Annotated in this window: 50 protein-coding genes, 1 tRNA gene and 1 pseudogene (1 of these 52 running past the window's edge); 17 read left to right on the top strand and 35 right to left on the bottom strand. The window is 71.9% G+C overall.

The window, feature by feature from the left end; translation table 11 throughout:
• Positions 1–2239 (top strand): annotated as a pseudogene (locus AB0M46_RS28830) (hypothetical protein); the annotation flags it as partial.
• A gap of 237 nt (positions 2240–2476) precedes the next feature.
• On the opposite strand, the gene AB0M46_RS28835 reads toward AB0M46_RS28830, so the two are convergent.
• The 5 genes from AB0M46_RS28835 to AB0M46_RS28855 all read right to left on the bottom strand — a co-directional run bounded on the left by AB0M46_RS28835 (position 2477) and on the right by AB0M46_RS28855 (position 8745).
• Positions 2477–3079, bottom strand: a complete 603-nt coding sequence (locus AB0M46_RS28835) for an ATP/GTP-binding protein (protein WP_223101135.1) — start codon at positions 3077–3079, stop codon at positions 2477–2479.
• Positions 3060–3437 (bottom strand): DUF742 domain-containing protein, encoded by a 378-nt coding sequence (locus AB0M46_RS28840; RefSeq protein ID WP_259861451.1) that lies wholly within the window; start codon positions 3435–3437, stop codon positions 3060–3062. The genes AB0M46_RS28835 and AB0M46_RS28840 overlap by 20 nt, the downstream gene beginning before the upstream one ends.
• Before the next feature lie 92 nt (positions 3438–3529).
• A complete protein-coding gene (locus AB0M46_RS28845) occupies positions 3530–3934 on the bottom strand; it encodes a roadblock/LC7 domain-containing protein (protein ID WP_033358336.1) in 405 nt (134 codons plus the stop codon).
• Complete coding sequence (locus AB0M46_RS28850; RefSeq protein ID WP_363340914.1) at positions 3931–7332, bottom strand: nitrate- and nitrite sensing domain-containing protein; 3402 nt, start codon at positions 7330–7332, stop codon at positions 3931–3933. The genes AB0M46_RS28845 and AB0M46_RS28850 overlap by 4 nt, the downstream gene beginning before the upstream one ends.
• Positions 7333–7677: 345 nt before the next feature.
• Entirely contained in the window at positions 7678–8745 is a 1068-nt protein-coding gene (locus AB0M46_RS28855) for an adenosine deaminase (RefSeq protein WP_363340916.1), read from the bottom strand.
• Positions 8746–8762: 17 nt separating this feature from the next.
• On the opposite strand from AB0M46_RS28855, the gene AB0M46_RS28860 reads away from it, so the two are divergent.
• Positions 8763–9581 (top strand): putative RNA methyltransferase, encoded by an 819-nt coding sequence (locus tag AB0M46_RS28860; protein ID WP_363340918.1) that lies wholly within the window; start codon positions 8763–8765, stop codon positions 9579–9581.
• A gap of 94 nt (positions 9582–9675) precedes the next feature.
• Here the strand turns inward: AB0M46_RS28860 and AB0M46_RS28865 are convergent, their stop codons facing one another.
• The 8 genes from AB0M46_RS28865 to AB0M46_RS28900 all read right to left on the bottom strand — a co-directional run bounded on the left by AB0M46_RS28865 (position 9676) and on the right by AB0M46_RS28900 (position 18053).
• A complete protein-coding gene (locus AB0M46_RS28865; protein ID WP_363340920.1) occupies positions 9676–10359 on the bottom strand; it encodes a DUF4272 domain-containing protein in 684 nt (227 codons plus the stop codon).
• A 37-nt stretch (positions 10360–10396) separates the two neighbouring features.
• Positions 10397–11674, bottom strand: a complete 1278-nt coding sequence (locus AB0M46_RS28870; RefSeq protein WP_363340922.1) for a thymidine phosphorylase — start codon at positions 11672–11674, stop codon at positions 10397–10399.
• Positions 11671–12384, bottom strand: coding sequence for a cytidine deaminase (locus tag AB0M46_RS28875; RefSeq protein WP_363340923.1), 714 nt, complete (start codon positions 12382–12384; stop codon positions 11671–11673). Before AB0M46_RS28875 ends, AB0M46_RS28870 begins: the two co-directional genes overlap by 4 nt.
• A gap of 34 nt (positions 12385–12418) precedes the next feature.
• Positions 12419–13681, bottom strand: coding sequence for an ABC transporter permease (locus AB0M46_RS28880; protein ID WP_363340925.1), 1263 nt, complete (start codon positions 13679–13681; stop codon positions 12419–12421).
• Positions 13678–14871, bottom strand: a complete 1194-nt coding sequence (locus tag AB0M46_RS28885) for an ABC transporter permease (protein ID WP_363340927.1) — start codon at positions 14869–14871, stop codon at positions 13678–13680. The genes AB0M46_RS28880 and AB0M46_RS28885 overlap by 4 nt, the downstream gene beginning before the upstream one ends.
• Positions 14868–16391, bottom strand: a complete 1524-nt coding sequence (locus AB0M46_RS28890; protein ID WP_363340929.1) for an ABC transporter ATP-binding protein — start codon at positions 16389–16391, stop codon at positions 14868–14870. Before AB0M46_RS28890 ends, AB0M46_RS28885 begins: the two co-directional genes overlap by 4 nt.
• Positions 16392–16459: 68 nt before the next feature.
• The gene (locus AB0M46_RS28895; RefSeq protein ID WP_363340931.1) at positions 16460–17515 is read right to left on the bottom strand and encodes a BMP family ABC transporter substrate-binding protein; all 1056 of its coding nucleotides are present in this window, start codon (positions 17513–17515) and stop codon (positions 16460–16462) included.
• A gap of 190 nt (positions 17516–17705) precedes the next feature.
• Positions 17706–18053, bottom strand: a complete 348-nt coding sequence (locus AB0M46_RS28900; RefSeq protein ID WP_363340933.1) for a hypothetical protein — start codon at positions 18051–18053, stop codon at positions 17706–17708.
• 58 nt (positions 18054–18111) lie between these two features.
• On the opposite strand from AB0M46_RS28900, the gene AB0M46_RS28905 reads away from it, so the two are divergent.
• Positions 18112–19026 (top strand): MerR family transcriptional regulator, encoded by a 915-nt coding sequence (locus AB0M46_RS28905; protein ID WP_363340935.1) that lies wholly within the window; start codon positions 18112–18114, stop codon positions 19024–19026.
• A gap of 321 nt (positions 19027–19347) precedes the next feature.
• On the opposite strand, the gene AB0M46_RS28910 is transcribed toward AB0M46_RS28905, so the two are convergent.
• Genes AB0M46_RS28910 through trpS form a run of 4 tightly spaced genes read right to left on the bottom strand, consistent with a single transcriptional unit; the run spans position 19348 to position 22351 of the window.
• The gene (locus AB0M46_RS28910) at positions 19348–19761 is read right to left on the bottom strand and encodes a hypothetical protein (protein ID WP_363340937.1); all 414 of its coding nucleotides are present in this window, start codon (positions 19759–19761) and stop codon (positions 19348–19350) included.
• Positions 19762–19769: 8 nt separating this feature from the next.
• Entirely contained in the window at positions 19770–20792 is a 1023-nt protein-coding gene (locus AB0M46_RS28915) for a YihY/virulence factor BrkB family protein (RefSeq protein WP_363340939.1), read from the bottom strand.
• A 3-nt stretch (positions 20793–20795) separates the two neighbouring features.
• Positions 20796–21323 (bottom strand): 2'-5' RNA ligase family protein, encoded by a 528-nt coding sequence (locus AB0M46_RS28920; protein WP_363340941.1) that lies wholly within the window; start codon positions 21321–21323, stop codon positions 20796–20798.
• 2 nt (positions 21324–21325) lie between these two features.
• Positions 21326–22351: a tryptophan--tRNA ligase gene (trpS, locus tag AB0M46_RS28925; RefSeq protein WP_363340943.1), complete on the bottom strand. Its 1026-nt coding sequence runs from the start codon at positions 22349–22351 to the stop codon at positions 21326–21328.
• Between the two features lie 83 nt (positions 22352–22434).
• Here trpS and AB0M46_RS28930 point away from each other — a divergent pair, with 83 nt between their 5' ends.
• The 4 genes from AB0M46_RS28930 (at position 22435) to AB0M46_RS28945 (ending at position 26167) form a co-directional block, all read left to right on the top strand.
• The gene (locus tag AB0M46_RS28930) at positions 22435–23016 is read left to right on the top strand and encodes a sigma-70 family RNA polymerase sigma factor (protein ID WP_363340945.1); all 582 of its coding nucleotides are present in this window, start codon (positions 22435–22437) and stop codon (positions 23014–23016) included.
• A complete protein-coding gene (locus tag AB0M46_RS28935; protein WP_363340947.1) occupies positions 23006–24280 on the top strand; it encodes a sialidase family protein in 1275 nt (424 codons plus the stop codon). Before AB0M46_RS28930 ends, AB0M46_RS28935 begins: the two co-directional genes overlap by 11 nt.
• Positions 24281–24328: 48 nt before the next feature.
• A complete protein-coding gene (locus AB0M46_RS28940) occupies positions 24329–24814 on the top strand; it encodes a sigma-70 family RNA polymerase sigma factor (RefSeq protein ID WP_363340949.1) in 486 nt (161 codons plus the stop codon).
• Positions 24815–24958: 144 nt separating this feature from the next.
• The gene (locus AB0M46_RS28945; RefSeq protein ID WP_363340951.1) at positions 24959–26167 is read left to right on the top strand and encodes a sialidase family protein; all 1209 of its coding nucleotides are present in this window, start codon (positions 24959–24961) and stop codon (positions 26165–26167) included.
• A 95-nt stretch (positions 26168–26262) separates the two neighbouring features.
• Here AB0M46_RS28945 and galE read toward each other — a convergent pair whose 3' ends face one another.
• Entirely contained in the window at positions 26263–27237 is a 975-nt protein-coding gene (galE, locus tag AB0M46_RS28950) for a UDP-glucose 4-epimerase GalE (RefSeq protein WP_363340953.1), read from the bottom strand.
• A gap of 86 nt (positions 27238–27323) precedes the next feature.
• On the opposite strand from galE, the gene AB0M46_RS28955 reads away from it, so the two are divergent.
• Positions 27324–28136, top strand: coding sequence for a hemolysin family protein (locus tag AB0M46_RS28955; RefSeq protein WP_363340955.1), 813 nt, complete (start codon positions 27324–27326; stop codon positions 28134–28136).
• A 162-nt stretch (positions 28137–28298) separates the two neighbouring features.
• Here the strand turns inward: AB0M46_RS28955 and cysN are convergent, their stop codons facing one another.
• The 9 genes from cysN to AB0M46_RS29000 all read right to left on the bottom strand — a co-directional run bounded on the left by cysN (position 28299) and on the right by AB0M46_RS29000 (position 37917).
• Complete coding sequence (cysN, locus tag AB0M46_RS28960; protein ID WP_363340957.1) at positions 28299–29576, bottom strand: sulfate adenylyltransferase subunit CysN; 1278 nt, start codon at positions 29574–29576, stop codon at positions 28299–28301.
• Positions 29577–30485 carry a sulfate adenylyltransferase subunit CysD gene (cysD, locus tag AB0M46_RS28965; protein WP_363340959.1) on the bottom strand — a complete coding sequence of 303 codons (909 nt, stop codon included), beginning with the start codon at positions 30483–30485 and terminating at the stop codon, positions 29577–29579.
• Between the two features lie 94 nt (positions 30486–30579).
• Entirely contained in the window at positions 30580–31338 is a 759-nt protein-coding gene (locus tag AB0M46_RS28970; RefSeq protein WP_363340961.1) for a 3'(2'),5'-bisphosphate nucleotidase CysQ, read from the bottom strand.
• Positions 31338–33482 (bottom strand): exopolysaccharide biosynthesis polyprenyl glycosylphosphotransferase, encoded by a 2145-nt coding sequence (locus AB0M46_RS28975; protein WP_363340963.1) that lies wholly within the window; start codon positions 33480–33482, stop codon positions 31338–31340. The genes AB0M46_RS28970 and AB0M46_RS28975 overlap by 1 nt, the downstream gene beginning before the upstream one ends.
• Before the next feature lie 115 nt (positions 33483–33597).
• Positions 33598–34185 carry an aminoacyl-tRNA hydrolase gene (gene pth, locus AB0M46_RS28980; protein ID WP_363340965.1) on the bottom strand — a complete coding sequence of 196 codons (588 nt, stop codon included), beginning with the start codon at positions 34183–34185 and terminating at the stop codon, positions 33598–33600.
• Between the two features lie 73 nt (positions 34186–34258).
• Positions 34259–34867, bottom strand: coding sequence for a 50S ribosomal protein L25/general stress protein Ctc (locus AB0M46_RS28985; RefSeq protein WP_363340967.1), 609 nt, complete (start codon positions 34865–34867; stop codon positions 34259–34261).
• Positions 34868–35312: 445 nt separating this feature from the next.
• Entirely contained in the window at positions 35313–36293 is a 981-nt protein-coding gene (locus AB0M46_RS28990; RefSeq protein WP_363340969.1) for a ribose-phosphate diphosphokinase, read from the bottom strand.
• A gap of 33 nt (positions 36294–36326) precedes the next feature.
• Positions 36327–37832 (bottom strand): bifunctional UDP-N-acetylglucosamine diphosphorylase/glucosamine-1-phosphate N-acetyltransferase GlmU, encoded by a 1506-nt coding sequence (gene glmU / locus AB0M46_RS28995; RefSeq protein ID WP_363340971.1) that lies wholly within the window; start codon positions 37830–37832, stop codon positions 36327–36329.
• Between the two features lie 10 nt (positions 37833–37842).
• Positions 37843–37917: transfer RNA gene (locus AB0M46_RS29000), tRNA-Gln, on the bottom strand.
• A 243-nt stretch (positions 37918–38160) separates the two neighbouring features.
• Between AB0M46_RS29000 and AB0M46_RS29005 the strand changes: the two genes are divergently transcribed.
• Complete coding sequence (locus AB0M46_RS29005) at positions 38161–39138, top strand: acyl-CoA desaturase (protein WP_363340973.1); 978 nt, start codon at positions 38161–38163, stop codon at positions 39136–39138.
• Positions 39139–39215: 77 nt separating this feature from the next.
• Positions 39216–39818 carry a TetR/AcrR family transcriptional regulator gene (locus AB0M46_RS29010; protein ID WP_363341017.1) on the top strand — a complete coding sequence of 201 codons (603 nt, stop codon included), beginning with the start codon at positions 39216–39218 and terminating at the stop codon, positions 39816–39818.
• A gap of 82 nt (positions 39819–39900) precedes the next feature.
• Here AB0M46_RS29010 and AB0M46_RS29015 read toward each other — a convergent pair whose 3' ends face one another.
• The 5 genes from AB0M46_RS29015 to AB0M46_RS29035 are packed head-to-tail and all read right to left on the bottom strand — an operon-like array spanning position 39901 to position 44871.
• A complete protein-coding gene (locus AB0M46_RS29015) occupies positions 39901–40356 on the bottom strand; it encodes a DUF4383 domain-containing protein (RefSeq protein WP_363340975.1) in 456 nt (151 codons plus the stop codon).
• 20 nt (positions 40357–40376) lie between these two features.
• Positions 40377–42212 (bottom strand): ABC-F family ATP-binding cassette domain-containing protein, encoded by a 1836-nt coding sequence (locus tag AB0M46_RS29020; protein WP_363340977.1) that lies wholly within the window; start codon positions 42210–42212, stop codon positions 40377–40379.
• Positions 42212–43159 (bottom strand): 4-(cytidine 5'-diphospho)-2-C-methyl-D-erythritol kinase, encoded by a 948-nt coding sequence (locus tag AB0M46_RS29025; RefSeq protein WP_363340979.1) that lies wholly within the window; start codon positions 43157–43159, stop codon positions 42212–42214. The genes AB0M46_RS29020 and AB0M46_RS29025 overlap by 1 nt, the downstream gene beginning before the upstream one ends.
• A gap of 9 nt (positions 43160–43168) precedes the next feature.
• Complete coding sequence (gene rsmA, locus AB0M46_RS29030) at positions 43169–44023, bottom strand: 16S rRNA (adenine(1518)-N(6)/adenine(1519)-N(6))-dimethyltransferase RsmA (protein WP_363341019.1); 855 nt, start codon at positions 44021–44023, stop codon at positions 43169–43171.
• Entirely contained in the window at positions 44014–44871 is an 858-nt protein-coding gene (locus tag AB0M46_RS29035) for a TatD family hydrolase (RefSeq protein WP_363340981.1), read from the bottom strand. Before AB0M46_RS29035 ends, rsmA begins: the two co-directional genes overlap by 10 nt.
• An 81-nt stretch (positions 44872–44952) precedes the next feature.
• Between AB0M46_RS29035 and AB0M46_RS29040 the strand changes: the two genes are divergently transcribed.
• Entirely contained in the window at positions 44953–46134 is a 1182-nt protein-coding gene (locus tag AB0M46_RS29040) for a hypothetical protein (RefSeq protein ID WP_363340983.1), read from the top strand.
• Here AB0M46_RS29040 and metG read toward each other — a convergent pair.
• Positions 46131–47894, bottom strand: a complete 1764-nt coding sequence (gene metG, locus AB0M46_RS29045; RefSeq protein ID WP_363340985.1) for a methionine--tRNA ligase — start codon at positions 47892–47894, stop codon at positions 46131–46133. The two genes, AB0M46_RS29040 and metG, sit on opposite strands and share 4 nt — an antisense overlap.
• A gap of 107 nt (positions 47895–48001) precedes the next feature.
• Between metG and AB0M46_RS29050 the strand changes: the two genes are divergently transcribed.
• Positions 48002–48928: a hypothetical protein gene (locus AB0M46_RS29050; protein ID WP_363340987.1), complete on the top strand. Its 927-nt coding sequence runs from the start codon at positions 48002–48004 to the stop codon at positions 48926–48928.
• A gap of 170 nt (positions 48929–49098) precedes the next feature.
• Here AB0M46_RS29050 and AB0M46_RS29055 read toward each other — a convergent pair whose 3' ends face one another.
• Positions 49099–49716 (bottom strand): TetR/AcrR family transcriptional regulator, encoded by a 618-nt coding sequence (locus AB0M46_RS29055; RefSeq protein WP_363340989.1) that lies wholly within the window; start codon positions 49714–49716, stop codon positions 49099–49101.
• A gap of 75 nt (positions 49717–49791) precedes the next feature.
• Between AB0M46_RS29055 and AB0M46_RS29060 the strand changes: the two genes are divergently transcribed.
• Positions 49792–51225 carry an FAD-dependent monooxygenase gene (locus AB0M46_RS29060; RefSeq protein WP_363340991.1) on the top strand — a complete coding sequence of 478 codons (1434 nt, stop codon included), beginning with the start codon at positions 49792–49794 and terminating at the stop codon, positions 51223–51225.
• Here the strand turns inward: AB0M46_RS29060 and rsmI are convergent.
• Positions 51198–52034 carry a 16S rRNA (cytidine(1402)-2'-O)-methyltransferase gene (gene rsmI, locus AB0M46_RS29065; RefSeq protein WP_363341021.1) on the bottom strand — a complete coding sequence of 279 codons (837 nt, stop codon included), beginning with the start codon at positions 52032–52034 and terminating at the stop codon, positions 51198–51200. The two genes, AB0M46_RS29060 and rsmI, sit on opposite strands and share 28 nt — an antisense overlap.
• Before the next feature lie 29 nt (positions 52035–52063).
• On the opposite strand from rsmI, the gene AB0M46_RS29070 reads away from it, so the two are divergent.
• From AB0M46_RS29070 to AB0M46_RS29085, 4 genes are all read left to right on the top strand, one after another.
• Positions 52064–53626 carry a phospholipid carrier-dependent glycosyltransferase gene (locus AB0M46_RS29070; RefSeq protein WP_363340993.1) on the top strand — a complete coding sequence of 521 codons (1563 nt, stop codon included), beginning with the start codon at positions 52064–52066 and terminating at the stop codon, positions 53624–53626.
• Positions 53627–53771: 145 nt separating this feature from the next.
• Positions 53772–54902 (top strand): PP2C family protein-serine/threonine phosphatase, encoded by a 1131-nt coding sequence (locus tag AB0M46_RS29075; protein WP_363340995.1) that lies wholly within the window; start codon positions 53772–53774, stop codon positions 54900–54902.
• A gap of 24 nt (positions 54903–54926) precedes the next feature.
• On the top strand, positions 54927–55418 hold the full coding sequence (locus AB0M46_RS29080; protein WP_363340997.1) for a MarR family transcriptional regulator: 492 nt from the start codon (positions 54927–54929) through the stop codon (positions 55416–55418).
• Positions 55419–56122: 704 nt separating this feature from the next.
• Positions 56123–57671, top strand: the 5' portion of a protein-coding gene (locus AB0M46_RS29085) for a LuxR C-terminal-related transcriptional regulator (protein ID WP_363340999.1). The gene runs 1124 nt beyond the window's last position; 1549 of the gene's 2673 nt are visible here — the first part of the coding sequence; its start codon is at positions 56123–56125; its stop codon lies beyond the right edge, outside the window.

Genomic DNA, 57671 nt, shown 5'->3' on the forward strand with positions numbered 1-57671 from the left:
GCTCGGCGGAGGGGAACTTGGCCTTGAAGATCGCCGGGATCATCTTGAACGTCGACCCGTTGCCCACCCCGCTGAAGAGGAACAGCAGCAGGCCCAGCCGCCGGTCGTCTCCGCGCCGCCGGCCCAGAGCGCGATGCCCTCGCTGCTCGGCTCCGCCCCCGCGGTCGTCTCCGGCCCGCCGTCCGTGACGTCGGCGCCGCCAGTGGTCTCCACGCCGCCCGGGTACACGCCGCCGAGCTACGGCCAGGTCGCCTCGGCCCCGCCGGCCTACGGCGTCACCTCGGCCCCGCCGGCCTACGCGGTCACCTCGGCCCCGCCGGTGACCTCGACCCCGCCCGGGTACACGCCGCCGCTGCACGGCTCCGCCGGCAACGAACCCGCTCAGCCGGCCGCCTACCAGCCGCCGACGCCGATGTACGCGCCCGCGCCGCCGATCCCCCCGACGTACCAGCCGCCGGTGCCCGCGTCGATGCAGTCGATCCCCGTGCCGCTGCAGCCGGCGCCCCCGCAGCCCGTGCCCGTGGCGCCGCTGCCCGTCGCGCCGGCCCCGGTCGCGCCGCCGCCGGTGGCACCGCAGCCGGTCATCCCGCCGCAGCCGACGGCGATCGAGCCGCAGTTCGCCTCGCTGATGCCCCCGCCGCCGCCCGGTATCGCCCCGTTCGTGGGCGGCTCGGAGCCGGCGGAGCCCAAGCGGTACGACGCCTTCGGCGGCTACGACCCCTTCGCCGGCCCGTCCTCGGCCCCGCCCGCCTCGGTCACCCCGACCTCCGGCGGCGGCTCCCACGACAGCAGCGCGATGCGGCTCAGCGACCTCAGCACGCTCGGCGAGCCCCCGACCCTAGACCCACCCACCGTCGAAACGAGTTCGCGCTCCAGCTGGCCGCTGAGCGGGGCGGACACGCCGACCACGGAGACGCCGGGCTATGTGTTCGGCGCCGACCCGCTGGCCTCGGCCTCGGAGCTCAGCAGCCTGCCCAAGCTCAGCGACATCCCGCAGCCGCCGGACTTCTCGACGCTGGACACCACCGGCTCCCACTCCGGCGAGTTCGCGGGGCTCGCCTCCGCCTCGGGCTCAGGCTCGGGCTCGGGCGAGTTCGCCGGGCTCGGCGTGCGGGGGGAGACCACCGCGTCGTCCGGCATGTCCCGGTCCGAGCGCAACCGCGCCGAGCGGGAGCGGGCCGAGCGGGCGGAACGGGTCGAGCAGCCGAGCCGGTCGGAGTCGCGGCGGGCCGAGCGCGGCCGGACCGAGGCCGACGAGCGGCTCGAGCCGGCGCGCAGCGAGCGGGCCCGCACCGAGGCCCCCCGCGCCGAGGCCCCCCAAACCGAGATCCCCCACACCGAGATCCCGCGCTCCGAGCGCGCCCGGACGGAGATCCCCCGCTCCGAGCGGTCCCGGACCGAAATCCCCCGCAGCGAACGCGCCCGCTCGGCCTCGGCCTCGGCCTCGGCCGAGCGCCACGTCGAGCTGCCCCGCCAGCGCGAGGGCCGGGTGCCCCCGCCATGGCAGACCGGCGAGCTGCCGCTCGAGCCCGCGGGCCTGCGCCTGGTCGAGCCGGCCCCGGTGCCGGACCCGGCGCTGAAGGGCTACGGCGAGGAGTTCAGCGGGGAGTACAGCGGCGAGTTCCGCTTCGAGCCCCCGGCCCTGCGCCTGGTCGACTCCGACCGCCCGGCCGAGCGCGCCACCGCCCGCAGCAGCGGCACCGGTGCCGGCCGCAGCCGCCGCGCCGCCGCCGAGCGCGAGGCCGCCGCGACGGCCAAGCCGGCCGACGAGGGCGACGGCGACCTGCTGATCTTCGCGGCCGCCCGGTCCGCGTGGTTCACCGACTGGGACACCGATTCGACCGCCGACTCGGCCGGTGCGGCGACCGCCCCGAAGCCCGAGGTCAGCTGGGACAACCTCAACGACTCGGCCTGGCAGGCGGCCCAGCGCGCCGCCGCGCCGGAGATCGGCGACGAGACCCGGTCCGGCCTGCCGCGGCGCGTGCCGCAGCAGAACCTGGTGCCCGGCGCCCCGGTCGACAACCCTGAGCGGCCGCTGCGGATCGTGCGCGACGCCGCCCAGATCGCCGCGCACACGACCGGCTACTTCCGGGGCTGGCGGCGGGGCCAGGAGGTCGGCGGCTTCTCGGTCGGCGGCCGGCCGGGCCGCGAGTCGGCCGGTGGCTGGGACTTCAGCCGGGACGCGGCGAGCCGGGAGTACCAGGAGCGCGAGTACGAGTACCGCTCCGCCCGCCGCTAGCTCCTCCTGAACGGCTCGAGGGCCGCTCTCCCGCGAGGGAGGGCGGCCCTTTGCCTATCCGCGCATTCCGTGGCATCCGCCGTCCGCGCATTCCGTGGCATCCGCCGGTAGCGCCGACCTGCGTTCGATTCGCCACGCTCTGTAATCATCCGCAACGCAAACGCGCACCGGGCGTGCCCTGGAGGGCTTCCCGGTGCGCATGAGCGGCTGAGTGGGTGTTGCGGCCGTGCTCGGGTCTTACGCGGGCGCGGTGGCACGCGTCCGGCGCATCGACAGAACGTACTCGACCAGCGAGATCAGCACGTTCTTGGTCGACTCCCGGGAGCGCGCGTCGCACGACACGACGGGCACGTCGCTGGAGACGGCGAGCGCCTCACGCACGTCGTCGGCGTTGTGGTACTGCACGCCGTCGAAGCAGTTGATGGCCACCAGGTACGGCAGCCGCCGGTGCTCGAAGAAGTCGATGGCGGCGAAGCAGTCCGCGAGCCGGCGCGTGTCGACCATCACGACCGCCCCGATGGCGCCCCGCACGAGCTCGTCCCACATGAACCAGAAGCGCGTCTGGCCCGGGGTGCCGAACAGGTACAGGATCAGGTCACGGTCGATCGAGATGCGACCGAAGTCCATCGCGACCGTGGTCGTGGTCTTGCCGGGCACATTGCGGGTGTCATCCACACCGACACCGGCGGAGGTCATGATGGCCTCGGTGGTCAGCGGCGTGATCTCCGAGACCGAGCCGACCAGTGTGGTCTTGCCCACGCCGAAACCTCCGGCGATGACGATCTTCGCTGACGTGACCCGCCCTGGGCGGTGCGCCACGTCAGAGCCTCCGAAGTCCACTCAGCACCCTCTCAAGCAGTTCTGTGCCCACCGACTCGTTTTCGTCGAGCGAGGTCGGCTCGTACACCGCGACCAGTCCGTCGGCAGCCATGTCCGCCACGATGACGCGGGCGACACCCAGCGGGAGCTGCATGCGCGCCGCGATCTCGGCGAGGGACTGCAGGCGCCCGTCGCAAAGCGTGGAAATGTATTGCTGCTCCTGGCCGTGAGCACCGCCCGGCCGGGAGTTGGCTGCCCGGCCACGCACGGTGGTCTCGACCAGCGCCTCGATCGCAATCTCCAGCTTGGGCCGGGTGCGACCTCGGGTGACGGCGTACGGCCTTACCAACGCGCCCGTTGGCTCATCGCGTTCGGCCATGTTCGCCGTTCACCTCCTCACTCGTCGGGCCTCGTCAGCAGCCAATAAGTCTGTTACAGCTAATGGATCTTGCTCTGTCACCAAGTTCAGCTTCAGCCGAGCATCGATGCGGTGGGCCGTGGCGGCGGCGTAAGAGCGTCACCGACCCGGTCGACCAGCAGCGCCATTTCGTAGCCGACCTGGCCGACGTCGCAGGCGCGGGCCGCGAGGACCGCGAACGACGAGCCGTCGGAGATCGACATGAGAAACAGAAAGCCGTTGTCCATCTCGACAACAGTCTGTAGCACGGCTCCGCCCTCGAAGCAGCGGGACGCGCCCTGGGTCAGGCTCACCAGACCGGAGGCGATCGCGGCCAGCTGGTCACCGCGGTCGCGGGGCAGGTCGCGAGAAGCAGCCAGCAGCAGACCGTCCGCCGAGACGGCGACAGCGTGGGCGACCCCTGGCACTCGGTCCGCGAAGTTGGCGAGCAGCCAACCGAGATCCTGCGTAGATGTCATGCCTCTTGCTCCTTGCCAACCTGCGAGTTTTGAGGCCCGGCCGAAGTCGGCTCCGGGGTTTTCGAGTCGTCGGACCGCGTGCGGCCGCGCTGAACGCCTCGGTGATACGCCGACAACAGACCGCGCACGGACTCCGGCGTCCGCTTGTGCGCTGCGGTGGGGTTCTTCTCAACCCCGCCCGGAACCAGCTGCGACATCGGGACGCGCTTGGGCAAACCAATGTCGGTAGTCGCGAATTCCTGCGCCTCGGCGATCGCCGCTGCCGCTTGCCATCCTTCGTCTGCCGCAGTGTGCCAGTTTACTGGCGAACCGCTCGACGCCCGGTCGGCCGAACCTCGCGAAGCTTCACCCGGACTACGGGTTTCAAATCGCTGGGGAGGCACGTATGGGGACGGCGCTTCGCTGTATGTCACCTCGACCGGGCGCGCGCTCGGGGAGGGGCTTGGGGCGGGCTGAGCAGGAGCGGGGGCTGCCTGCACCGGCTCGTCCACGGGCGGCGTCCACTTGGTCGTGAACCAGGCCGACTCGAGCTCCCGGAAGATCGGAAGCTCCATGGTCTCGTCCACGAACCGCTGGCGAGAGTCATGAGAATCACTCTCGTTGGGCGCCGGGTCCCAGTCGAGCCGGACCCTCGGCAGCTCCGCCGTCATGTCCGCCGGCGGGTAGCTGGGCTCCGGGGCGTACGACGGCTCCGGCTTCGGCTCCGAGCGCTGCGGCTCGGGCTCGGCCGGCGGCCAGGCGGTCGGCGACGGCGCGCCGGCCAGGCCGGTCGGGCCGGCGGGCGCCTCGTCGAAGGCGCCGCCGAAGCCGGGGCGCTGACGCGGGATCGAGCCGCCGGCCTCTTCGCCGTCGGTGACGTTGTCGTCGGCGGGCCAGCTCTCGTTGGCGCGGCGCTGGGGCAGCGGACCGAGGTCGCGCGACCCCGGGCGCTCGGCCGGGAACGGCTCGTCGCCGACCCCGGTGAGGTCCGACCACGCCGGGAGGCTGCGCCCGCCGGCGGCGCCGTTGCGCTCCGGTCCCCGGCCCGCGCCGAAGCCGTTACGCTCGCCGCTCGGGTCACGGTCGAAGCCGCCCCGATCGAAGCCGTCCCGATCCAGGCCGCCGCGGTCCGGGCCACCCCGGTCGAAGCCACCCTGGTTGAAGCCACCCTGGTCGAAGCCATCGGTCGGCGGGATGGTCGGCCGGGCCGGGGGCGCGGGCGGGGTCGGCCGCGGCGGGGCGCCGTTGGCGAAGCCGTTGACCGTCGGGCGCTCGCCGGTGCTGGCCGGTCCGCCGCCGAAGAGGCCGCTGCTGGTGAGGGTGCCGAAGCGCGGGCCGGCGCCCGGGCCCTGGCCGGCGCCGCTCAGGCCACCGCCGAGGCCGCCGGTCGGGCCGCTCTCCAGCGCCAGCGGCGGGGTGAGCGGGGAGCGCGGCGCGGGGGCCGACGGGATCGGCCGGGCCTGCACCACGTCGTTGGGCCCGACGGCGGGCATGCCGGCGGACGGCATCCCGGCGGTCGCCCGCCCGGACAGCGCCCGCGGGACCAGCACCCCGCCCGGGAGCGTCACATCGGCGACGGTGCCGCGCTCGCGCGCCGCCCGCAGCTCGACCTTGACGCCGTGCCGGGCCGCCAGCCGGGCGACCACGACCAGGCCCATCATCCGGGAGACGGCCACGTCGACCATCGGCGGGTTGGCGAGCCGCTCGTTGAGCTCGGCCAGCTGCTCGGGCGAGACGCCGATGCCGTGGTCCTCGACCAGCAGCACCGAGCGGTCGCCGACGCGGCGGGCCTCCACGATGACGGCCGAGTCCGGCGGCGAGAACGCCGTCGCGTTGTCCAGCAGCTCGGCGACCAGGTGGACCATGTCGTTGACCGCGTGGGCCGCGATCTCGATGTCCCGGTCGATCATGCCGAACTCGATGCGCGTGTAGTGCTCGACCTCAGACTGCGCGGCGCGCAGCACGTCCATGAGCGGGGCCGGCTCGCGCTGGATGCGGGTGGAGTCGGCGCCCGCGAGGACCAGGAGGTTCTCGTCGTTGCGGCGCATCCGGGTGGCCAGGTGGTCGAGCTGGAAGAGCTCCGCCAGCCGGTCCGGGTCCTCCTCGCCGCGCTCCAGCCGGTCCAGGTGACCGATGAGCCGGTCGACCAGGATCTGGGAGCGGCGGGCGAGGTTGACGAACATCGTCGCGACGCTGGCCCGAAGGGCGGCCTGCTCGGCCGCGGTTCGCACGGCTTCCAGGTGTACCGCGTTGAAGGCCTCGGCCACCTGCCCGAACTCGTCGCGGCTGCGGATGGGCAGCGGCTCGGCGATCTGCAGGGCGAGCTGGTGCGGCGACATCTGGGTGGCAAGCGCCGGATCACGCAGTCGCTGCACCGCCTGGGGCAGGCCGTACTGCGCGACCGTGAGCGCGCCGTGGCGCAGCTCGCGCAGCGACCGGGCCATCGACCGGGCCACCATCCAGGCGAACAGGATGGCCAGCAGCAGCATGCCGAGCAGGCCGCCGGCGGTGATGAGCACCTGGCGCTGCAGGTCGTTGCGGTGCGTGGTGGCGGCCTCGATGTTGTGCTCGTCGAACTCGATCTCGATGCCGCGCAGCAGGTTCGCCCGGTTGACCATGGCGTTGTCCCACTCCGACGCCTTGAAGATGTCGGCCGGGAGATCCTCGGTGGTCAGCGGGCTCAGCTGGCCCTCGAACTTCTGCGCCTCGCGCAGGTCGGAGCCGGAGATCTTCTTGTCGTACAGGTCGCGGTGCCAGGGCTGCGAGTTGACCCGGAACCGCTCCTCGGCCTTTTCGCGGCCGGTGATCGCGGACTCGAACTCCTTGCGCAGCTGCGGCGTGAAGGCCCCGGAGGTGAGCACCCGGAGCACGACGACCCGCTCCAGCGAGACCTGCTCCTTCATCTCCGAGATCGCGGCCGATGCGCGCATGTCGGCGCCGAGTGACGGGTTGTTCGACAGCCCGGCCGCGGCGTCGCGGATGCCGAGCAGGTCGTCGATCAGCGAGCGGTAGCGGGCCACCGCGGTGCTGGCCAGGATGTCCTTGCCGCCGTCGCTGATCTGCTTGCGCATGACCAGCAGGTCGCCGAGCTCCGTGTCGATCTGCGTGAGCTGCTTGCGGAAGTCCTCCGGCGGGTCGGCCAGGCCGGAGCGGGTGAGGCGATAGTCCTTGGCCGCGTCGTCGGTCTTCTGGACCTGCCGCTCGAAGACGGTCTTGGCCTCGACGTTGGCCGGGGTGCCGATCACGCCGAGCAGCAGCGCCGCGTTGGCGCGCTCGCTCTGCAGTTCGTGCACCAGCGCGGAGGCCTGGCTCGAGAGGCTGGACAGGGTCCGCGCCCGGTCGGCGTCGTTGGCCTCGCCAATGTTCCCGACGAGACCGTTCGTGCCGACCACGATCGTCGCGATGATGGGCACGATCATGATCAGGCCGAGTTTCGACCAGATCGGCAGGTCTCGGAGCCGGCCGATCGGGAAACGCAGACGCGTGGAGGCAGGCTCCCGCGTCGATGGCCGTTTGCTCACTTCACCGCCCTTCGAACCGGCGCCTTGTGGAACAGCAGGCACCCGCGACCGGCCGACCCTACTGGGCCGGACCTCCGAGATTCCACCATGTCCCGTGCCAAGAAGAAAGCCCAGGTGTGCCGACGTGCGTTATGTACATGAACGATAGATTTGTCCGAATGTCTGCGATATAGGCTGATCATCCGCTTACGCTGGGCGATTTACCCGATACACCCAGATGATCGTGCACGACAAATCAGGACATCAGGACAACTTGGCATAGGCCGGCTTGATGACATCGTTGATCAACTCGAGCCGTTCGTCGAACGGGATGAACGCGCTCTTCATGGCATTGACGGTGAACCACTGCAACTCCGCCCAGCCGTACCCGAACGCCTCCACCAGCAGCGCCATCTCGCGGGTCATGCTGGTGCCGCTCATCAGGCGGTTGTCGGTGTTGACCGTAACCCGGAAGCGCAGGTCACGCAGCAACCCGATCGGGTGCTCCCGGATCGAGGCGGCGGCGCCGGTCTGTACATTGGAGGACGGACAGAGTTCGAGCGGGATCCGCTTGTCCCGCACGTAGGCCGCAAGCCGGCCGAGCGCATTGCCGGGCCCGATGTCGTCGACGAGGCGCACGCCGTGCCCGAGCCGGTCGGCGCCGCACCACTGCAGAGCCTGCCAGATCGAGGGCAGGCCGAACGCCTCACCGGCGTGAATGGTGAAATGTGAGTTCTCGCGCTTGAGGTACTCGAAGGCATCCAAATGGCGGGTGGGCGGATATCCGGCCTCCGCGCCGGCAATATCGAAACCGACGACGCCCGCGTCCCGATAGCGGATCGACAGCTCCGCGATCTCCATCGAGCGGGCCGCGTGGCGCATCGCGGTGAGCAGCGTGCCGACCCGGATCTGGTGACCCTGCCCGGCGGCCTCGGCCGACCCGGCCCGGAAGCCGTCCAGCACCGCCTCCACCACCTGGGGCAGCTCCAGCCCGCGCTCCAGGTGCTGCTCGGGGGCGAAGCGGACCTCGGCGTACACCACGCCGTCCGCCGCCAGGTCGAGCGCGCACTCCCGGGCGACCCGGTGCAGCGCGTCCGCCGTCTGCATGACGGCCACGGTGTGGGCGAAGGTGGTGAGGTACCGCTCCAGGGAACCCGAGTCCGCGGCGGCCACGAACCACTCCCCCAGCCCGTCGGGCGTGGCGGCCGGCAGCTCGTGGCCGATGCCGGCGGCGAGGTCGAGGATGGTCGCCGGCCGCAGCCCCCCGTCCAGGTGATCGTGGAGCAGGACCTTGGGCGCTCGACGGATCTCGTCATAGCTCGGTGCACTCATGCACCGACACTAGTGCTGTGCACCCCGACGTCATCACACATCTGCGCTGTCCGGTCTGCCACGCGTCGCTTTCGTCCGCCGAACGGGCGCTGCGGTGCGCGCGGGGGCACTCGTTCGATATCGCGCGCCAGGGGTACGTCGACCTCACCGCCGGCCGCCCGGCCCACACGGGCGACACCCCGGAGATGGTGGCCGCCCGGGAGGCGCTGCTCGCCGCCGGCCACTTCGCGCCCCTGTCGGCGGCGATCGCCGCCCTGCCGGTCGCCCCGGGCCCGGTGGTGGAGGTCGGCGCGGGCACGGCGCACTATCTGTCCCGGCTCATCGAGGCGAGCGGCAGTTTCGGGATCGCGGTCGACACCTCGAAGGCGGCCCTGCGCCGCGCGGCCCGGGCCCACGAGCGGATCGGGGCGGTCCGGGCCGACATCTGGCAGGGCCTGCCCGTCGCCGACGGCGCCGCCGCGGCGATCCTGGACGTGTTCGCGCCCCGGGCGGGTGCGGAGTTCGCCCGGGTCCTGCGCCCCGACGGCGTCCTGATCGTGGCCACCCCGGCCGAGGGCCACCTCGCCGAGCTGGTCGACGCCCTCGGGCTCATCCGGGTCGACCCGGCCAAGCGGGAGCGGCTGCGCAAGAGCCTCGACCCGTGGTTCGCCCGGGCGGACGAGCGCCGGGTGCGATCGGCGCTGACGCTGTCGCGCGCGGACGCGCTCGCCCTGGTCGGCATGGGCCCGAGCGCATGGCACACCGACCGGGCGTCCATCGCGGCCCGCCTGGACGCGATGGCGGAGCCGATCGCCGCGACGCTGGACGTCGACCTGACGACCTGGCGGCTCCTCTGACCCGACGAGAAACCGGCATACCGGCAATGAGACCCGGCGGGTCATAAATCCGACAAGTCGCGGCACGAAGTGCCCGACTTGTCGGACAGGCCCGTCAGGTCGATAGGTCGACCTGTTCCCAGCCGGGCGGGGCGCCGTGGTACGGCCCGGCGAAGACGACCGCCCACTCCAGGGCCCACCGCCGCTGGCCGACCGAGTTGGAGTCCGCCTGCCCCGGCAGCGGCAGCCGGCTGCGCTCCGCCTCCTGGATCGACCAGTCCAGGCAGTAGTACAGGTCCAGCTGCTGCGCCGCCGCGACCGCCGACTGGGGAGCCGCCAGCGTCCGGCTGCGCCAGGCGTCGAAGCTCTCCCCCTGCGCCAGGTTGGGCAGCCGCTCCAGCAGGGCCTCCGCCGCGCAGCGCAGCAGCGGGTCGAGGTCCAGGGCGATGCCGAGCAGCCACGCCAGCGCGAACAGGGCCTCCACGTGCAGCGCGAAGGAGTGCTCGTCGCCCGCCCCCTCGGCCACGAACTGCCACTCCGGCGAGGTCAGGCGGTCGACCAGCCGGGCCTCGGCCAGCCACTGCACGCCCAGCTCCGGCGGCATGCCCATCGCGCGGGCCAGCACCACGTTGAGGCAGGCGGCCCGCGCCTCGATCTCGCCGCCGGGGCGCAGCTCGATCAGGTCGCCCGGCTCCCAGACCAGCGGGAAGTCGGGTGGGGGCAGGGGTAGCCGCAGGCGGTGCAGCTCCTCGAGGCTCGCCTCCCGCACGCGCTGCGGATTCGGCGCCGTGACGCTCACCCGCGCACAATAACCGGCCCTCAGCGGGATCCGTACATCAGGAGATCCGGTCGAGGATCAGGGGCCGCTTGGCCGGTGGCGTCCCGGCGACGGTCACGGCACCGCGGGCCACCTCGAGCGCGGCCGGCAGCTTCGCCGCGTCCTCGGCCCGCAGCTCCATGAGCACGTCGCCGGCCTTGACCGCCTCGCCCGGCTTGCGGTGCAGGATGATGCCGGCCGAGGCGCTGACCGGGTCCTCCTTGCGGGCGCGGCCCGCGCCGAGGCGCCAGGCGGCCACCCCGACGGCGTAGGCGTCCATGGTGGCCACGAAGCCGTCGGCGGCGGCGGTGATGGTCTCGACCTCGTTGGCCACCGGCAGCGGCGCGTCCGGGTCGCCGCCCTGGGCCCGCACGAGCGCCCGCCAGGAGTCCATGGCCCGGCCGGAGGCGATCGCGTCCTGCGGGTCGGTGTCGCCCAGGCCGACGGCGTCGAGCATCTCCCGGGCCAGGGCCAGCGTCAGCGCCACGACGTCCTGCGGGCCGCCGCCGGCCAGCACCTCCAGGGACTCCTCGACCTCGATCGAGTGCCCGACGGCCCGGCCGAGCGGGATCTCCATGTCGGTGAGCAGGGCGACCGTGGTCACGCCGTGCGCCTTGCCCAGCTCGACCATGGTGCGGGCCAGCTCGCGGGCGTCGGCGACCTCGCGCATGAAGGCGCCGGAGCCGAACTTGACGTCGAGCACGAGCGCGGAGGTGCCCTCGGCGATCTTCTTGCTCATGATCGAGCTGGCGATGAGCGGGATCGCCTCGACCGTGCCGGTGACGTCGCGCAGGGCGTAGAGCTTGCGGTCGGCCGGGGCCAGGCCCTCGCCGGCCGCGCAGATGGCCGCGCCGACGGTGCGCAGCTGCTCGATGAACTCCTCGTTGGACAGCTTCGAGCCGAAGCCGCGGACGGCCTCCAGCTTGTCCAGCGTGCCGCCGGTGTGGCCCAGGCCGCGGCCGGACAGCTGCGGCACCGCGGCGCCGCAGGCGGCCACCAGGGGCGTCAGCGGCAGCGTGATCTTGTCGCCGACGCCGCCCGTGGAGTGCTTGTCGACGGTGGGGCGGCCGACCTTGGACAGGTCCAGCCGCTCGCCGGAGGCGATCATCGCGGCGGTCCAGCGGGCGATCTCCCCCGGCGTCATGCCGTTGAGCAGGATCGCCATCGCCAGGGCCGACATCTGCTCGTCGGCCACCTCCCCGCAGGTGTACGCGGCGACGACCCAGTCGATCTGCTCGTCGCTGAGCACCTGCCGGTCCCGCTTGGCCCGGATGACGTCCACCGCCGCGAAGCTCATCGGCTGCTCCAGTCTCGCTCGATGCCGGCCGGCCGAGGGGTGTCCCCGGCCCAGCTGGTGTTGCCCTGTCCGTCCACGACCACGACCCGCGGGGTGCGGATGCGGCCCCACTCGACCGCCTCGGCGTCCGTGGCGAAGGTGGGGCCCTCCTCCAGGATGCCCGCCGGCTCGTCGTCCGCGGCGCCGGAGGAGCGTTCCCAGTACGACGTCCAGACCTGCCGCCCCTCGGCGATGTCCGGGTGCACGAAGACGGTGCCGCTGCCCACCTTGAGCGCGAGCGCGGCCGGCACGGCGGGCCGCCGGTCCCGCTCGGCGGCGATCCGGTCGAGATCACCGTCGTCGAAGGCGTGCGGCAGCAGCGCCGTCATCGGCAGCGGCCCGTCCCGGTGGTCGATGAGCAGGCCCCCGCCGCCGTGCTCCCACAGCAGCTGCCGGCAGCGGCCGCACGGCATGAGCGGCCGGCCGCCGGCGTCCACGCAGGCCAGCGCGACGAGCCGGCCACCGCCGGTCACCTGCAGGCTGGACACCAGGCCACACTCGGCGCACAGCCCGATGCCGTAGGAGGCGTTCTCCACGTTGCAGCCGACCACGATCCGGCCGTCGTCGACCAGCGCGGCCGCGCCGACCGGGAATTTCGAGTAGGGGGCGTAGGCCCGCTGCATGGCGGTGGTGGCCGCGCTGCGCAGCGCGGCCCAGTCGATGTTCACCATCCCAGTCTGCCTTTCCCTGCCCACCCGCCGCTGATCACCCGCCGCGGCGATAGGGCTTGCCGTCGGCGGCGGGCGGCCTCAGCCGCTGGGCCGCCAGGGCGAGCACCACCAGCACCGTGATGTACGGCGCGGCCTGCACCAGCGCCGTGGGGATCTTGTCGACGGCGAAGAAGATGACGTACGACAGGACGCCCAGCACCACCGCGGCGATCGCCACCACCTTGTTGCGGCGCCGGAACTCCCACACCGCCAGCGCCAGCAGCAGCGCGCCGACCAGGATCAGCAGCGCGTGCACGGACTCCGATCCACGGCGCAGCTGCAGGGCGTCGGTGTAGCCGAACAGCGAGGCGCCCAGCGCCAGGCCGCCCGGCCGCCAGTTGCCGAAGATCATGGCGGCCAGGCCGATGTAGCCGCGGCCGCCGGTCTGGCCTTCCCGGTAGATCACCGAGCTCACCGTGGACAGGTACAGGCCGCCGAGGCCGGCCATCGCGCCGGAGATGACGACGCCGTAGTACTTGTACCGGTACACGTTGATCCCGAGGCTCTCGGCGGCCCGCGGGTCCTCGCCGACCGAGCGCACGCGCAGGCCGAACGAGGTGCGCCACAGCACGAACCACGTCACCGGGATCAGCAGCACCGCGAGGATCGTCACCACCGACACGTCGGTCAGCAGGCCTCGCAGGACACCCGCGACGTCCGAGATCAGGAACCAGTGGTGCTTCTCCAGGCTCTCGAGGCTGCCGATGCCCGGCACCGAGAACCGCTCCAGCGGCTTGACCGTCGGCGACTGGGTCGGGCCGGCGCCCGGCGTGCCGTTCCAGGCCAGGAAGGAGAGGTACCGCGCGATGCCGGGGGCCAGGATCGTCATCGCCACGCCGGAGATGATGTGGTCGACGCCGAAGGTGACCGTGGCCACGGCGTGGATGAGCCCGCCGATCCCGCCGCCGAGGATGCCCAGCGCGAGGCCGGCCCACGGGCCGTACTCCAGGCTCCCCCACGCCCCGAACCAGGTGCCCAGGACCATCTGCCCCTCGAGGCCGATGTTGACCACGCCGGCCCGCTCCGCCCACAACCCGCCGAGGCCGGCCAGGCCGAGCGGGATGGCGGCCTGCAGCGCGGCCTGGATGGCGCCCTGGGAGGTGACGTCGTCGGCGCCGGTGAGCAGGTGGACCAGCGACAGGCCGATCAGCGTGCCGGCGATGATCAGCAGGATCCGCGCGGTGCCCAGCCGGCGCCGCTTGGGCGGCGCCTCCGGGGTGCCCGACGCGGCAGTCGAGAGCATGGCGTCGGTGCTCACTTGGACTCCTCACTGGCCGAGCCGGCCGCCGACTCGGTGGCGGCGGCCAGCGGGGCCGGGCCCGCCGGGGCCGCGGTGACCGCGCCGACGCGTTGCTGCTGGGCCCGGCGGCCGATGCGGGCGGCCAGCTCGTAGGCGATGACCACGGACAGCACGGCGACGCCCTGCATGATCAGGACGATCTCCTTGGGGATGCCGTCGAGGTCCAGGATCAGCTGCGAGCGGGCCAGGAAGCCCCACAGCACCGCGCCGAGGGCCATGCCGACCGGGTGGTTGCGCCCGAGCAGGGCGACCGCGATGCCGGTGAAGCCGATGCCGCCGAAGCCCTCGGTGTAGGTGTGGCTCTCGCCGAGCATCCGGGGCAGGTTGACCAGGCCGGCGATGCCGCCGGAGATCAGCATCGCGGTGATGATCATGCGCTTGGCGTTGACCCCGCTGGCCGCGGCCGCGAAGGGGTTGTAGCCGGTGGCCCGCAGGTCGAAGCCGAAGCGGGTGCGGTTGATCGTGAACCAGTACGCGATGCCCAGGACCACCGAGATGACCAGGAAGCCGAGCACCTTCTGGTCGGTGCCGGCGATGATCGGCAGGCCGGGCATCCAGGAGTCCTCCGGCAGGATGCCGGTGGTCTTGATCTGCGCGCCCGGCTCCTGCACGCCCCATTGGTCGTTGAGCAGCCAGGTCACGACCAGCGCGCCGATCAGGTTGAGCATCAGGGTCGAGATGACCTCGCTGACCCCGCGCTGGGTCTTGAGCAGCGCCGCGATCGAGGCCCAGGCCGCGCCGACCAGCATGGCCACCACGATGATCAGCACGATCCGCAGCGAGCCGGGCATCCAGTGCATGAACGAGGCGCTGGCCAGGGCGCCGGCCATGAAGGCGGCGATCTTCGACTGGCCCTCGACACCGATGTTGAACAGGCCCATCTTGAAGCCGATGGCGACCGCGACGGCGGCGATGTAGTACTCGCTCGCCTTGTTGAGGATCTCCACCTGCGAGTCCGGCGTGATGCCGTAGTCGTACATGTTCTTGAACGCAAGGATCGGGTCCTTGTCGCTGATCAGCAGCGCGATGGCGGAGATCGCGGCGGCGATGACCAGGGCGGCCACCGGCGCGACCAGCTGCGGGATCAGCTTGGCCGGGTCGATGCGCCGCCAGGGCGACCGCGGTGCGGCGGCCGTCGGGGCACTCATTGCGAGGCCTCCTGCTCGGTCGAGGCGCCGGTCATGGCGACGCCCAGCTGTTCGGGGGTGACGGTGGCGGGGTCGGCGTCGGCCACCAGCCGCCCGCCGTAGATCACCTTGAGCGAGTCGGACAGGCCGATCAGCTCGTCGAGGTCGGCCGAGATCAGCAGGACGCCCATGCCGGCGATGCGCGCGCTGCGGATGTGGTCCCAGATGGCGGCCTGGGCTCCGACGTCCACGCCCCGGGTGGGGTGGGCGGCGATGAGGACCTTGGGGTCGTGACTCATCTCCCGGCCGACGATGAGCTTCTGCTGGTTGCCGCCGGACAGCGCCACGGCGGCCACGTCGATGCCGGGGGTGCGCACGTCGTACTGCTCGACGATGCGCTGGGTGTCACGCCGGGCGCCGCCGACGTCGATGAGGAAGCCGCGGGCGTTAGGGCTCTCGGTCTGGTGGCCGAGGATCCGGTTCTCCCACAGCGGGGCGTCCAGCAGCAGGCCGTGGCGGTGCCGGTCCTCCGGCACGTAGCCGACGCCGGCCTCGCGGCGGCGCCGGGTCGACCACGCGGAGACGTCCTCGCCGTCGAGGCGGATGGTGCCGGTGGACGGGCGCATGCCGAGGATCGCCTCGGCGAGCTCGGCCTGTCCGTTGCCCTCCACGCCGGCGATGCCGACGACCTCGCCCTTGTGGATCGTGAAGGTCGCGTTGTCGACGACCGGGCGGCCCTCCGCGCCGAGCACGGTGAGCCCCTCGACGACCAGGGCCGCCACGTCGGTGACGGTCGACTCGCGGGCCTCGGGGCTGGGCAGCTCGCTGCCGACCATGAGGGTGGCCAGCTGGCGGGCGGTCACGTCGCCCGGCTTGACCGAGGCGACCGTGGTGCCCCGGCGGATGACCGTGATGTCGTCGGCCACCGCGCGCACCTCGTCGAGCTTGTGCGAGATGAACAGCACGGTGAGGCCCTCGCGGATGAGCTCGCGCAGGTTGCCGAAGAGCTCGTCGACCTCCTGCGGCACGAGCACCGCGGTCGGCTCGTCGAGGATGAGGATCTTGGCGCCGCGGTAGAGCACCTTCAGGATCTCGACCCGCTGGCGGTCGCCGACGCCGAGGTTCTCGACCAGCTCGTCCGGGCGGACCCCCAGGCCGTACCGCTGGGAAATCTCCCTGATCCTGGCCTTGGCCCCGGAGCCGATCCCGTGCAGCTTCTCCGCGCCCAGCACCACGTTCTCGGTGACGGTGAAGTTGTCGGCGAGCATGAAGTGCTGGTGCACCATGCCGATGCCGGCCTCGATCGCGCCCTGCGGCGAGGAGAACCGCACCGGCCGCCCGTCGACGACGATCTCGCCCTCGTCCGGCGGCTGCATGCCGTACAGGATCTTCATCAGGGTTGACTTGCCGGCTCCGTTCTCACCGACGATCGCGTGGATCGTGCCCTTGCGGATGGTGAGGTTGACGTCGGAGTTGGCCACGACGCCCGGGAACCGCTTGGTGATCCCCTTGAGCTCGACGGCGGCTGGTTCCGCGGTCATCCAGGCTCCTAATAGATGATGGCGGGGGACCGGATCGCGATCCCCCGCCGAAGCACCCGGTGCTCCTACTACTTGGTAGGTACGGTGACCTTACCCGACACGATGTCGGCCTTGGCCGCGTCGAGCTTTGCCTTGATGTCGTCGACCTGGCCACCCGACGTGGCGTAGCCCACGCCGTCGGCCTTGAGGTCGAAGATGGTCGCGCCGCCCTTGAAGTTGCCGTCCGCGAAGTCCTTGACGAAGTTGAACACCGCGTTGTCGACCCGCTTGAGCATGGAGGTCATGATGACCGGCTTGAGCGCGGCGTCGGTGACGGTGTTGTACTGGTCCGAGTCGACGCCGATGGCCAGGCCGCCCTTGTCCTTGGCGGCCTCGAAGACGCCGGTGCCGGAACCGCCGGCGGCCGCGTAGACGATGTCCGCACCCTGGTCGAACATGCCGCTGGCGGCCGTCTTGCCACCCGCCGGGTCGTTGAAGCCCTTGCAGGACTCGGCCGGGGTCGACAGGTAGTTGGTCAGCACCTTGATGTCGGCCTTGGTGGCCTTGGCGCCGGCCGTGAAGCCCGCCTCGAACTTCTTGATCAGGTCCACCTGGCAGCCGCCGATGAAGCCGACGGTGCCCTTCTTCGTCTTGAGGGCGGCGGCGACGCCGACCAGGTAGGAGCCCTGCTCCTCGGCGAAGGTCAGGTCGGCGATGTTGTCGGCCTTGGTGCCGCCGTCGACGACCGCGAACTTGGTCTTCGGGCAGTCCTTCGCGGCGCGCGCGAGCGGGCCGTTCTTGGCGTCGGCGCCGTCGTAGACGAAGCCGACCGCGATGACCGGGTTGAAGCCGCCGTCGCAGAGCAGCTTCAGGCGCGAGTACTTGTCGTTCTCGCTCTCGCCGGCGACCGCGGCCAGGTCCTTGACCTCCAGGTTGAGGTCGCTCTTGACCCGGTCCAGGCCTGCGGCGGCGGAGTCGTTGAAGGACTTGTCGCCCCGCCCGCCGATGTCGAAGGCAAGGCCGACCTTGACCGTCTTCTTCGCGGGCGGCGCGCTGCTGTCGCTGCCCGTGCTGCTCTTGTTGTCACCGCACGCCGCGGTGCCCAACGCGGCAAACGCCACCGCGGCGGCCGCGAGAACCTTCATCCCACGCACTCGGCGCAAGACGGTCTCCCTTCCAAATGCACCGCCCCAACGCGGTGAACCCACCGCGGGAGCGTACGCCCTCGGTGGTGCACTTCCCGCCTTCGCTGCCGGGTTGGGAGGAGTGCGTTATAGGGCCGTGACGTGTCGCGCGCCCCTCCCGCCTCCTGGGATCGATCTTGTAACGCCCTGGTTACCTCCAAAACACGGCAACCCCGGCGTTAACGATCGTTAACCCACCCAAGGCCAGGAAATGCCCGCGGTTGACCTCGTCCCGCTTGCGGGAGAAGAAGGCCATCACGAAGATCATCAAGCCGATCAGAAGCTTCACCGCCAGCTTGGCCGTCGGCGGCTCGTGATCGCCGCCGCCGCGCAGGGGTGCGGCCAGGCCGAGGCCGGTCACCACCTGGACGATCGCGCCCCACAGCATGGCCGGGTTGATCCGCAGCCGGCCGGTGAGGTACTGCGCGATCGAGCCGCCGAGCAGCATCGCGAAGCCGATCAGGTGCAGGAACAGCAGGATGAGTCGCAAAGGTTCCACCCGCGCAACCTAGCGACCGCTTGACTCTCCTCTTACTGGAGGGTCCAGGATCGGCGGCATGAACATCGGCGAGCTGTCGCGCCTCACCGGCCTGCCGGTCAAGACGATCCGGTACTACTCCGACGTCGGCCTGGTCCCGGAGGCCGAGCGCTCGGCGGTCGGCTACCGCCGCTACGACCACGCCGCCGTCGTCCGGCTGGAGTTCGTGCGGACCCTGCGCGAGCTGGGCCTCGACCTCGCGACCATCCGCCGGGTGCTCGACCGCGGGGCCGACCTGCGCGGGGTGGCGGCCGGCCACGCCGAGGCGCTCGGCGCCCAGATCCGCGTGCTGCGCCTGCGCCGGGCGACACTGCGCGCGGTGGCCGGCCGCGACGCCGGCCCCGAGGACCTGGAGCGGCTGTCGAAGATCACCCAGGCCGGCGCGGACGAGCGGCGGCGGATCGTGGACGAGTTCTTCGACAGCATCTTCAGCGACGTCGCCGCCGGCCCGGAGGCCGAGCGCTTCACCGCCGGGATGCGCAGTGTCTCGGCGGACCTGCCCGACGAGCCGACCGACGAGCAGGTCGACGCCTGGATCGAACTGGCCGAGATGCTGCGCCGGCCGGACTTCCGCGACAGGCTGCGCGAGATGGGCCGGCGCAGCTTCGCCCCGGGCGCCAAGCGGGTCGTGCCCACCGACATGACCGAGATCAAGTGGTTCGTGGACCTGATCGCCGCCGCCCAGGACGAGGGCCGCCCCGACCCGGCCGCCGTGGTCGACGAGGTGATGGCCCGCTGGGCCGAGGCCGCCGGCCGCCCCGACTCCCCGGAACTGCGGGGCGAGGTGATCGAGGCGCTGGAGCTCTCGGTCGAGCCGCGGGCCGAGCGCTACTGGCAGCTCATGGCCACAATCAACGGCTGGCCGCCCATCCCGGCCACCATGCACAGATGGGCCTGGTTCCTTTCGGCCCTGAAGTCGGCCGAAGATCGGTAGCGCGAGCGGGGCGCCCGACACCACGGCCTGAATGGAACAGCTGGGCGTTTTACACGAAATGTCGGGCGCTGGCGCGCCACGACATTTCGGATTTATAACCTGACGGGGTATAAATCCGATAAGTCGCGGCGCGGAGCGCCCGACTTATCGTTTTCAGGGCTTACGCCCGACTTGCAGAGCGCCCGGCTTGCCGCTTTTAGGGCTAACACCCCACTTGCGGAGCGCCCGGCCTATCGCTTTTCGGGGCTTACGCCCACTCGCAGAAGGGGCGGCCACGCGGCGGAGTCGCCGCAAGGGCGCGGCGACTCCCCGACGTCTCTGTCAGTTGGTCAGCTTCGCGGCGATCCGGGCGAAGCCGGCGCGAATCTCGTCGACCGACGGCGGCTCGTGCGTGTGATCGTCGTCATGATCGTGGTCATGGTCCTCGAAGCCGGCCAGCTCCGCGTCCAGGGCCGCGGTCTCCAGGTCCTCGTTCTCGGCCGCCATCCGCGAGGCGGCGATGTCGCCCTGGATCTGGTCGACCGTCACGTGCGGCTGCAGCGGCTCGACGACCGCCATCAGCTCCTCGTCGGCCACCACGGCCTCGGCGAGGGCGAGGGCGTGCGCGCGCTCGTAGGGGCCGCACACGACCGGCTCCCACTCCTCCTCGTCGTTCAACGGGCCGACGGTGATGATCCACGGCAGGGTCAGCGCCGGCGCGTCGGCCGGCAGGTCCAAAGTCACGAGTGTGCCCACGGCGCCCATCATGACGGGTCCGGGCGCTCGGCACCCGCCGAACCGCCGGACGGCAGCACTCGCGCGGCGACCTCGGCCGCGTGCTCGGTCTGCGCGGCGGCCTGTTCGATCAGCTCGGCGGCGCGGCGGGCGGCCTGCACGTCGGCCCGCGGCGCGCCCCCGGCCAGGTCGATCGCCCGGCCGTGCGGGCTGGTGGCGGACAGCGCGGCGGCGAACAGCAGCAGCTGGTGCAGCAGGTACATGTAGAGCAGCAGGCCGATGGTGCCCGCCACCAACTGGTACGCCGGGTTGTGCTCGGTCCGGGTGATGTACCACCTCCCGACCGTCTTGAGCAGGCCGAGCCCGATCGCGAAGAGCAGCGCCGAGGGCCACAGGCGGCGCAGGGACATCCGCAGCCGGGGCACCCCGACCAGCAGCGCGGCGCCGAGGAACACGTCGACCACGCCCGAGAGGAGGGTCGACGAGGCGCGCAGCGCGACGCGCACCGGGTCCTGCCCGGCGTCGCCGGCCAGCCAGTAGAGCAGCTCCTGGACGCCGGCGAAGATGCCGATCGAGATCAACAGCAGCAGGCCGAGGCCGACCAGCACGGCGAGGTCGACCAGCCAGCGCACCACCGCGTTGCCGGGGTGCTGCTGCAGCTGCCACAGCGCCCGCTGCGACGAGCGCAGGTTCTCCACCCAGCCGACGCCGGCCACGATCAGGCCGACCATGGCCAGGAGGCCGATCTGCTGGCTGCCCGCGAAGATCTCGTCGGAGTGCAGCTGCGGCAGGTTGGCCTGCAGGTAGACCTGGACCCGCTCGACCACGAGCTTGTTGCCGCCGAGCACCCGGCCGAGGACGAAGAACAGCACGACCGCCATGGCGAACACGGCGAAGAAGCCGTAGTAGGCCGTCGCGGCGGCCAGGCGGCCGGCGTCGACGTCGAAGTACCGCTGCCCGGCCCGCCAGACGTGGTCGAACACCCGCGACCGGGCCCGGCCCGCGGCAACCACGCGATCGAACCCGGCCTCCAGCCGGTCGAGGGTGCTCACCGCTCAATCGTCCGCTGCGAGCAGGTACTCCGCATAGGGTCGCCACCGTCCGTCGCGATCATGTTCGAAAAGGGTGAACCCGCCGACGGGGAAGGTGGCCTCGTAGCCGGCGAGTTCGGCGAAGGTGGCGTCGAGCTGCGCCGCCGGCACGTCGTGGGCGACCGTGACGTGCGGGTGGTACGGGAACCGGGCCAGCGCCCGGATCGCGCCGGCCGCCAGCACCGCCTCGTGCAGCTGCTCGCACTCGCTGATGCCGGCCGCGACGGCCACGAACACCACCTGGGTGACCGGGCGGAACGTGCCCGTCCCGCGCAGGTGCACGGTGAAGGGCCGCTGCGCCCGGGCCACCTCGCGCAGGTGCCGGTGGATCTCCGGCAGGTCCGCGGCGGCGACCTCGGTCGGCGCGAGCAGGGTGACGTGGGCCGGCACGGTCTCCGCGACCGTGTCCCCGGCCGCCAGCCGGGCGGCGGTCAGCTCGCCGCCCCACGGCTCCGGGATGTCGATACGGACGCCTATGGTGGTCCTGTCCACCGTTACTGCGCGGCAGCGCCGGGGGCGAGGAAGCCGATGCGGTCGTACACGGACGCGAGCGTGGGCGCCGCCACCGCGCGGGCCTTCTCGGCGCCGATCGCCAGCAGCTTGTCGAGCTGGCTCGGGTCGTCGAGGTAGGTGCGGGTGCGCTCCTGGATCGGCTTGACGAACTCGACCACGACCTCGGCGAGCTCCTTCTTCAGGTCGCCGTAGCCCTTCCCGGCGTACGACTCGACCAGCTCCTCGATCGTCCGGCCGGTCAGCGCCGCGTAGATCGTGAGCAGGTTGGACACGCCGGGCTTGTCCACCGGGTCGAAGAGGATCTCGCGGCCGGTGTCGGTGACCGCCGACTTGATCTTCTTGGCGATCCGCGACGGCTCCTCCAGCAGCTCGACCAGCCCGTTGGCGGTCGAGGCCGACTTGGACATCTTGGCCGTCGGCTCCTGGAGATCTGTGATCTTCGCCGTGTCCTTGATGATGTACGGCGAGGGCACGGTGAACGTCGGCCCGAACGTCGTGTTGAAGCGCTGGGCCAGGTCGCGGGTCAGCTCGAGGTGCTGGCGCTGGTCCTCGCCGACCGGCACGGCGTCGGCCTGGTACAGCAGGATGTCCGCCGCCTGCAGGATCGGGTACGTGAACAGCCCGACGCTGGTGCGGTCGGCGCCCTGCTTGGCCGACTTGTCCTTGAACTGCGTCATCCGGCTGGCCTCGCCGAAGCCGGTCAGGCAGTTCATCACCCAGCCCAGCTGCGGGTGCTCCGGCACGTGGCTCTGCACGAAGAGCGTGCAGCGCTCCGGGTCGAGCCCCACGGCCAGCAGCTGGGCGGCGCTCACCCGGGTGCGCTTGCGCAGCAGCGCCGGGTCGTGACCCATCGTGATCGCGTGCAGGTCGACCACGCAGTAGAAGGTGTCGTGCGTCTCCTGCATGGCCACCCAGTTGCGCAGGGCACCGAGGTAGTTGCCCAGGTGGAACGAGTCGGCGGTGGGCTGGATGCCGGAGAGCACCCGAGGCCTGGCGGGAGACGACATGCCGCCATTCTGTCAGGCGCAACCGCGGACGCCACACAGGCGTCTGTCTGGGTAGCGTGACGGGTGAGCCGAGGGGGTGGCACGTGGGCGACGAGCTGGAGGCACGCGAGGCCGTACGCGACGCGTACCAGGCCCATTACCGCCGCCTGGTGGCCGCCCTCTACGCGCTCACCGGCGACCACGCCGAGGCCCAGGACCTCGTCCAGGAGGCGTACGCGCGGGCCCTCGCCCGGCCGCGGCAGTTCCTCGACGTCGCCGACCCCGAGGCGTGGCTGCGCACCGTGGCGATGAACCTGGCCCGGACGCGCTGGCGCCGGCGCCGCCTGTTCGACACACTGGTGCGCAGCGGCCGGGTCGCCCGACCGGTGGAGAGCGTGCCGGGCGTCGACCCCAACCGGGTCGCCCTGGTCGCCGCCCTGCAACAGTTGTCGCAGGCCACGCGGGAGACGATCGTGCTGCACCACCTCGCCGACATGTCCGTGCACGAGGTCGCCGAGGCGCTCGGCGTCCCGGTCGGCACGGTCAAGGCCCGGCTGTCCCGCGGCCGCGCCATGCTCGCCACCCTGCTCAGCGACGCCGACGCGAGCGACGACGCCCAGCGCCGCCGCCCCTACCTGCCCCCTGCGCCGGCGGAACGCCCGCAGGAGGTGCGGGATGCGCCCTGACCTGGACTTCCGCACGCTGCGGTCGCAGATCGAGGCGGCCACCTGGGTGCCCGACTTCACCACGCTCTACCGGCGCGCCGGGCGGGTCCGGCTGCGCGACCGGATGGCCGTGCTCGGCGCGCTGATGGGCACGCTCGGCGTCCTCGCGCCGGTCGCCCTGGCCGGGGCGTTCGGCCGGCCCGCGCCCGCGGTGCTGGGCCCCAACCCCGACCTGCCCGAGGCCTCGACGCCGGCGGTCACGCCGAGCGCCTTCAACAAGTTCCCGTCCACGGTCACCGTGGTGGCCGCCGCGGGCGACCTGCCCAACCTGGTCGCCGCGGTCGACGTCTGCGTCGAGGTGCCGCAGGCCCGGCGGTGCAGCCTGCAGGTCACCACGCTGGGCGACGACACCACCCGCCGCACGCCCTTCCTCGTCGACGCGCTGCGCGGCAGCCCGCTGGACAAGCTCTCCGGCGTCCAGATCACCCGGATCACGGCCGACACCTACATGCTCAGCGGCGAGGTCGGCGGGGCGTCGCGCTCCTGCGTGCGGTTCCGCATCTCCGAGGACGCCCGCGCGCAGGCCACCACCCAGCCCGGCCAGGTCGTGGTCGGGCCGAGCGAGCACCTGCCGCTCGGGGCGCAGGACCGGGTGGTGCAGTTGGTGCAGTACGGCGACCTGTTCGGCGTGCGTGAGAAGGACGGCGCGCTGAGCCTGATCGGCCAGCCGCCAATGGCCCGGCGCACGGTGGTCATCGGACAGCCGGCCGTGGCCGGGTGGTGGGTGGCCGGCGCCGACCTGCACACCGGGGCGCCGGCGGTGAGCGTGAGCAGGGACCAGGGCCAGCGCTGGACCACCCAGAGCCTGGACACCCCGGCCGGCATCGACGTGCCGACGGTGGTGACCAAGGACGGGCAGCAGGCGTGGGCCTTCGTGCGGTACAGGACCTCGATCCGCCTCTTCCGCACCTCCGACGGCGGCGCGAACTGGCGCGAGGTCCGCGACGCCGTCGCGCTCCCAGCGGCGCTGAAGTCGCTGGACAACCGGCCGTTCGGGGCGCTGATCCGCCCCGACCGCTCGCTGCTGCTGTGGGTTCAGGCGGACGCCACGACGTACTTCCTGGAGAGCAACGACGGCGAGCACTTCGCCGCCGGCAGCGGGCCGGGCGGTGCCATCGCCCCGGTCGACAACGGCTACGCGTCCCTGGGCACCTCGGCCAGGGTATCGACGGACGCCCACGCATGGCAGGAGGCCGCCCTGTCCGCCACCGTGCTGCCGAATTAGACCGTGAATCCGGGGAACCGGACGGCGGGCTCGGGGATCGTGGTGGGCGTGGGCGACGTCGCGGAGGTGTACCACGCCTGCTACCGCAGGCTGGTCGTGCAGCTCTTCGCGTTCACCACTGACCTCACCGAGGCCCAGGACGTCGTGCAAGAGGCGTTCGCGCGGGCCCTGGCGCGCCCGCGCGGGTTCGCCGGCATCGACAACCCCGAGGCCTGGCTGCGCACGGTCGCCGTCAACGTCGTGCGCCGGCGATGGCGCCGCCGCCGGGTCCTCGACCTGATCCTCCTGCGCGAGCACCCACTGGGCGAGCCGCCCGCCCCCGACACCGACCTGCGAACCGACCTGACCAGGGCGCTCGACGTCCTGCCACGCACCTTCCGGGAGGTCATCGTGCTGCACTACTACGCCGACCTCAGCGTCGACGAGATCGCCGCCACGCTGGGCGTCCCCGCCGGCACCGTGAAGTCGCGCCTGTCCCGGGGGCGGGCGGCGCTGGCCGCGCAGCTCGACGGCTACGAGGTGGCCCGTGCCTGACCAGAAGTCTCGCCCGTCCCGGGAGCCGGCGGCGCTGGCCGCGCAGCTCGACGGCTACGAGGTGGCCCGTGCCTGACCAGAAGTCGCGCCCGTCCCGGGAGCGGGCGGCGCTGGCCGCGCGGCTCGACGGCTACGAGGTGGCCCGTGCCTGACCGGATGGAGACCCGCCTGCGGGCCGAGCGCGACCGCCTCGACGGCATCGAGCAGCCGCCGCTGGCGGTCATCGCCGCCCGGGCCGCCGCCCTGCGCCGCCGCCGGCGCGCCGCGGCGGCCGGGGTGGCCGCGCTGGCCGCCCTCGCGATCGCCGGGACGGCGCTCACCGCAAAGCGCGCCGGCGACTCCCCGCCGCCGGTGGTGGCCGCGTCGGCGGCCGGCCCGGGCCAGACCTGGAGCGCCGAGGGGATCACCATCGACGGCCTGCCCGAGGCGCCGCGCGACCTACCCGGGTCGATCCGCGCCGCCGAGTTCCTCGACGCCGACCGGGGCTTCCTGCTCACCGCCGACTGCTGCCGGGCCTGGGTCAGCGCCACCACCGACGGCGGACGGACCTTTCGCACCCTGCCCTCGCCGATCGCCGGGGTGCCCACGCTCGTGGCCGGCCCGGGCGGCGTGACGATCGTCGGCCCCGCCCCGGCCTACCAGCGCGCGAGCACCGTCGACGGGGAGCACTGGGGTGCGCCGGTGGCGACCCCTCCCGGTCCGCCGGCCGCGCCCTCCGGCACCGCCCGGCTCCTGCCGCTCGGCGACGGGTGCGGCGCCACCACGGCCGCGGTCGACGGCGACACCCTCGCCCCCGTCCCGGCCCAGCCGCCGATCACGGCCTGCTGGTGGTCGCCGGTGCGCGCCGGCGACGGCGCGTGGTGGGTCGGCGGCCGCGACGCGGACGGGCGCCCGGCGCTCGCCGTGAGCCGGGACGCCGGGGCCACCTGGGCCGTGCACGCCTTCCCGGGCTTGCCCGCCAACGCCTACGCGCGGGCGGCGACGCTGGGCCGGACCGTCTTCGTCACCGTGGTGAGCCCGCCGGACGCCACCGCCGGGACGGACCACCTGCTGGCGGTGGCCCAGTCGGTGGACGGCGGCGCGACCTTCGGCCCCGTCCACCCGACCGCGGGCCAGGCCACCATCGGCGGCGACGCCGTGCTGCTGCTCGACGGCCGGGTCCTGATCGTCGACGGGTACGGCCACTGGCTGGTCTCCGAGAACGGCGGCGCGTCGTGGCACCGCCTGGAAGGCCTGCACCCGACCCTCCGGATCGCCCGCACGCAGGCCGGCTACGTGGCCTACCAGATGTTCTCCGTCTACACCGCGTTCTCGGTCGACGGCTCCACCTGGCAGAAGATCAACGCCCAGTAAAAGCGGACGAAACGCAAGAGTCGGGCAAATGACCCGTCGGGCGAGAAGTCAGATAAGTCGCGGCACGGAGTGCCCGACTTATCGAATCTCCTCGATCAGGCGCGCCGCATGAAGGCCCAGGCGTCGGCGACCATCGTGGCCAGCTCCGGGTGCTGCGGAGTCCACCGCAGCTCCCGCCTCGCCTTCTCCGACGACGCGACCAGCCGCGCCGGGTCGCCGGGCCGCCGCGGCGCCATCTCCACCGGAATCGCGTGACCGGTGACCTCCCGCACCACCTCGACGACCTGCCGGTTGGAGAACCCGGTCCCGCTGCCGAGGTTGTAGACCCGGTGCCCCGGCCCGTCCATGGTGAACAGCGCCAGCAGGTGGGCCGCCCCCAGGTCGGCGACGTGGATGTAGTCGCGGATGTTGGTGCCGTCGAAGGTCTCGTAGTCGTCGCCGAAGAGCTGCAGCTTCTCCCGGCGGCCGGCCGCGACCTGCAGCGCGATCGGGATGAGATGCGTCTCCGGGTCGTGCCGCTCGCCGATCATCGAGCCGTCGGGGCGGCGCAGGGCGCCGGCGACGTTGAAGTACCGCAGGCTGACCGCCGCCAGCCCGTGGGCCGTCGCGTAGCCGGTCAGCGCGTGGTCGGCGGCGAGCTTGGAGGTCGCGTAGGGGTTGGGCGGGCGGACCGCGGCCGTCTCCGGGATCGGCACCTCGTCGGGGTCGCCGTACACGTTAGCCGTGGAGGAGAACACCAGGCGCCGCACGTCGGCCGCGCGCATGGCCTCGAGCAGGCGCAGGGTGCCGATCGCGTTGTTCTCCCAGTACTTCTCCGGCCGCTGCACGCTCTCCCCCGCCGCGATGAAGGCGGCGAAGTGCAGTACACCCTCGAAGCCCTCGGACGGCGTGAGGATCTCGCCGATCGTGTCGTGCACCCGGCCGCGCACGAACCGGGCCCCGGACGGCACCGCCTCGGCATGCCCGGTGGAGAGGTCGTCGAGCACCACCACCTCGTGACCGGCGTCCAGCAGCAGCGCGGTGACGATGCTGCCGATGTAGCCGGCGCCCCCGGTGACGAGCAGCTTCACGAGAACCTCCCCAAAAATCGACGTGTTCCAACAAATTTACACATCGCCCATGAGCCCGTGGGAGCCGGCCGCCTACACTTTGTGTCATGCCGGAGCCCGGCCAGTATCAGAATGGCCCCGGAACCATACGGCAGGCTGTGGCCGCCCTCCTGAGCCGCTGGGCGGAGCGTCTTCACGCTACCCCGGCGAACGCCCGGATATCCGAGGCTGAGCTGCGCACCCTCATCACGGTGAACTCGGGCACGGCGCACGTGCGCGAGCTGATGGTGCCGCGCACCGACGTGGTCTTCCTCGACGCGTCGCTGACCGTTCCCGACGCCATCCGCGCCATGCGGCGGGCCACCCACTCCCGCTTCCCGGTCATCGACGGCGACCCGGACGACGTCCTCGGCTTCGTCCACGTGCGCGACCTGACCCTGCCGCCGGCCGTCGACCCGGCCGCCACGTTGCGCCACCTCACGCGCGAGGTGAAGCGGCTGCCGGCCAGCAAGCGGGTGCTCGCCGCGCTGTCGGAGATGCGGCGGGAGGGCCATCACCTGGCCGTCGTCGTCGACGAGTACGGCGGCACGGCCGGCATCGTGACCCTCGAGGACCTGATCGAGGAGCTCGTCGGGGAGATCCACGACGAGTACGACGCGCCGCCCGCCCCGCCCCGGGTGGACGAGGTCGACGGCCGGCTCAACCTCGCCGACCTGGCCGAGCGCATCGGGCTGGCGCTGCCGACCGGTCCCTACGAGACGGTGGCCGGCTTCCTCATGGCGCGGCTGGGCCGGGTGCCGGCGGTCGGCGACCACGTGCGCCACAACGGCTGGCAGCTGCGGGTGAGCACGGTCGAGGGCCGCCGGGTGGCCCGGATCGCGGTGGCGCGGCCGGTTCCCCCGCCGCGCCAGCCGTCGTAGGGCCTGTTGCATACCCGGGTTCGTCTGCGTGCGGCCCACAAAGCCCGGCTACCGCTGCTTGCCCGGGACGTGCGCTGCGCCCCGGGGCCGGCCAGGCGTAGTGCGCCGGGCCGGCCTGGGCGAGGAATCTGGCCCGCCGCAGGAATGCGGCGGGCCCGAGACTCAGCCGGCCTCGATGATCATCCCGGCGCCGACCGTGCGGTTGGTCGACTCGTCGATGATGATGAAGCCGCCGGTGGTGCGGTTGCGCCGATACTCGTCGGCCAGCAGCGGCACCGTCGTGCGCAGCTTCACGCGGCCGATCTCGTTGAGCGAGAGCTGGGTCGCCGAGTCGTCCCGGTGCAGCGTGTTGACGTCCAGCCGGTACTGCAGCCCGCGGACCACCGTGCGGGCCGAGCGGGTGGTGTGCTTGATCGCATACTTGCCGCCCACGGTGAGCGGGCGGGTCTCGTCCATCCAGCAGATCATCGCCTCGATGTCCTGGGCGACGGCCGGCGCGTTGTGGGGCCGGCAGATCAGGTCGCCTCGGGCGATGTCGATCTCGTCGGCCAGCCGGATCGTTACCGACATCGGCGGGTAGGCCTCGGCCAGCTCGCCGTCGGCCGTCTCGATGTGCGTGATCCGGGTGGTGAAGCCGGACGGCAGCACCATGACCTCGTCGCCGGGCTTCATCACGCCGCTGGCGATCTGGCCGGCGTAGCCGCGGTAGTCCGACACCGTGGTGGACTGCGGGCGGATCACGTACTGCACCGGGAACCGCACGTCGACGAGGTTGCGGTCGGAGGCGATGTGCACGTGCTCCAGGTGGTGCAGCAGGGAGGGCCCCTCATACCAGGGCATGTTCTCGCTGCGGGTCACGAGGTTGTCGCCGTGCAGGGCGGAGATCGGGATGACCGTCAGGTCGGGCGCCTCGAGCTTGGCGGCGAACGAGGTGAACTCGTCCGCGATGCGCTCGAAGACCTCCTGCGAGTAGTCGACCAGGTCCATCTTGTTCACGCAGAGCACCAGGTGCGGCACCCGCAGCAGCGAGCACAGGAACGCGTGCCGGCGGGACTGCTCGACCAGGCCCTTGCGGGCGTCGACGAGGATCAGCGCGAGGTCGGCGGTCGACGCCCCGGTGACCATGTTCCGGGTGTACTGAATGTGCCCGGGCGTGTCGGCGATGATGAACTTGCGGCGGGGCGTGGCGAAGTAGCGGTACGCCACGTCGATCGTGATGCCCTGCTCCCGCTCGGCCCGCAGGCCGTCGGTGAGCAGCGCGAGGTTGGTGTATTCGTCGCCGCGCGAGCGCGACGTCGCCTCGACGGCCTCCAGCTGGTCCTCGAAGATGGCCTTCGAGTCGTACAGCAGCCGCCCGATCAGCGTCGACTTGCCGTCGTCGACCGAGCCGGCGGTGGCGAAGCGAAGCAGGTCCATCTGGCGTTCGATCACGGCGGTCATCTAGAAGTACCCCTCACGCTTGCGGTCTTCCATCGCCGCCTCGCTCACCTTGTCATCGCCCCGGGTCGCGCCCCGCTCGGTGATCCGGGTCGCCGCCACCTCGTCGATGACCATGTCAATCGTGTCGGCGTCGCTGCGCACGGCCGCCGTGCAGCTGGCGTCGCCGACGGTCCGGTAGCGCACCCGCTCGACGAACGGCGTCTCCCCGGCCTTGAGCGGCAGGAACTCGTTGATCGCATACAGCATCCCGCCGCGGTCGACGACCTCGCGGTCGTGGGCGTAGTAGATGCTGGGCAGGTCGATGTTCTCGCGGGCGATGTAGTGCCACACGTCCAGCTCGGTCCAGTTGGACAGCGGGAAGACCCGGATCGACTCGCCGGGGGCGATCCGCGCGTTGTACAGCGCCCACAGCTCCGGCCGCTGGTTGCGCGGGTCCCACTGGCCGAAGTCGTCGCGGAAGCTGAACACCCGCTCCTTCGCCCGCGCCTTCTCCTCGTCCCGCCGCGCCCCGCCGAAGAGGGAGTCGAAGCGGTACTTCTCCACGGCGTCCAGCAGCACCGGCGTCTGGATCCGGTTGCGCATGCCGTCGGCCGACTCGCGCACCATGCCGGAGTCGATCGCCTCCTGCACGCTGGCCACGATCAGCTGCACGTTGAGCTCGTTCACCCGCCGGTCCCGGTACTCCAGCACCTCGGGGAAGTTGTGACCGGTGTCCACGTGCATGACCGGGAACGGAATCCTGGCCGGCGCGAACGCCTTCTCGGCCAGCCGCAGCATCACGATCGAGTCCTTGCCGCCCGAGAACAGCAGCACCGGCCGCTCGAACTCGGCGACCACCTCGCGCATGATGAACAGGCTCTCGGCCTCGAGCGCGTCCAGATGGGAGACGCGGTAGGGCACGCGGCTCACGCGAGCACCTCCACTGCACCGAGCTCGAGGCTGCCTACCTGATGAGCGGCCACTCCGCTCTGCTTCGTACCGCTCATGAGTTGGCGGGGACCTTTCAGCTGTTGATCGCGGCCAGCAGTTGCGGCGCCAATGCCTTCCGACACACCACCAGGTCGGGCAGGCGGGGGTCGGGCTGGTTGTATTCCAACGTAGTCCCGTCGATACGGGAAGCGTGCAAGCCCGTGGCGAGAGCCACAGCGACCGGGGCGGCGGAGTCCCACTCGTACTGTCCGCCCGCGTGGACGTAGGCGTCGACCGCCCCGTCGATGACCGCGGCGATCTTGGCGCCGGCCGAGCCCATCGGCACCAGCTCGATCGGCAGCTTCTCGGCCAGGTCGGCCAGCAGGGCCGGCGGGCGGCTGCGGGAGGCGGCCAGCCGGATCGGCTCGCCCAGCACGCCCGGCATCGGCGGGAACGGCGGCGGGACGTCGGTGCCGAGCACGCAGTGCTGGGCCGGCAGCGCCACCGCGCCGGCGACCAGACGGCCGGCATAAAGGGCCACATGCACGGCCCAGTCGGCCCGGCCCTCCTCGCCGAACTCGCGGGTGCCGTCCAGCGGGTCGACGATCCAGACGCGCTCGGCGCTCAGCCGGGCCGCGCTGTCGGCGCCCTCCTCGGAGAGCACCGCGTCGGCCGGGCGCCAGCGCGCCAGCTGGGCGACCAGGAACTCGTGCGAGAGCCGGTCGCCGGCCTTGCGCAGCGCGCCGGGGTCGGCATAGCCCATCTCCTCGCGCAGCTTCAGCAACAGGTCGCCGGCGCGCTGGGCCAGCCAGCGGGCGAACCCGCCGTCCGTGGCGGGTGGTAAGTCGGTCATCAGTACGCTCCAGCCCCTCGGGTCACCGCGCTCAACGTCCGCAGCATGATCACCAGGTCCAGGGAAAGCGACCAGTTCTCCACGTACTGCAGGTCGAGGCGGACCGCTTCGTCCCACGATAGGTCCGACCGTCCGGACACCTGCCAGAGGCCGGTCATCCCGGGCCGCACCGCCAGCCGGCGCCGGGCGTCGTCCGGATACACGGCGACCTCCTCGGGCAGCGGCGGGCGAGGCCCGACCAGTGACATGCTGCCGCCGATCACGTTGAGTAACTGTGGCAGCTCGTCGAGTGAAAACTTGCGCAGAAGCCGCCCGACGCGGGTGACCCGCGGGTCGTTGCGCAGTTTGAACAGCGCGCCGTCGACTTCGTTGAGGTGCCGCAGCTCGGCCAGGCGGGCTTCGGCGTCGATGTGCATGGTCCGGAACTTGAAGATCACGAACTCGTGACCGTCCTTGCCCACTCGTACCTGACGGAACAGTACCGGCCCAGCGGAGTCCATGCGAACCGCTAGCGCCAAGAGGGCCAACAAGGGGCTGGCGAGCACCAGGAGTACCGCCGCGCCCACCCGATCGACGAAGGACTTGACCAGTCGGCGGGCCCCGGTCAGGGTCGGGTGTTCGACGTGCAGCATCGGCAGGCCGTCCACCGGACGGATGGTCGTGCGACTGCCGGCCACGTCGATGAGGGTGCTGGCCACGATCAGGTCGATGTCGTCGCGCTCCAGGTGCCAGGCCAGCCGGCGCAGGGCGTGGCCGTCCAGCTCCGGGCAGGACAGGACGAGCACGGTGTCGGCCCGGGCCCGGCGGACCGCGCCCGCGATCTCGTCGAAGGTGCCCAGGACCGGCACGTCGGCGACCTCGCCGGCGGTGGGCAGGCACGCGCCGACGACTTTCAGGCCGTGGTACCGCTCGCGGTGCAACTGCCGCGCCATAGCCTCGACGGCGAGCTCGTGGCCGACCACCACCACCCGGCGCATGCAGGCGCCCCGGCTCTTGCGGGCCCGGTGCAGCAGCTTGCGCAGGACGAACCGGGCCAGCAGGCAGGCGAACGTCACCAACGGCAGGGCGATCACGAACCAGCCGCGGGCGATGCGGGTCTCGGTCGCGTAGGCCACGAACACGGTGGCGGCGGTCAGGGCCAGGCCGGCGCGCAGCACGCGCTGGTACTCGTCGGTGCCGACGAAGAGATGCCGCTTCTCGTACGCCCGGTTGGCCGCGAGGCTCGCGGTGAACGCGATCGGCAGGAGGGCCGACAGCAGCACGTACCAGCGGTTGTACGTCGTGAGGCCGTTGGAGAAGCGGGCCTGGAAGGCGATACCTCCCGCGATCAGGCCGATCGCGAAGTCCAGCACGAGCAGGGTGCGCAGGTAGCGCCCCTCCCACGCCCACCGCGCGCGGTGCCGGGACGCGCGTCCTCCCGGCTCGGGGGCGGCGGCCGGCTTCGTGTCGCGGGTCCTGACGAAGGGGGCGCCGCCCTGGACGGCGTCCTCGACCTGGGCGGCGAGCTCCGGGTCGACCTCGGCCGGCGGGACCGGGCCCGGCGCCGGCGAGACCGGGGCCGCGACCCGCGCCCGGGCGGGCTGCCCGGCCAGCGACCGGCGGTTGCCCAGGCGGGGACCGGTCGCGGGGCTCGGGCGGCGGCCGCGGGCCGGGACGGCCGGGCGGCCGTAGACCGGGGCCGGCTGGTGCACGATCGGCGTGACAGGGTTGGCGGCCGGCGGCTGGGCGGGGGGCGTCGACGCGGTCCTGACCGTGGGGGCGGCGGGCCGCCCGCCTGGGCTGCCCGGTTGGTCGTCCGGGGCGATCGCGCGCTCGCGCTGCTGGGACGGCGGGCGCGCCTCGCGGCGGACGTTCGGGACGCGCTCCTCGCGGCGGCCGGCAACGGCGTGCTCGTCGCGGCGGCCAGCAGCGGTGCGCTCCTCGCGGCGGCCGGTAACCGCGTGCTCCTCGCGGCGGCCAGCAGCGGTGCGCTCCTCGCGGCGGCCGGCAACCGTGTGCTCCTCGCGACGGGCGGCGGCCGTGCGTTCCTCGCGGGCGGTGACAACGGCGTGTTCCTCGCGGCGGGCGGCGCCGGGGCGGCCCTCGCGGCGGAGGTGGGCCGGCCGGTGAAAGCCTTCCCGAGCTCGCCCGCTGTCGATCGCCACGCCGCCTCCTCAAGGGGAACCGCTCCTTACGGTGCAACCTTGAGTACAACGTGCAAGTCAGACATTCGTCACGACACCGCACGCAGCGGAACGATTAGAGCAATGACCGCGATGTTCAGTCCGCGTGATACCGGTTCTGGGCCGCCTCGAGGCCCTGGTCGATGATCATCTCGACCGCGTCCGCGGCCCGGTCCACGAAGTAGTCGAGCTCCTTGCGCTCGACCGACGAGAAGTCGGACAGGACGAAGTCGGCGGGGTTCTGCCGGCCCGGCGGGCGGCCGACGCCGAAGCGCACCCGCAGGTAGTCCTTGCCGCCCAGCGAGCTCGACATCGAGCGCAGGCCGTTGTGGCCGCCCTCGCCGCCGCCCTGCTTGAGGCGCAGCTGGGTCCAGGCGATGTCCAGCTCGTCGTGGACCGCGACGACCCGCTCCCGCGGCACCTTGTAGAACTGGGCCAGCCCGGCCACCGGGCCGCCCGAGAGGTTCATGAAGGTCAGCGGCTTGACCAGCACCAGGCGCGGGCCGCCGACGCGCAGCCGGCCCTCGGCCACGTCGGCCACCATCCGGCGGTGCTTGCCGAAGCGCAGGCCGGCCCGCTGGGCGAGCAGGTCCACGACCATGAAGCCGACGTTGTGGCGGTGCCGGGCGAAATCCGGCCCGGGGTTGCCCAGGCCGACGACCAGCCACGGCGCGGCGTCCGTCACGCGTGCCTCCTCGCACGATGAAGGCCGCGGCCACCGTTCCCGGCGGTCCGCGGCCTCACTCGTTCCAGATTGATCAGGCCTCGGCGGCGGCCGTCTCGGCCTCGGCGCCGGCCTCACCCTCGGCCTCGACCGTCGCGGTCGGCGCCGCGGTGATGACCGCGATGACCAGCTCGCCGTCGGCGGCGAGCTCGACGCCGGCCGGGAGCTTGACGTCGGCCGCGGTGACGTGGCTACCCGCCCCCAGGCCCTCGATCGAGGCCTCGAGGTGCTCGGGCAGCTTGGTCGCGTCGGCCAGGACGGACAGCGTGCTGCTCTCGTGCATGATCAGCGTGTCACGGGCCGCCTCGCCGGTCAGCTGGACCGGGATGTCGACGGTGACCTTCTCGCCGCGGCGGACCACGAGCAGGTCCACGTGGTCGAAGGTGTCCTTGATCGGGTCACGCTGGATCGCCTTCGGCAGGGCCAGGGCGGCGCTGCCGTCGGAGATCTCGATGTTGAAGACCTGGGTCATGCCGCCGTGACGGATGGCCGCGGCGAACTCACGGGCAGGGAGGGCGATGTGGCGGGGCTTCTCGCCGTGGCCGTACAGCACGGCGGGCACCTTGCCGGCCCGGCGCGTGCGGCGGGCACCACCCTTGCCGAACTCGGTGCGGGGCTCGGCGCTGATCTTTACCTCGGACACGACAAAACTCCTGATGCGGTTGTGCGGCGGGCACCGGCCGGCGCGACCGGTAACAGTTGTCTTGGTGCGGCGCTCGGGCGAGGGGGCGCACGGGGCACAAGCCCGGAGCACCGCGTCGATCACGGAGCCCGCTCGGCCGTCATGCCGGTCCCTGTGTGGCCGCCGGGGTGGCAACCACCCGGCAGTCATAAAGGAACCGCACGCCCGGCCCGTGGGAGCACCCTCGCCGTGGCAACCGCACTATCTTACCCAAGCCCGGAAGGGCATCTAACACCCTCCCCGCCTGGATGTGCGAATCACGCTCCGTCAGCCGTAGCTTCGCTCCACGTGGGGACTCCACCGGAGAACCGGGCGGGAGGCCAGCCCAACCGAAAGGCCGTCCCTCCACTGGAGGAACGGCCTTTCGGCGGGCTGGCTCAGCCGGAGACGTTTCTGATGGCGGGAATTACGACAGACCGCCGAAAAGGGTCGTTACGGAGCCGTCGTCGAAGACCTCGCGGATGGCCCGGGCCAGCAGCGGGGCGATGGACAGCTGGGTGATCTTCTCCACCTTGCGGTCGGCCGGCAGCGGAAGCGTGTTGGTCACCACGACCTCGCTGATCCGGCTGGCGTCGAGCCGCTCGCAGGCCGGGTCCGACAGCACCGGGTGGGTGGCGGCAACCACGACGTCGGCGGCCCCCTCGTTGAAGAGGATGTCGGCCGCGCTGACGATCGTGCCGCCGGTGTCGATCATGTCGTCGACGATCAGGCAGACCCGGCCCTCGACCTCGCCGACGACCCGGTTGGCCACCACCTGGTTGGGCTTGCTGGGGTCGCGGGTCTTGTGGATGAAGGCCAGCGGGCAGCCACCCAGCCGGTCGGTCCAGCGCTCGGCCACCCGCACCCGGCCGGAGTCGGGGGCGACCACGGTGATCGGCCGCCCCGCGTACTTCGCGTCGATGTGGTCGGCCAGCGTGTTCATGGCGAACAGGTGGTCGACCGGCCCGTCGAAGAAGCCCTGGATCTGTGCCGTGTGCAGGTCGACGGTGAGGATCCGGTTGGCCCCGGCCGTCTTGAGCAGGTCGGCGATCAGCCGGGCCGAGATCGGCTCGCGGCCGCGGTGCTTCTTGTCCTGCCGCGCGTACGGGTAAAACGGCAGCACGACCGTGGTGCGCTTGGCCGAACCGCGCTTGAGCGCGTCGACCATGATGAGCGTCTCCATCAGCCAGTCGTTGATCGGCGAGACCATCGACTGGACTACGAACGCGTCCGAACCGCGGACGGACTCGCGGTACCGGATGAAGATCTCACCGCTGGCGAAGTCGTAGGCGTCCATCGGGGTCGGGTCGACCCCGAGCCCGGCGCCGATCTCCTCGGCCAGCGCGGGGAACCCCCGGCCGGAGAAGAGCATGAGGTTCTTGCGGTTCTCCGAACTGATGCTGGCCATTGGGGTTGCCCGCTCCCGATCTCGTGGTTGCGCTCATTGTTCGTCGCGCGGACTCGATTCAGCCACCTGACCGGCCTCGGCGTGGTTTTCTTCACGTGCCAGGGCCCCCCTGGCCGCCTCGGCGGCGGCGGTGCCAGCCCGCTTGCGCTCTACCCAGCCCTCGATGTTGCGCTGCGTGGCGCGGGAGACGCCGAGCGCACCGGGCGGGATGTCCTTGACGATCACGCTGCCGGCGGCGGTGTAGGCTCCGTCACCCACGTGCACCGGGGCGACGAACATGTTGTCCGCGCCGGTGCGGGCGTGGGCGCCGATCACCGAGCGCTGCTTGCGCACGCCGTCGTAGTTGACGAAGACGGTGGCCGCGCCGATGTTGGTGTGCTCGCCGATGGTGGCGTCGCCGACGTAGGACAGGTGCGGGACCTTGGCCCCCTCGCCGAGCGTCGCCGCCTTGGTCTCCACGAACGTGCCGACCTTCGACTTGCGACCCAGCTGGGAGCCGGGACGCAGGTAGGCGAAGGGCCCGACGGAGGCCTGCGGGCCGATCTCGGAGGAGACGGCGTGGGTGCGCACGACCGCGGCGCCCGGGCCGACCACCACGTCGATGAGCGAGGTGTCGGGGCCGATCACGGCGGCCTCGCCGATGCTGGTCGCCCCGCGCAGGTGGGTGTTGGGCTCGATCACCGCGTCGCGCTCGAGCGTCACGGTGACGTCGATCCAGGTCGTGGCCGGGTCGATGATGGCCACCCCGGCCCGCATCCACTCGTCGTTGATCCGGTCGCGCATGAGCGCCCGCAGGCCGGCCAGCTCCGCCCGGTCGTTGGCGCCGAGGGTCTCGGTGGCGTCGGGGGCGCGGTGCGCGACGACCGGGGCGCCGGCCGCGGCCAGCATGCCGATGACGTCGGTGAGGTACTCCTCACCCTGGTCGTTGTTCGTGGAGAGCTTCCCCAGCATCTCCCGCAGCGCGGCCGCCTCGAAGACGTAGGCGCCCGAGTTGATCTCGCGAATGGCCCGCTGGCCGGGTGTCGCGTCGCGCTCCTCGACGATCGCCGCGAACTCGCCGCCCTGGTCGCGCACGATGCGCCCGAGGCCGGTGGGGTTGTCGACCTCGGCCGTCAGCACGGTGGCCGACGCGTTGGCGGTCTCGTGGGCGTGCACCAGCGCGGCGAGGGTCTCGGCCCGCAGCAGCGGGATGTCGCCGTTGAGCACCACCACGGTGCCGGACAGCTCGGGACTGGCGTCCAGCGCGATGCGCACGGCGTGGCCGGTCCCCCGCTGCTCGGTCTGGGTGACCGGCACCGCCTCGGAGGCCACCTGGGCGAGGTGCTCGCGGACCTGGTCGCCCCCGTGCCCCACCACCACCGTCACCGTGCCGCTGCCCAGGAACGGCTGGGCCGCGGCCAGCACGTGCCCGAGCAGCGTGCGGCCGAGCAGGGGGTGCAGGACCTTGGGAACCGACGACTTCATCCGCTTGCCTTCGCCGGCGGCCAGGATGATCACGTTTCTCACGGAAGGCTCCTCGACGGTGTCGGTGCGCCTCATCGTAGTCAGGTGGCTGGGGTGCCTGGATTCGAACCAGGACTGCGAGGCTCCAAAGGCCTGCGGGCTGCCGTTACCCCACACCCCAATCGCGCGCGCACCCGAAGCCTAGCTTGCGCGTCGATTCCTTTTGTCCCCAGGGCAACGTTCCCTCACCTTGTCTCACCCTGGAGACGATTTGGCCGATCACGTCAGGGCAAAGGACCGACGAAGATCACACGACGCGGCGCGTAATCGGCTTGACACGAGCTTCGTATGGCCAACCTACGCCCCCGTAAGTTACGGTGACGTAGGCGTAGCTCCGCCGGCGACACATTCCTTGAGAGGTGCCATGTCCGTTTCGGTCCTTGACCCCGCGCCCACCGACAGCCCCAATCACGGGCCCAAGCCACTTACCGAGGGCAAGCAGCACCCCGGCATCATCGTGGCGCTGTGGGGCTTCGTGATCCTGCCGTTCGTCGCGCTGGTGGCCGCCGTCCCGGTCGCCTGGGGATGGGGCCTGAGCTGGCTCGACGTCGTCATCGGCGGCGTGTTCTACGTCATCGGCGGCCTGGGCATCGGGACCGGATTCCATCGCTACCTCACCCACGGCTCCTTCAAGGCCAATCGCGGCCTGCGCATCGCGCTCACCATCGCCGGGAGCACCGCGATCGAGGGCAACCCGACGCAGTGGGTCGCCGACCACCGCCGCCACCACGCCTTCTCCGACCGCGAGGGCGACCCGCACTCGCCGTGGCGCTTCGGGGAGTCCTTCGGCGGCCTGGTGAAGGGCCTGGTCTACGCGCACCTGGGCTGGCTGTTCTTCCGCGAGCTGTCCAACCGCGAGCGCTTCGCCCCCGACCTGATGGCCGACAAGGACATCCAGCGCATCGACAAGGCGTTCCCGCTGATCGTCACCCTGTCGGCCACCCTGCCCGCGATCATCGCCGGCCTGGTCACCTGGTCGTGGCAGGGCGCGCTGTCGGCGTTCTTCTGGGCCGGCCTCGTCCGCATCGGCCTGCTGCACCACGTCACCTGGTCGATCAACTCGATCTGCCACGTGTACGGCGAGCGGCCGTTCGAGACCCGCGAGGGCGACCGGGCCACCAACTTCTGGCCGCTGGCGATCCTGTCCTTCGGCGAGAGCTGGCACAACCTGCACCACGCCGACCCCACCTCCGCCCGCCACGGGGTGGACCGGGGCCAGATCGACATCAATGCGCGGCTCATCTGGATCTTCGAGAAGCTGGGCTGGGCCACCAACGTCCGCTGGCCGAAGCGCGACCGGCTCGACGCCAAGCGCATCGGGGCTGGCACGATGAACGGGTGACCGAGAGCCCGGAGGACCACGAACAGCCGAGGCCACCCACGCCGCCGCCGTCGATCTCGACCAAGTCGCGGGTGCGGATGTCCTCCGCCCAGCGCCGCGAGCAGCTCATTTCCATCGGTCGTGCGCTCTTCGCCGAGCGGGGCTTCGACGCCACCTCCATCGAGGAGGTGGCGTCGCGGGCGAAGGTCTCCAAGCCGGTGGTCTACGAGCACTTCGGCGGCAAGGAGGGTCTCTACGCGGTGGTGGTGGACCGTGAGGTCCGCGCCCTGCTGGAGCGCATCACCAACGCGCTGACCGCCGGCCACCCGCACGAGCTGCTCGAGCAGGCCGCGCTGGCCCTGCTGGACTACATCGAGGCGGAGACCGACGGATTCCGGGTCCTCGTGCGCGAGTCGCCGGTGATGTCGCCGACGGGCAACTTCATGAGCGTGCTCAACGACGTGGCCCACCAGGCCGAGCACATCCTCGGCGCCGAGTTCAAGCGCCGCGGCTTCGACCCCAAGCTCGCCGAGCTGTACTCCCAGGCGCTGGTCGGCATGGTCGCGCTCACCGGCCGGTGGTGGCTGGAGGTGCGCAAGCCCAAGAAAGAGGTCGTGGCCGCGCACCTGGTCAACCTGGCGTGGAACGGCCTGTCCAACATGGAGGGCAAGCCGACCCTGGTCACCCGGTCCGGCAAATGAAGCACGGGCTCGGGTAGGCGCTAGGGCCGGCCAACAAAAGAGCGGCAGGCGCCGACGCCTGCCGCTCGCGAAGCAGCGCTCGTTACGCCGCGTGGGCGTGGGGGCGGTGCTCCTCGGCCGTCGAGCCGACCCGGTCGTAGAGGCTCGCGGTGCCGATCACGCCGGCCAGGATGAAGGTGACGATCACGTTCACCATCGAGAAGGCGAAGATGTTCGCCTCGGTCTGCATCACGGCCAGCGAACCCATGCCGACGATGGTCAGGAGAACACCGGCCAGCTGGTTGATCTGGTGGGCGACGTTGCGGCCAATCACGTTCGCGCCGAGGACGACCACGCCGGCGATGATGGACAGCAGCGCGAAGGCCGGGTTGGTGCGCAGGCCAAGGGCCCACTCGGTCTCGTCGCGGGTGAAGAACGGGGCGCCGGAGGTCTGCACGAAGCCGACCACGCCAAAGACCAGCATGTAAAGGCCTGCCGCCGCGCTGAGCAGCCGGTACAGCGGCCGGAGGTGATGGTTGATCGGGAAGTGAGACGCCATGAGGGAATCTTAGGATGCGCTCAGCCGGCGATCTCGGCCAGGGCGAGCCATTGCTCCTCGATTTCGGTCTTCTCCTGCTGCACGACCCGCAGCTGGGCGTCCAGCTCGGTGATCTTCGCGTAGTCGGTGGCGTGCTCGGCCAGCTGGGCGTGCAGCGCATCCTCCTTCTGGCTCAGCCGGTCGATGCTGCGCTCGAGCTTGGCCAGCTCCTTGCGCGCGGCCCGCTGGTCCTTCTCGCTGGCCCGCAGGTCGGCGCCGCGCTCGGCCGAGGCGGACGAAGCCGAGGCGGAAGAAGCCGAGCCAGCAGGAGCGGCGGCCGAAGACGAGGACGGCGCGAAGCCCGAGGAGGCCGAGACATGGGTCAGGTACTCGTCGACGCCGCCGGGCAGGTGCACCAGCCGGCCGTCGCCGTGCATGCCGTAGACGGTGTCGGCGACGCGCTCGACGAGGTACCGGTCGTGGCTGGCCACCACCAGCGTCCCCGGCCACGTGTCCAGGAGGTCCTCGAGCGCGGCCAGCGTGTCGATGTCGAGGTCGTTGGTCGGCTCGTCGAGCAGCAGCACGTTCGGCTCGGTGGCCAGCAGGCGCAGCAGCTGCAGCCGGCGCCGCTCGCCGCCGGAGAGGTCGGACACCGGGGTCCAGACCCGCGCGCCGGTGAAGCCGAAGACCTCGGCCAGCTGGGCGGCCGACAGCTCGCGGTCGCCGAGCTTGACCCGCTTGGCGACCTCCTCGACCGCCTCCAGCAGGCGCAGGTCGTTGGGCAGCTCGTGCAGCTCCTGGGACAGGAACGCGGCGCGCACCGTGGTGCCGCGAAGCACCCGGCCGCCGTCGGGCTCGCGGATGCCGGCCAGCACGCGCAGGAGCGTGGTCTTGCCGGCCCCGTTGGCGCCGAGGATGGCGATCCGGTCGCCCGGGCCGACGATCCAGTCCGCGCCGTCGAGCAGGGTCCGCTCCCCCGCCTGCAGGCGCAGCCCGTCGAGCTCGTACACCTGCTTGCCCAGCCGGGTCACGGCGAGGCGCTGCAGGGAGACGGTGTCGCGGGCCGGCGGGACGTCGGCGATGAGCGCGTTGGCCGCGTCGATGCGGAACTTGGGCTTGCTGGTGCGGGCCGGCGGGCCGCGGCGCAGCCAGGCGATCTCCTTGCGCAGGAGGTTCTGCCGGCGGGCCTCGGTCTCGGCGGCCACCCGCACGCGCTCGGCCCGGGCGAGGGTCCAGGCCGCGTAGCCGCCCTCGTAGGAGCGCACGGTCGCGTCGGCGACCTCCCACGTGCTCGTGCACACCGCGTCGAGGAACCACCGGTCGTGGGTGACCACGATGAGCGCGCCGCGGCGCTGCAGCAGGTGCCGGGCCAGCCAGGCGATGCCGGCCACGTCGAGGTGGTTGGTCGGCTCGTCCAGGATGAGCAGGTCGGCCGGGCGGACCAGCAGCGCGGCGAGCGCGATGCGGCGCCGCTCGCCGCCGGACATCGGCCCGACGGGGGCGTCCAGGCCGAGGTGCGGCATGCCCAGGCCGTTGAGCACCGTGCGAACGCCGGCGTCGCCCGCCCACTCGTGCTCCGCCGCGAAGCCGGCCGGCAGCCACGCCGTGCCGACGATGACGTCCCGGACCGACGCCGAGGGCGGCAGGTCGAGGCGCTGCGGGAGGGCGGCCACGCGCAGGTCCCGCCGGTGGGTGACCCGGCCCTCGTCCGGCTCCTCGGCCTTGGTGAGCATGCGCAACAGGGTCGTCTTGCCGGCCCCGTTGAGCCCGACGATGCCGATCCGGTCGCTGTCGTCGATGCCGAGCGAGACCTCGTCGAAGATGCGCCCGGCGGGGTACGTCTTGGAGACCTTGTCGAGGTTGACGATGTTGGCCACTACAGGACCCTCGCTCCCGGGACCGGGCCGACGGCGGTGCGCACCGCGCGGCAGCACTGGCGCTCCTCCAGGTCGGCGGCGATGAGCGCGGCGTGCCGGCCGTCCTCGGCCAGGAAGACGCAGGTCGGGCCGGAGCCGGAGATCAGCCCGGCCAGCGCGCCCGCCTCGATGCCGGCGTCGAGCACCTGCTGCAGCTCGGGGCGCAGGTGCAGGGCGGCCGCCTGCAGGTCGTTGGCCAGCTCGCCGGCGAGCACCTCGGGGTTGCGCTGGCGCAGGGCCACCATCAGCCCGTCGGGCGGGCCGGCGTTGGTGCGCCCGCCGAGCTCGTCGAAGGCCCGGTACACCACCGGCGTCGACAGCCCCTCCTCGGCGACGGCCAGCACCCAGTGCCAGGTGTGCCCGCCCGTGAGGATCGGGCTGACGAGCTCGCCGCGGCCGGTGCCCAGGGCCGTACCCCCCAGGACCAGGAAGGGAATGTCGGAGCCCAGCGTGGCGGCCACCACGGCCAGGTCGTCGCGGGACATGCCGGTCCCCCACAGCTGGTCGCAGGCCACCAGCGCGGCCGCGGCATCGGCGCTGCCGCCGGCCAGGCCGGCCGCGATGGGGATCTGCTTCTTCAGGTGCAGCCGGGCGTGCGGGTCGTGACCGGTCTCGGCGGCCAGCGCCCGCACCGCCCGCATGACGAGGTTGTCCTCGCCGAGGGACAGCTCGCCGGTGCCCTCGCCCTCCATGGTGAGCGTCAGCGTGTCGCCGCGGCGCGCGGTGATCTCGTCGTAGAGGCCGATCGCGTGGTACACGGTGGTCAGCTCGTGGTAGCCGTCGGGCCGGGTGGGGCCGACGTGCAGATGGAGGTTGATCTTCGCGGGCACGCGCACTCGGACCGGTCCGTGCGCGGCGAGGCGCGGCCGGTCGAACTCCTCGTCCTCGGAGAAGAGCGGCTCGGTCACTGCTGCACCCTACCCGGACGCCTCGGCCGTGCGGCGCTGGCTCGCGATGCGCGTGAAGTCATCCACCGTGAGCTGCTCGCCGCGCAGCCCGGGGTCGATCCCGGCCGCCCGCAGGATCCGCTCGGCCTCGGCCGGTCCCCCCGCCCAGCCGGCGAGCGCACCGCGCAGGATCTTGCGCCGCTGGGCGAACGCGGCGTCCACGACGGCGAAGGTGTCCGACCTATCCGATCTATGGGTCTGATGTACGGTAAATCCGACCAAACCCGACTCAACGTTCGGGACGGGCCAGAAGACCGAGGCCGGCACCTTGCCCGCCTGGTGCGCGGTCGCATACCAGGCCAGCTTCACGCTCGGCACGCCGTAGACCCGCGACCCCGGGCCGGCGGTGAGCCGGTCGGCCACCTCCTTCTGCACCATCACCAGCCCCCGCCGCAGCGAGGGCACGGTCGCCAGCAGGTGCAGCACGACCGGGACCGCGACGTTGTACGGCAGGTTGGCCACCAGCGCCGTCGGCGCGTGCCCGCCGAGGTCGACCCGCAGCGCGTCCCCCGCCACGACGGTGAGCCGGTCGGCGTGCTCCGGGGCGAACTTGGCCACGGTCTCCGGCAGCGCCGCGGCCAGCGGCGGGTCGATCTCGACCGCGCAGACCCGGTTCCCGTGCTCGAGCAGCGCCAGGGTGAGCGAGCCCAGCCCCGGCCCGACCTCGAGCACCACGTCGTCGGGGGCGAGCTCGGCGGCGCGCACGATCCGGCGCACGGTGTTGGGGTCGTGCACGAAATTCTGCCCGAGCTGCTTGGTGGGGCGGATGCCGAGCCGCTCCGCCAGCTGCCGCACGTCGGCCGGGCCGAGCAGGCTCACGTCCAGCGTCCGAAGGCTCGTTCGCCGTTGGCCGACAGCGCGGCGCACAGCGCGTCCAGATCGTGCCCGGTGACCTCGGCCAGCGCGCGCACGGTCACCGGAATGAGGTACGAGGCGTTGGGCCGGCCGCGAAACGGCATCGGGGTGAGGAACGGCGCGTCGGTCTCCACCAGCAGCCCGTCCAGCGGGGTGATGGCGGCGGCCCGGCGCAGGTGGGCGGCGTTGCCGAAGGTCACCGTGCCGGCGAAGCTGAGCAGGAAGCCGCGGTCCAGGCACTCCCGGGCGAACTCCTCGTCGCCGGAGTAGCAGTGCATGACCACCTGGTCGGGCGCGCCCTCCTCGTCGAGCACGGCCAGCACGTCGGCGTGCGCGTCCCGGTCGTGGATGACCAGCGTCTTGCCGTGCCGCTTGGCGATCGCGATGTGGGCGCGGAAGCTCTCGTGCTGCGCTTTGCGCCCCTCCTCGCCGGTGCGGAAGTAGTCCAGCCCGGTCTCGCCGATGCCCCGCACCCGCGGGTCGGCGGCCAGGCGCTCGATCTCGCGCAGCGCGGCGTCGAGGTCGTGCTGGCGCGGCGCGTCGTTGGGGTGCAGCGCCACGGTGGCCACCACGGCCGGGTGCCGCTGGGCCACCTCGACCCCCCAGCGCGACGACTCGACGTCCACCCCGACCTGCACGAGCCGGTCGATGCCGGCCGCCGCGGCCCGGGCGATGGCGTCCTCGACGGTGGCCGGGCCCCCGCTGTCGCCCTCTTCGAGCGTGATGTCTATGTGGGTGTGGCTGTCCGGCACGGCGACCGGCAGCGCTTCGGGCGCCGGAGGGAAGCTTCCCTGGCGGCTGTGTTTTCTCGCACTCATCGGCGTCAAGCATGCCACCCTCGGTTCGCAGTTAACCCTGCGTTTACCGCCCGAAAACCACCCGGCCCTAGCGTCGCCCAAGTGACGGTAATCGGACACGCGGAGGGGTCCGCGACCCACAGCGTGACGATCGACGGGGTCGCGTATCCGGCCGAGGAGATCGCACAGGGCGCGGCCTACGAGGTATACGCCACCCACTCGGCCCCGGGCTTCCTGCCCAATCCCCGGCCGGGGGCGAAGTGGCCGTACCGCCGCTTCGTCCACGCCACGGAGGTCACCTCGGCCCTCGACGGCCTGGAGGACGAGCCGCTGCTGATGCCGGTCACCCGGGCGCTGGACTGGGCCACCATCCACCGCCTGAGCCAAACCCCGTCGGCCGCCGCCGCGCTCGCCCCGATCCGCCGCACCGCGGTCCTGCGCCGGGGCACCCGAATGATCAAGTTCCTCTCCGCGCGGCAGCTGCAGGGGTACCTCAAGGGCTGGCCGATCAGCGGCTTCTGCTACCGCGCCTTCGACGTGGCCCACTTACGCACCCCCGAGGACCTGGCCATCCTGTCCGGCGACTCCAGCGGCGACGTGGTCTTCGCCGTGCGCTGGCGCGCCGTGGACGCCCACGACTACGACGTCCCGCTGGCCGACACCTACCCCGGCCTGGTCACGATGCCGCCGCACGACCGCCTCGGCCCGCCGGTGATCGGCACCGGCTTCGCCCCGAGCGGCCGGCACATCGTCCCCGAGTTCGTCACCACCGACCTGGCCGAGCTGCCGATGCCCGCGAACACCTCGCTGGTCGCCTACACGGGGGACGGGACCGAGGTGACGTTGTACACGTTCCTGCCGGAGCAGCGGGCCTGGAGCCGCATGCACGGCCCGCAGTGGCGCCACCTGGTGCCGGGCCAGTCCGACCAGGAGTACTTCCCGGTCAGCCCGCCCCTGACCCGCTACATCGGCAGCTACCGCGAGAACGTCTTCGAGGCGATCGTGGACCCGCCGGGCGAGTTCCGGGTGGCCGCCAAGACCCGCGCCGCCCGCTACCCCCTGGAGTCCCTGGCCCGCCGCGTCCCCCGCGCCACCTGGCGCGACGCCCGCTGCACGGTCATCCGCCAGGAGGGCGACTGGCTGCGCCTTCGCCTGTCCCGCCCCGACGGCGACCAGGTCGCCCGCCTCGGCGCCCACTGCGTCGAGCGCGGCCTGTACGAGGCGTGGGCGCCGGCCAACGAGGTGGCCGACGCCCACGAGAGCGATCACTGGTACCAGCTCTAGCTCTGCAGCCGTGCGAGTTCCTCTTCCACGATGGACTCGTCAAGCTTCTTGAAGACCGGGGTGGGGGCCTCGAGCTTCGTGCCCGGGGCGATGGCCACGTGCTCCCACTTGGTGCCGACCGTGTAGTCGCCGGTCAGGATCGGGTAGGTCAGCCCGTTGTCCAGGTCCTCGACCTCGCGGATCTCGGGCATCGGGGCGTGGACGCCGGTGCCGCCCAGCAGCTCGTGGATGCGCTGCGCGGCGTGGGGCAGGAACGGGGTCAGGAGGGTGTTGCAGTCCTGCACGGCCTGCAGCGCCACGTGGAGGACCGTGCCCATGCGGGCCTTGTCCTCCTTCAGCTTCCACGGCGCCTGGTCGGAGAAGTACTTGTTGACCTCGCCCACCACGCGCATGGCCTCGGTGATGCCGGCCTTCTGGCGGTGCTTGCCGAGCAGCTGGCCGACCGTGTCGAAGCCCGCCCGCACCGCGGCGAGCAGGGTCTGGTCCTCCGCCGTGAGCTCACCCGCCGCCGGGATCTCGCCGAAGTTCTTGGCGGCCATGGAGATGGAGCGGTTGACCAGGTTGCCCCAGCCGGCGACCAGCTCGTCGTTGTTGCGCCGGCGGAACTCCGACCAGGTGAAGTCGGTGTCGTTGGACTCCGGGCCGGCGACGGCGATGAAGTACCGCAGGGCGTCGGCGTCGTAGCGCTCCAGGAAGTCCCGCACGTAGATGACCACGCGGCGGGAGGAGGAGAACTTCTTGCCCTCCATCGTCAGGTACTCCGAGGAGACCACCTCGGTCGGCAGGTTCAGCCCGCCCAGGGCCTGCGGCTTCGGGCCGGAGTAGCCGAGCAGGATCGACGGCCAGATCACCGAGTGGAAGACGATGTTGTCCTTGCCCATGAAGTAGTACCCCTCGGACTCGGGGTCCTGCCACCACTTCCGCCAGGCCTCGGGGTCGCCCGACCGGCGGGCCCACTCGATCGAGGCCGACAGGTAGCCGATCACGGCGTCGAACCAGACGTAGATCCGCTTGTCGTCGCGGTTCTTCCAGCCCTCCAGCGGGATCGGCACGCCCCACTCCAGGTCCCGGGTGATGGCCCGGGGCTGCAGGTCGTCGATGAGGTTGCGGGAGAACTTGAGCACGTTGGGGCGCCAGCCCTCGCGCGTGTCGAGCCAGGCGTTGAGCTGCTCGGCGAACGCGGGCAGGTCGAGGAAGAAGTGCTCGGTCTCGACGAACTCCGGGGTCTCCCCGTTGATCCTCGAGCGCGGGTTGATCAGCTGGTCCGGGTCGAGCTGGTTGCCGCAGTTGTCGCACTGGTCGCCGCGGGCGCTGTCGTAGCCGCAGATCGGGCAGGTGCCCTCGATGTAGCGGTCGGGCAGCGTGCGGCCGGTCGACGGGGAGATCGCGCCGAGCGTCGTCTTGGCGATGATGTACCCGTTGTCGTACAGGCCCTGGAACAGCTCCTGGACGACCTGGTAGTGGTTGCCGGTGGTGGTACGGGTGAACAGGTCGTACGTCAGCCCCAGGCCGTGCAGGTCCTCGACGATGACCCGGTTGTAGCGGTCGACCAGCTCGCGCGGGCTCACGCCCTCGGCGTCGGCCTGGACCTGGATCGGCGTGCCGTGCTCGTCCGTGCCCGACACCATCAGCACGTCGTGCCCGGCCATCCGCATGTAGCGGCTGAAGACGTCGGAAGGCACCCCGAATCCGGACACGTGACCGATGTGTCGCGGCCCGTTGGCGTAAGGCCAGGCGACCGCGGTGAGAACACGACTCATGAGCTAGAAGCGTAGTGAACCGCCAGGGCCTTCAGCGAACAGGTTGTTTATCCCGACACGCGACCCACGTCCGAAATGTTGGCGATCGCCCGTTGTCCAATGAAAACGTGAACGAACTGCCCGCCCGGCGGGGGTGGCGAGGCGAGGCCGCGGGGATACCGCCGGCCCGGGCCCTGGTGCCGACCGCCGCAGCCGTACCTGCCCTGGAGTCCGCTTCCGAGGGCGCGGAGCCCTTCCCGCTCTGGCCCACCACGAGCACCCTGACCCTGCACGAGGAAGCCCCGGTACCTCCCGCGCCGGGCCCTTCGCCTTCGGCGCCGGATCCTTCGCGTTCGGTGCCGAGCCCTTCACGTTCGGTGCTGGACCGCCAGGCGCCCTCGGTGGTGGACCGCGAGGTGGAGGCGGCGCATGCGGCCGGCCGTACCGCGGTCCTCGACCACCTCGCCGGCAAGGCAGAGCAGTGGCCGCCTCCGGCGATGCGCGCGATGCGGCAGCCGCGCGACGAGCGCCGCTCGGCGCCCCCGCGCCGGGCCCGCCGCCCGAAGCGCACCCGCCCACCCCGGGGCCCGCTGGCCGGCCTGACCGCGATGCTGCTCATCGCGCTGCTGGCCGGGTTCTTCGCGTGGACCAGCGCGGAGCCCTTCTGGCTGGACATGGGCCACGGCGTGAAGGGCACGGCCGAGGTCACCGCCTGCCAGGGCACGGGCCTGCTGCGCCGCTGCCGGGCCGACTTCGCCGCCCCGGGCCGCGAGACCGTGGACGGCGCGAGGCTGATGGGCCTGGACGGCGCCACGGGCGCGTCGGTGACGGCAGAGATGCTGCCGGGCGGCCGGGTCGCGTACGCCGGCAACCCCTCGGGCCTGCGCGTGCGCTGGGCGGCCGGGCTGGGCCTGATCGTGCTGTGCGGGGTGATGCTGGCCTGGCTGACGGGCGCGTGGCGCTTCGCCCGACTGCGGGAGCGCCTCACGGCCTGGCTGCTGACCGCCGCGTCCCCGATCGCCCTGAGCGCCGCCATCGTGCTGGCCACCCGCTGACGAACGAACCAGCCAAAGTCGGCCGTTGTACCGATAAGTCGGGCCTCCTTCGTCAGCCACGACTTATCGCATTTATGCCCTGTCAGGTTATATGTCCGAAATGTCGGGCCGACGAAGGAGGCCCGACATTTCGCGTTAAAGCCCCAAGGACCGCATAACGCACCGCGTTCCTACATGACCGTGGCCGCCCGCTCCGCCGCGTCGAAGGCTCGGTTGTAGCGGATCACCATCTCCGCGCCCACCGCCTCGTGATCCTCGCCCGCGAACACGCGCCGGGCGCCGTCCAAATACACCGTCCGGTACGCGGCCACGAAGGTCGCGGCCGCGAACCGCTCCGGCAGGCCCACCACAACGCCGCGCTCCGCCGCCAGCAGGCCCGCCAGCAGTTCCTCCAGCTCCTGCACGTACTCCCGCACCCGGGCCAGCAGCGCCGGCGAGCCGGTCACCACGGCCCAGAAGTGGACGTAGGTGGGTTGGGCGTACCCGCTCATCGGGTGCCGCCGGGCCAGCAGATCCAGCACCAGGGTGCGCACGGCCGCGAGCACCCCCACTCCCGCCGCCCGGCCCCGCACGGCCGCGGTCACCAGGTCGGTCAGCTCCTCGAGACGATCGAGGAACAGGTCCTCCTTGCGCGGGAAGTAGTTGAAGACCGTCTTTGGCGAGACGCCCGCCTCCGCGGCCACCTCCGTCACGGTCACCGCGTCGAAGCCGCGGCGGATGAACAGGCCGCTCGCCACATCGGAGATCAACTGACGCGTCTCGCGCTTCTTCTGCTCCCGCAGGCCCATGGCGAAAACTCTAGTTGATGAAAACTTACTGTCACAGTAGATTTATAGTGACAGCACGAACTGGGGGAGGAACGCATGGACGTCGTGGTTGCGGGGGCCGGGCCGGTCGGGCTGATGCTCGCGTGCGAGCTGGCGCTGGCCGGGGTGGACGTCACGGTGCTGGAGCGCCGGACCGAGATCGATCCGACGATCAAGGCGGGCTCGCTCAACAGCCCGACCATCGAGGCGCTCGACCGCCGGGGCCTGACCCCGGCGGTGCAGGAGGCGGCCGCCTTCAACATGCAGGCCTTCGCCGCCAAGGGCCGGGCACCGGGCGGCAAGCGGTTCGCCGGGCACTTCGGCGGGCTCATGATCGACGGCGACCTGCTCGCCCGGGACGACCCCGGGCTGGCCGCCGCGGCCGCCCGCGGGGCGCTCGCCCTGGTCAGCCAGCAGCAGCTGGAGGCCATCCTGGAGCGGCGGGCCCTGGAGCTGGGCGTGGACCTGCGCCGCGGGGTCCGGCTGACCGGGTTCGCCGACGACGGCGACGTGGTCTCGATCACCACCGACCGGGGGCCGCTCACGGCCCGGTGGCTGGTCGGCTGCGACGGCGGCCGGAGCCTGGTGCGCAAGCACGCCGGCTTCGAGTTCCCCGGCACACCGGCGGAGATCACGGCGTACCAGGCGATGGCCGACCTGGAGGGTGCCGAGGGCCTGCCGGGCGGCTGGCACGCCACCGGCACCGGCGTGTATGTCCTGGGCCCGGTGCCCGGCCGGGTGCTGGTCGCCGAGTTCACCGGGACGCCGCCCGACCGGACCGCGGCGGTCACCGAGGAGGAGCTGGAGGGCGCCATCCGGCGAGTGATCGGCAAGGACATCACCGTCACGGGCATCCGCACGGCCACACGGTTCACCGACAACGCCCGCCAGGCCACCGCGTATCGCAAGGGCCGGGTCCTGCTGGCCGGCGACGCCGCGCACGTGCACTCCCCGTTCGGCGGCCAGGGCCTGAACCTGGGCATCGGCGACGCGATGAACCTCGGCTGGAAGCTCGCCGCCGTCGCGCGCGGCGACGCGTCGCAGCGCCTGCTCGACACCTACACCGCGGAGCGGCACCCGATCGGCGCCTGGGTGCTGGACTGGACCCGCGCCCAGATCGCCATCATGCGGCCGGACCCGCACGCCCGGGCGCTGCGGGCGGTCGTGGCCGGCCTGGCTGGCACGACGGACGGCGCCACCTACCTGGCCACCCGCCTCGCCGGCGTCTGGCAGGGCTACGACCTGCCGGGCGAGCACCCGCTGATCGGCCGCCCCGCCCCCGACCTGGAGCTCTCCGACGGCAGGCGGCTGGCCGAGCACCTCCACGACGGCAAGGCGCTCCTGATCAACACGAAGCTCCAGGGGTACGGCCACGCCTGCGCCGAAGGCGCGACGAAACTGCTCGTCCGCCCCGACGGATACGTGGCCTGGGCGTCGGAGACCGACGACATCGACGAGGCGGCCTACTTGTTCGCGATGACGGCCGCGTAGACGTCCCGCTTGGCCAGGCCGTGACGCTTGGCCACCTCCAGGGTCGCCGCCTTGCGATCGGCGCCGGCGGCGACCAGGGCGGCCACCTCGGCGGCCAGCGCCGCGTCGGTGGGCCGCTCGGCCGCGGTCTCCGGAGCGCCGGCCACCACGAGCGTGATCTCGCCGCGGGCCGACTCGGCGTCGGCGGCCAGCGACGCGAGGGTGCCGCGGCGGATCTCCTCGTAGGTCTTGGTGAGCTCCCGGCACAGCGCCGCCGGCCGGTCCTCGCCGAAGGCCAGCGCCAGGTCCTGCAGCGTGTCGGCGATGCGGTGCGGCGACTCGAAGAACACCAGGGTGCGCGGCTCGGCCGCCAGCGCGGCGAAGTACGCCCGCCGCTCCCCCGGCCGCCGCGGCGGGAAGCCCTCGAAGCAGAACCGGTCGCACGGCAGCCCGGAGACCGCCAGGGCCGTCACCACCGCGCTCGGGCCCGGGGCGGCGGTCACCGGCACGCCGCGCGCGATCGCCGCCCGCACCAGCCGGAAGCCAGGGTCGGAGACGCTGGGCATGCCGCCGTCGGTGACCACGGCGATGGTCAGCCCCTCGGCGAGCAGGTCGGCCAGCTCCGGGGTGCGCCGCTCCTCGTTGCCCTCGAAGTAGCTCACCAGCCGGCCCTTGATCTCCACGCCGAGCTGCTGGGCGAGGCGGCCCAGCCGGCGGGTGTCCTCGGCGGCGATCACATCGGCCGTCGCAAGCGTTTCACGCAAGCGCGGCGACGCGTCCTCGACATTTCCCAGCGGGGCTCCGAGCAGAATCAACGGCACATGTGCGATGGTGGCATCCCTCGCCCTACGATCGCCCAATGACCTCGGGTGTGCTGACCCAAGCAAGCGAGCCGGAGAGCCCCGTTGCCGAGCCGGCCCTGCGCGCGGTGCCCGACATCGTCCGCAAGCGGCTCGCCCGGCCGCCCCGCGGTGGGCTGAACTTCTGGCTGGTCGCGGCGCTGATCACGGGCGTCGGGCTGGTCCTGCGCCTGGTCAACCTGGCGCACCCCAAGGACGTCATCTTCGACGAGGTCTACTACGCCAACGAGGCGCAGGACCTCCTTCAGCGCGGGGTCGAGTGGAACCCCGAGGACAACACGCCGCAGTACGTCGTGCACCCGCCCCTCGGCAAATGGATGATCGGCCTCGGCGAGCAGCTCTTCGGGTACAACTCCTTCGGCTGGCGCATCTCGGCGGTCACCGTCGGCGCGATCTCCATCCTGCTGATCGTCATCGCGGCGTACCGCCTCTTCCGCTCCACCATCCTGGCCGGCACCGCGGGTCTGCTCATGTCGCTGGACGGCATGCACTTCGTGCTCTCCCGCGTGGCCCTGCTCGACATCTTCCTGATGTTCTGGATCGTGGTGGCGTTCTTCTTCCTGGTGCTGGACCGCGAGCAGCGCCGGGCCCGGCTGCTGCGGGCCCTGGAGGACGGCTACGACCCCGAGAAGCCCGGCCCGCGCCTCAGATTGGGCTTCCGGTGGTACCGCCTGCTGTGCGCGATATCACTGGGCCTCGCCTGCGGCGTCAAGTGGAGCGGCGTCTACTACGTGCTGATCTTCGCGATCGCCATGGTGCTGTTCGACATGAGCGCCCGGCGCAGCGCCGGTTTCAAGCACTGGGTCGCCGAGGGCATCTGGAGCGACGGCGCCGGCTGGTTCCTCGCCACCATCGGCGTCGCGGTGGTCGTCTACCTCAACTGCTGGTGGGGCTGGTTCCTCTCCGACAACGGCTACTTCCGGCACTGGTACGCCGAGTCCAACGGCCTGCCCCACGACCGGCCCATCGACCCGCTGATCAACCTGTGGCACTACCACCGGGAGGCCTACAACTTCCACACCGGGCTGAGCACGAAGCACCAGTACCAGTCCTGGCCCTGGCAGTGGCTCCTGCTGGGCCGCCCGGTGGCCTTCTACTGGGACCAGTCCGGGTCGTGCGGCGCGGCCACCTGCGCCTCCGAGATCCTGCTGCTCGGCACGCCGCTGCTGTGGTGGTCGTTCCTGCCGGCGCTGGTGGCCCTGGGCTGGCTGGCGATCGCCCGCCGCGACGGCCGGGCCTGGCTGATCATGGCCGGCGCGCTCACCGGCATCCTGCCGTGGTTCAACGAGATGCCCGAGCACCGCACGATGTTCTACTTCTACGCGCTGCCGGCCGAGCCGTTCCTCGTCCTGGCCGTCGTCTACGTGCTCGGCGCGATCATCGGCCCGTCCCGGCGGCTGCGCCCCGACAGCGACCACCGTTTGGTCGGCGCGGTCGTGGCCGGGGCATACGTGCTGCTGGTCGCCGCCTGCTTCGCCTATTTCTACCCGATCTACTCGGGAATGGACATTTCATACACGGACTGGTTCGCCCGCATGTGGCTTGGGTCTCGCTGGGTGTAATCCCGCCTGAGGAGTGGGTAACTGAAGAGCCTGAAAGCTGCCTTATATTATTTGCCGCACGGCAACTAATAGCTGGCGAAAGGCTCGCATGTCCGGCGTTGGCTCCATCGAAAAGGCACTGCGCGCGGCTCCACCGGACCGGCTGGTGGAAACGCTCGACGTGTACCTCAGTGCTTCCCACGGGGTCAAGACCAGCACCGTTTGGCTGGCCGACTACCGCACCACGACCCTGTCGCCGGCCGGCGTCGAGGCGCTCGACGCCGTCGGGGACCAACTGGCCCCGGCCCAGCGGGCGTTCGCCAGCCAGGCGCCGGTGCTGGAGACCCGCGAGGGGCAGTCGCTGGCCCGACTGCACCTGCCGGTGACCACCTGGGGCGAGCGGGTCGGGGTGCTCAGCGTCGCCCTCGACGCGGACCGGCTGGCCTCGCAGCGGCCCCGGCTGGAGGACATCGCCGAGTGCTTCGCGGTCGCGATGGCCGCCGCCTACCGGCGCACCGACCGCTACCACATGGCCCGGCGGCGCGCCGGCCGGCTCACGATGGCCGCGGAGATGCAGTGGGACCTGCTGCCCGCCCGCGGCTACGACCAGCCGGGCGTGCGCTTCGCCGGGCAGCTGGAGCCGGCCTACGCGGTCTGCGGCGACCACTTCGACTGGTCGGTCAACGGCGACTGGCTCACCGTGACCGCGCTCAACGGCATGGGCACCGGCCTGGACGCGGCCGTGCTGACCTCGCTCGCGGTCAACGCCATGCGCAACGCCCGCCGCTCCGTGCCCGCGGGCCAGAGCCACGGCGGCGACCTGGTCGACCAGGCGGTGCTGGCCGCGGACGCGATCTTCTCGCAGTACGGCGGCGCGAAGCACCTCTCGACGCTCCTGCTCACGCTCAACACGGTCACCGGGCAACTGCGCATGATCGACGCCGGCTCGCCGCGGATGCTGCTCGTGCGGGGCGGTCAGGTTCGCGACATGGAACTCGACCCGCAGCTGCCGCTCGGCATGTTCGGCGACACCCGGTACATCGAGGAAAGTGCCCAGCTGGAGCCCGGCGATCGGCTGTTCGTGGTCAGCGACGGCGTGCACAACGCCGCACGGCCGAACGAGGCGACGTACGGTGAGCGGGAGTTGAGTCGTGCCATACGATCGACGCGGTTGCAGCCTCCGGCCGAGGCGATCAGCAGCGTCATGAGGAGCCTTCGTGACTATCACGCGGGCGCCGAGCCAGTCGACGATGCATTGATCATCTGCCTGGACTGGTCGCCCCGAGCCGACCCGTGACCCCCGCGACACCCGGAGGACATCGTGCGGAGCCGACCCTCACCGCACCCGTCAGGCCACGATGACCTGGCCGCCGCCGCGACGCTTGTCGATGCGGCCGGCCAGGCACTCGTCCTCGCCACGAGCGCGGCCAACGACAACTCCGGCGTGTCCGCCGCCCAGTTACGGGTGCTCGGCGTCGTCGCGCAGGCCGGGTCGGTCAACCTGACCCAGCTCGCCATCGCGCTGCACACCGCGCCCTCCTCGGCCAGCCGGCTGTGCGACCGGCTGGAGGCGGCCGACCTGCTGCGGCGCACCGCCGACGAGCGGGACCGGCGCGAGGTGTGGCTGGTGCTGACGCCGACCGCGCGCCGGCTGCTCGAGGGGCTGGGCCGCCAGCGCCAGGACACCATCACGGCGGTGCTGCGGCGCATGTCGCCCGACGACCGGGCCGCGCTGATGCAGGGCTTGTCGTCCTTCGCGCTCGCCTCCGGGGTACCCCTGGTCGAGAACGACTCGGCGGCCCAGGCAAGCTGACACGGCACACCCGCGGAATCTTGCGGGCTTCCCGCAGCTGCCCAGTGCCCGATTTGTCGATATATGACAATATTTGACGTGTGCAATTTGCAGATTGGCACGTGTTTGAGTAAAAGATCCTCGATCTAAGAGGAATTTCACTGATGACAAGCTTGTAATTCTAGGTAACGAATTAGGGCAATTCGTGCGCCATTTAGGTAATGATCGACTTGAATTTGAGCAAAATTGGTGGCGACACACCGAGGCCATCCGCAATGGAGGCGTTTCGGGCCCGGCCCCCACGGCGGGCAACCGTGCCGCCCCACATGACGACCAGATGGCGACTGGTGCCTGCTGTTGCCAGTCTCACGCTCTGTAGCCGATGGCCACTCGGTCACATCTCACACCGTCCCGAAAACCGGGCAAACACTGCCGAACACTGCGGCCCGTGCGCACAGGGCGTTTTGCCACAAGGCAGCAATATATCGACGAACTTCAAAAAAGTTGCCGCCTGAATGCCGGAACTGGGGGCCACTCCACGTCTTCCCTGATCGACATATGTGAATGGGGCGCTGCGCGAAACGCGCTCCGAGTTCTATGGTGTTCGACGTCGGTACACGACCAGTCACACACAGGAAGGACGCCCTGTCCGGGCACGTCGAAAACCCGCGGCTACGGGAGTGCCGGTGCATACGAGCCACCACGGCGAAACCACGCTTGACAGATTGGCGCACAACGACGCCGCCGAGCGATTCCTCGGCTCGTCCGGCTGGGCCGCCACGGTCCGGCCCTTGGAGGTGCGGCCCGCACCGCCCGTCGCCGCCGATCGGGAGGTTCCGGCCCTGCCCGGGGTACACCTGGAGCGGGGACGGCTGCTCGACCACCTCGACGCGGCCGTGGAGCAGCCCGTCACGCTCGTCTGCGCACCCACCGGCTGGGGCAAGACGGTGCTCGCCACCTCGTGGCTGCGCGCGGGCCGGGCGCTCGGGCGGACCGCCTACGTGCGCTTCGAGCCCAACTGCGGCTCGGCCGCCTGGCAGCAGCTCACCTCGGCGCTGACCGAGGCCGGCATCCCGCTGGACCCGGCCGCCTACGCGTGGGGCAGCGGCCGGATGGCCGAGCGGGCGGCGGTCGTCCTCGACGACCTGCACAACGTCACCAACCGCACGGTGCTGCGCCGCATCGAACGCCTGATGACCCGGCTCGGCGACCGGATCGGCTTCCTGCTGCTGGCCCGCAGCGAGCCGCCGCTGTCGCTGTACCGCTGGCGGGTCCGCGGCCAGCTGACCGAGCTGCGCGCCGATCACCTCGCCTTCACCCAGGCCGAGATCGCCGGACTCGCGGAGCGGCACGAGGTGCGGCTGGCCCAGCACTTCCGGCACGCGCTGTGGCACGTCACCGAGGGCTGGCCGGCCGCGGTGGCGGTGGCGCTCTCGGCAATGGTCGGCCGGCACGAGCCCGAGCGGGTGGTCACCGACCTGCTGGCCGGCGCGGCCGGGCCGAACGAGCAGGTGGGGCTCGCCGAGTACGTGCAGCGGGAGATCCTGGCCGGCCTCGACCCCGACGTGTACGACGTCATGCTGCGCACCTCGATCGTGGAGACGGTCTGCCCCGGGCTGGTCGAGGCCCTGACCGGCAGCCGCAACGGCGCCCGGCAGCTGGCCCAGGCGAGCCGGGCGAACGGCCTGGCCACCTTCTACGGCGGCTCGCACTCGTGGTACCGCTACCGCCGCCTGCTGCGCTCGGTGCTGCGCGCCGAGGTGCACGCCACGCTCGCGGCCGAGGAGCGGTCCCTGCACCGGGCGGCGGCGGGCTGGTACGCGGCCAACGGGCTGCCCGGCGACGCGGTGGTGCACGCGGTGCTCGGCGCCGACTGGGTCACCGCGGAGCGATTATTCGCGCAGTACTGGCCTGAACTCTGCGGGTCGGGACCGCGCGCGATGGCGCCGCGGACCGGCCCGCGTCCTCCGGCGGACATCGCCGACCGCCCGATGCTCGCCTTCGCGCTGGCCATCTGCTGCCGTGAGACCGGCGACGCGGCCGGCATGTCGGCCTTCATCCGGCTGGGCGAGCGGGCGCTGGGCGAGTCGCCCCAGCCGCTCGACGCCGAGGTGCTGGCGGCCATGCGGCTGGCCGAGGCGGTGAGCGCCGAGGACCCGGAGCGCTCCGCCGACGCCGCCGCGCTGCTGCTGCGCCGCATCGACGATGCCGCCGACGAGCACCTCTACGCCGACGCCGCCGACGCCGCCCGCGCCGTCGCTTACCTGACCCTGG

The sequence above is a fragment of the Dactylosporangium sp. NPDC051485 genome (genome assembly GCF_040682015.1).
Taxonomy (GTDB): domain Bacteria; phylum Actinomycetota; class Actinomycetes; order Mycobacteriales; family Micromonosporaceae; genus Dactylosporangium.

What these genes read in the sequence shown, in the direction of transcription:
- AB0M46_RS28840 (WP_259861451.1), bottom strand. Translation starts at nt 3,437, where the DNA reads ATGGCCGAACGCGATGAGCCAACGGGCGCGTTGGTAAGGCCGTACGCC.
- AB0M46_RS28845 (WP_033358336.1), bottom strand. Translation starts at nt 3,934, where the DNA reads ATGACATCTACGCAGGATCTCGGTTGGCTGCTCGCCAACTTCGCGGAC.
- AB0M46_RS28850 (WP_363340914.1), bottom strand. Translation starts at nt 7,332, where the DNA reads ATGATCGTGCCCATCATCGCGACGATCGTGGTCGGCACGAACGGTCTC.
- AB0M46_RS28855 (WP_363340916.1), bottom strand. Translation starts at nt 8,745, where the DNA reads ATGAGTGCACCGAGCTATGACGAGATCCGTCGAGCGCCCAAGGTCCTG.
- AB0M46_RS28870 (WP_363340922.1), bottom strand. Translation starts at nt 11,674, where the DNA reads ATGAGCTTCGCGGCGGTGGACGTCATCCGGGCCAAGCGGGACCGGCAG.
- AB0M46_RS28875 (WP_363340923.1), bottom strand. Translation starts at nt 12,384, where the DNA reads ATGGTGAACATCGACTGGGCCGCGCTGCGCAGCGCGGCCACCACCGCC.
- AB0M46_RS28885 (WP_363340927.1), bottom strand. Translation starts at nt 14,871, where the DNA reads ATGAGTGCCCCGACGGCCGCCGCACCGCGGTCGCCCTGGCGGCGCATC.
- AB0M46_RS28890 (WP_363340929.1), bottom strand. Translation starts at nt 16,391, where the DNA reads ATGACCGCGGAACCAGCCGCCGTCGAGCTCAAGGGGATCACCAAGCGG.
- AB0M46_RS28895 (WP_363340931.1), bottom strand. Translation starts at nt 17,515, where the DNA reads ATGAAGGTTCTCGCGGCCGCCGCGGTGGCGTTTGCCGCGTTGGGCACC.
- AB0M46_RS28905 (WP_363340935.1), top strand. Translation starts at nt 18,112, where the DNA reads ATGAACATCGGCGAGCTGTCGCGCCTCACCGGCCTGCCGGTCAAGACG.
- trpS (WP_363340943.1), bottom strand. Translation starts at nt 22,351, where the DNA reads ATGTCGTCTCCCGCCAGGCCTCGGGTGCTCTCCGGCATCCAGCCCACC.
- AB0M46_RS28935 (WP_363340947.1), top strand. Translation starts at nt 23,006, where the DNA reads ATGCGCCCTGACCTGGACTTCCGCACGCTGCGGTCGCAGATCGAGGCG.
- AB0M46_RS28955 (WP_363340955.1), top strand. Translation starts at nt 27,324, where the DNA reads ATGCCGGAGCCCGGCCAGTATCAGAATGGCCCCGGAACCATACGGCAG.
- cysN (WP_363340957.1), bottom strand. Translation starts at nt 29,576, where the DNA reads ATGACCGCCGTGATCGAACGCCAGATGGACCTGCTTCGCTTCGCCACC.
- AB0M46_RS28970 (WP_363340961.1), bottom strand. Translation starts at nt 31,338, where the DNA reads ATGACCGACTTACCACCCGCCACGGACGGCGGGTTCGCCCGCTGGCTG.
- AB0M46_RS28990 (WP_363340969.1), bottom strand. Translation starts at nt 36,293, where the DNA reads ATGGCCAGCATCAGTTCGGAGAACCGCAAGAACCTCATGCTCTTCTCC.
- glmU (WP_363340971.1), bottom strand. Translation starts at nt 37,832, where the DNA reads ATGAGGCGCACCGACACCGTCGAGGAGCCTTCCGTGAGAAACGTGATC.
- AB0M46_RS29005 (WP_363340973.1), top strand. Translation starts at nt 38,161, where the DNA reads ATGTCCGTTTCGGTCCTTGACCCCGCGCCCACCGACAGCCCCAATCAC.
- AB0M46_RS29010 (WP_363341017.1), top strand. Translation starts at nt 39,216, where the DNA reads ATGTCCTCCGCCCAGCGCCGCGAGCAGCTCATTTCCATCGGTCGTGCG.
- AB0M46_RS29015 (WP_363340975.1), bottom strand. Translation starts at nt 40,356, where the DNA reads ATGGCGTCTCACTTCCCGATCAACCATCACCTCCGGCCGCTGTACCGG.
- AB0M46_RS29035 (WP_363340981.1), bottom strand. Translation starts at nt 44,871, where the DNA reads ATGAGTGCGAGAAAACACAGCCGCCAGGGAAGCTTCCCTCCGGCGCCC.
- metG (WP_363340985.1), bottom strand. Translation starts at nt 47,894, where the DNA reads ATGAGTCGTGTTCTCACCGCGGTCGCCTGGCCTTACGCCAACGGGCCG.
- AB0M46_RS29055 (WP_363340989.1), bottom strand. Translation starts at nt 49,716, where the DNA reads ATGGGCCTGCGGGAGCAGAAGAAGCGCGAGACGCGTCAGTTGATCTCC.
- AB0M46_RS29060 (WP_363340991.1), top strand. Translation starts at nt 49,792, where the DNA reads ATGGACGTCGTGGTTGCGGGGGCCGGGCCGGTCGGGCTGATGCTCGCG.
- AB0M46_RS29070 (WP_363340993.1), top strand. Translation starts at nt 52,064, where the DNA reads ATGACCTCGGGTGTGCTGACCCAAGCAAGCGAGCCGGAGAGCCCCGTT.